A 55,713-nucleotide genomic window follows, 5' to 3' on the forward strand; every position below is an offset into this window, starting at 1 on the left:
AATGGCGGACCGGCCTATGCGGCCAGCCAGAATTCGACCAACACCGCGATCGGCGGCACGCTGCTCGGGGCGGCGGCAGGCGCGCTGCTCGGGGCTGCGGGCGGCAATGCCGGCGCGGGGGCGGCGATCGGCGCGGGTTCGGGTCTGCTGCTCGGCAGCGCCGCCGCCGGCGGCAATGCCCAGGGTGCCGCGGATTCGCTGCAGGCGCAGTATAACGTGGCCTATGCGCAATGTATGGTAGGCCATGGCAACAAGATGGAAGGCTATGCGGGTGGTTCCGGGTCTTCCTATGGCTATGGCGCGCCGCCTTACGCGCCGCCCGGCTATTACGCGTATCCGGGTTACTGATCCCACCCCTGCCGCCGGGCGCAACCTTGGCGGCGCGCCGCAGATGCGGCGGCGACGGCGGTACCGGGGGGATGACTGGACGATTCCGCTGCCGGTTTCGCTCGCTCTCCACGCGGCGATCATTCTGCTGCTTCTCTACGCGGTGCACCGGCAGAAGCTGATTCCGCCGATGCCGCAATCCGGCATCGCCGTCGTGTTTCAGAATACCGGCCTGCCCCATAGCGCCTTGCATAACGCGGCACCGAAAGCGGCACGGCGCGGGCCGCCCGAACTGGCGCAGCTTCCGCCACCCCCACCGCCGCCGCCGCGACCGGCCAACCCGCAATCCGAGGTCAATCTCGCCTCGCCCGCGCCGATCCCGTTCAATCTGCCGAAGCAGGCGGTCCCGGCGCCGCCGCCGAAGCACAAAGCTGTGCCGCACCATGCGCCGTCCGCGCCGAAGCAGCGTTTCCTGGTGATGAACGGAATGTCGTTCGGCCGGCATCCGACGACAGTGCTCAACCACGCGCCGGGTGCGCTCAATCTTGCCCCGTCACAGTCGGATCTGCTGCGCCGGGCGCCCGAGCTCACCTTCAAAGGGAATGCAGGGCCGGATTGGGAGAGCGCGTTCAACAAATGGGTGAACGAGCATAAATATTACCCGAAAGCGGCCGCCGAAAACGGCGAGGACGGCAAGGTGACGATCAGCTTCACCGTGCTGCCCGACGGGAAAGTGATCGATCTGCGGCTTCTGCGCAGCTCGGGCGCGCCGCTGCTGGATATGGCGTGGTACGGGCTGTTTCGCGGCGTCCGCGTGCCGCGCTTCCCGCCGGGTTCGACGGCGAAGAGCGAGCGCGTCATCGCGACGATGCATTTTATCCTGATCCGATAGGAATGCCCAAGGATGGATCGCTTGCCTTCGGCTCGCGATGACGTTCTGTCTGTTCAGGAACGCCTGGTGCGGCGGATCGCGCCTTCGGCTTCGAGTGCCGCGATCTCTTCGGGCGAAAACCCGTGTTCGGCGAGGATCGCGTCCTGATCCTGGACGAAGCGCGGCGGCGGTGCGGCCGGGCCGCCCGGCGTGCGGGAGAATTTGATCGGCGTGCCGAGGGTTTTCACCCCGTCGAGATCGGCGACCATGGCGCGATGCGCGGCGTGCGGGCTTTCGAGCGCGGCATCGACCGGCCGGACCGCGCCGGCTGGAACCCCGGCGCGGATCAGGGTGATCGCCAGCGTCGCGCCGTCATGGCTTGCGAGGGCGGATTCGATGGTGGATTTCAGCGCCGCACGGTGGGCGAGCCGGTCGGAATTGGAGACGAAGCGCGGATCGGCGGCAATGTCCGGGCGGTCCAGCAGCGTGCAGAGTTTGCGGAACTGGCCGTCATTGCCGGCGGCGATGAAGATGTCGCAGGTCGCGGTGGCGAAGGTTTCGTAGGGCGCGATATTGGGATGGGCATTGCCGGTGGCAGCCGGGCGCTTGCCGGACAGCAGGTAATTCGCCCCAGCCGGGTGCAGCAGCGCGAGCGCGGTGTCGTGCAGGGTCATGTCGATGAACTGGCCGAGGCCGGAGCGGGCGCGTTCGTGCAACGCCATCAATATGCCGATGGCGGCATAGAGCCCGGTGCCGAGATCGACGATCGGGGCGCCCATGCGGACCGGACCGCTCGAAGGATCGCCGTTGATGGTCATCAGCCCGGTCATCGCCTGCACCACCGCATCGTAGCCGGGCAGGCCGCCGAGCGGGCCGTCGGCGCCGAAGCCGGACACCCGGCAATGGATCAGGCCGGGAAATGTCGCGCTGAGCGTCTCATAGCCGATGCCCCATTTTTCGAGGCTGCCGGGTTTGAAATTCTCGACCAGCACGTCCGCGCCGTCGAGCAGGCGGAGCAGCACCGCGCGGCCGGATTCCTGGGCGAGATCGAGGCTCATCGCCCGCTTGCCGCGATTGGCGCCGAGATAGTAGCTGGCGTCGCGCACACCCTCGCCCCGATCGAGGAAGGGCGGTCCCCATTCGCGCACCTCGTCGCCCTGGGGCGGCTCGATCTTGATCACCTCGGCGCCGTGATCGGCCAGGATCATGGTGCAATACGGGCCGCCGAGAACCCGCGTCAGGTCGATCACCTTGAGGCCGGATAATGCGCGCTGGCTCATGCGATTTTCGTCTCCTGCCGATGTGATGATATGCATGGATTAGCGGGCGGAGTTGCGCAAGCTTCCGGCGATCCGTCGGGTCGCCGGAAGCGCAACGAAGGGGGCGCCCGAATCGACAAGGCGTGGAGCGGAGCAGAACCATGGATCTGGGGTTGCGGGGCAGGCGGGCGATCGTGTGCGCGGCGAGCAAGGGGCTGGGACGGGCGGCGGCGTTCGCCCTGGCGCGCGAGGGTGTGGATGTCGTGATCACCGCGCGCGGCGAGACGGCGCTGGCCGAGACCGCGGTGCAGATCGCGGCGGCGACCGGAGCAAAAGTGTCGATCGCGGCGGGGGATATCACCACCGAGGCGGGACGCGCGGCGGCTTTGGGCCTGTGTCCCAATCCCGACATTCTGATCACCAACGCGGGCGGACCGCCGGCGGGGGATTTCCGCAATTTTTCCGATGCCGACTGGCAGGCGGCGCTGCAAGCGAACATGCTTACCCCGATCGCGCTGATCCGTGCCACGATCGACGGCATGATCGCGCGGCGCTTCGGGCGGATCGTGAACATCACCTCGGCGGCGGTGAAATCGCCGATCCCGATGCTCGGCCTGTCGAACGGCGCGCGGGCCGGGCTGACCGGATTCGTCGCCGGGCTGGCGCGGCAGGTGGCGCGGCACAACGTGACGATCAACAACATTCTTCCCGGCCCGTTCCTGACAGACCGGCTGCGCGACAACGCGCAGGAGGCGGCGCGGACGGCGGGGCGCAGCGCGGAGGAGGAAATCGCGCTGCGGGCGAAGACGAATCCGGCCGGACGGGTCGGCGCGCCCGAGGAGTTCGGCGATGCCTGCGCTTTTCTGTGCGCGGCGCAGTCCGGCTTCATCGTGGGGCAGAACCTGCTGCTCGACGGCGGCGCGTTCAACGCGGCGTTCGGCTGAGTCTTGCGCTTTCCGATTTCCGACCATTGCGACGGCACGCGGTTCTTCAATCCCGAGGGCGTGCGGCGAAGAGCAGGGCGGGTTCCGCTGCTGCGCTGGATGATGCGGCGAAACGGTCGCGCCAAATGGCCGGATCACGTGGCGAACCGAGGTTACGCCCCACCCTCGGGCGAGGTTCCGGCAGGGCATGCCGCGCTGACCTTTATCGGCCATTCCAGCTTTCTGCTCCGGCAGGATGGCCTCACGCTGCTGATCGATCCGGTGTTTTCCGAGCGGTGCTCGCCGGTGCAATTCGCCGGGCCGAAGCGGGCGCGGGCACCGGGCCAGACGATCGCCGCGCTGCCGAAGCCCGATGCGATCCTGCTATCGCACAACCACTACGATCATTGCGACATCCCAGGCCTGCGGGCGATAAGCCAACGGTTCGGCGCGGTGCCGATTTTCGCCCCACTGGGCAATCGGGGCTGGCTGGAGCGCAAGGGGCTGGGGCCGGTGACGGAATTGGATTGGTGGCAGATGATCGCCTGGGGCGGCGCGGAAATCACCTTCACCCCGGCGCGGCATTTCGCCGCGCGCACCCCGTTCGACCGCAACACCACGCTGTGGGGTGGGTTTTTCATCCGGCATGGCGAGGAGTCGGTCTATATCGCGGGCGATAGCGGCTATACCGGCTATTTCCGGGCGATCCGCGAACGGCTGGGTGCGCCCGATCTGTCGCTGCTGCCGATCGGCGCCTATGAGCCGCGCTGGTTCATGGGCAATGTGCATCTGAACCCCGCCGACGCGGTGCAGGCGTTCCGGGAATTGGGCGCGAGACAGGCGGTGGGGATGCATTTCGGCACGTTCCAGCTCACCGACGAGGCGATCGACGCCCCGCTGATCGATCTGGCCGCCGCGCGCGAGGCGGCCGGGCTCGATGCAGCGCGGTTCGTCACCCTCGATTTCGGTGAAACCCGGCTGTTCGATCTCAGGCGAGGTTGAGGGTCGCGGCAAGCTCCAGGAGTGCGATATCGCGGCCGCGCCCGGCGATCAGCGAAAGGCCGACCGGCGCACCATCGACCGTCGCCACCGGGATGGTCAGTTCCGGCAGGCCGGCGAAGGCCGAGATGATGCCGACGCGAATGGTGCGGGTGCGGATAATGTCGAGGCTCGGCTGATCGGCGTCGCGCATCGGCGCCGGGCAGGGTGAGGTGGGCAGAACCAGCACCGCGCCGCCCTCGAGCAGGGCCGCCATCCGCGCGGTGAAGGTTCGGCGGATGGCGAGCCCGGCCTCGGCGGCTTCGGCGCTCGCCCGTTTCGTGGCGGCGCAGCGCGCCGCGGTGATCGGGTCGAGAGTCGGTTTCACCTTTTCGATGAAGCCGCCGAGCGCCAACCAGGTTTCGCGGTCGCGCACCGCGCGCTGGGCGGCGAACAGCGAATCGAGCCCTTCCGGCGCGGGGTCGATATCGGGCATCGGGCCGAGTTGCGCGGCAACGGGTTCCAGCGCCGCGCGGACCGCCGCGTCGGCATTGTCCCAGGCCGGGCCAACGCGGAGAAACGTGCCCGACAGAGGCGGCGAGGGCGGCAGGAGCGCGCGGCCGACGCGCAGCATGGTCGCGGCGTCGCGGGCGAACCAGCCCGCGGTGTCGAAGCTGGGGGACAGGGCGGCGGCGCCGGACAGGCTGATCGCCCCAAAGCTCGGCCTGAGCCCGTAAATCCCGCAATAGCTCGCCGGGATGCGCACCGAGCCGCCGGTATCCGAGCCGATGCCGGCATGGGCGAGCCCCGCCGCGACCATCGCGGCCGACCCGCAGGACGATCCGCCGGGCAGACGGTCGGGTGCCTTGGGGTTGACCGGCGTGCCGTAATGGATGTTGCGGCCCTCCAGCCCGAAGGCGAGCTCGACCGTGGTGGTCTTGGCGGTGATTCGCGCGCCGGCATCGAGCAGCCGGGCGACGACCCAGGCATGGGTGAGGGCGGGGCCGTGGCGGCGCGCCCAGTCGGGGTTGCCGAAGCTGGTTTCCTCGCCCGCGATATCGAACAGGTCCTTGACCACGACATCGAGCCCGGCCAGGGGGGCGGACGGATTGCCGGGAAGATCGAGGCGTTTGACGATTCCGAGGTCGGGGTCTTCGGCGAGGAGGGGTGTGCGATTCATCGGCGAAGAGTAACAGAGTTATGCGCGATCTTGAACCGCCGGCTCCCGGCCTTAAAATCGCACCTACATATCGGGTACAGAACGAGGACAGGCCACCGATGGATGCAGCCACGATCGAAGCCGCCGACCGCGCCGCGCGGCACTGGATCAGCCCCGAGACCGGGCCGCTGAAGCCGGGGTCGGAGGCGCATAAGCGCGCGGTCTGCCGGATGTTCCACGAGACCTTCAATCCCTATAAGCCCTCGGTCATCGAATGGCCGAAGCTCGACCCCGAGACCCAGGACAAGGTGACGTCGCTGCCGATCTGGGACATCGCGGTGCAGACAGAGGGCAAGGCGCGGCTGCGCATGGCGGCCTATGCGCGGACCATCGCCGATCCCGACATGCGCGAGACCATCGCGCTGAACGGCTGGGAGGAAAACCGGCACAAGGAGGTGCTGTCGCATCTCGTCGCCGCCTACGGGATTCCGCTTGAGCCCGAGCCGGAATACCGCGAGCCGCGCGACCCGGAATGGGCCTATATGGTCACCGGCTATTCCGAGTGCATCGACAGTTTCTTCGCGTTCGGCCTGTTCGAGCTGGCCAAGCGGTCGGGATTCTTTCCAGCCGAGCTGGTGGAGACCTTCGAGCCGGTGATGCAGGAGGAATGCCGCCATATCCTGCTGTTCGCCAACTGGGTCGCCTGGCACCGCGCGACCATGCCGTGGTGGAAGCGGGTATGGTTCGAACTTCGGGTCGCCGCGGTGTGGGTGTTCCTCGGCTGGGAGCGGATCGGCATCGCGCGCGGCATGGACGACGGCAAGGCCAAGAAGCAGGACAATAATTTCACGGTGAGCGGCAGCAAATCGGTCAGCGCGGAGGATATCGGCGTGACCGAGCTGATGCGCATCTGCCTCGAGGAGAACGACCGGCGGTTTGCCGGCTATGATGCGCGGCTGCTGCGGCCGGCCACCATGCCGACTTTGGTGCGCGCCGCACTGCGCTTCATGCCGAAGCGGCGGCGCGGCGTGGCGCAAACCGCGTGAGCGGCAACGACAGACAGATCGCCTATTGGAACGAGGTCGCGGGTCCGAAATGGATTCGCATGCAGGAAGCGATGGAGGCGCGGCTCGCCGCGATCGAAACCCTGCTCCTCGAGCGCGCATCGCCGCAGCGCGGCGAGACGGTGCTGGAGGTGGGCTGCGGCACCGGCGCGACCACGGCACGGCTCGCGGCGCTGGTGGGCGAGCGGGGACATGTCACCGCCGCCGATGTCTCGCGACCGATGCTGGACGCAGCGCGCACGCGGCTGGCGGGGCGGGAGAACGTGACGCTGATCGAGGCGGATGCCGCCACTGCCGATTTCGGTACGTCGTTCGACCTCATCGCGTCGCGTTTCGGCGTGATGTTTTTCGAAGACCCGGCTGCCGCCTTCGCCCATCTGCATGCTTCGCTCAGGCCGGGCGGGCGGCTCTGCTGCGTCGCCTGGGCGCCGCTCGACGCCAATCCGCATTGGGCGATTCCGCTCGCCATCGCGATCGGCCGGCTGGGCGCCGGCAGGCCGCGCCCGCCGCACGCGCCTGGGCCGCTCGCCTTCGACGATCCGGCCTATGTCGAGGATATCCTGCGCCGGGCCGGCTTCGCCGCGATTTCGGTGACCGCCGAGCCGGCGACCATTCTGGGCCGCTCGCTCGACGACGAGGCGGAGATCGCGGCGTTCATGGGACCGGCCGGCAGGCTGCTCGACGAAAAGGCCGCCGACGCCGCGACCAGGGCCGAGCTGCGCGCCGCGTTCCGCGCAGCACTTCCCGGTTACGCCGACCCCAACGCCTGCCTGCGCGCGACCGTGCATGTGATCATGGCGCGGCGGGGCGGATGATTTTCAGGCGCGGCGGTAGGTGAGCACCAGAACGTCGCGGAAGGCGGGTTGCACGGGGTCGAGCGGCACGACCGGGGTGACGCCGTGGAACACCATCCGGTCGTCGACCAGGGCGGCGTCGCGCGGGCGGGTCAGGGTGAAGCTGCCCAGCGGGCGGCCCTCAAGATCGTGGATCGTGGTGGTGCCCTGCTCGATGTTCGAGCGGCGCACCATCAGCACCAGGACGTAATCCACCCCGTCGCGGTGCATCCCCTCCGGCGTCGGCAGGCCGGCACCGTCCGGCCCGGTTTCGATGCGGAACTGATGTGCCTCGATATGCCAGGCGATGCTGCCGGCGCGTTCCTCGAACAGCGAGCGGGTGAAGCCGAGCAGCGCCTGGAAGCTCAGCCCCTCGGCAATCCGCGCGTCGATCGGTTCGAACCAGCGCTCGATGCCGCCGTTCAGCGTGTTGTAGTCGCGGTCCTGGTAGTGCGGCTGATGCGGCGCGCGGCGGATCGTGTGGTGCGGCACCGCGCTGAACACGCCGAAGCGCCGCCTGCGGTAGCGTCCGCCATCGGCCATGTAGGTGTCGAGCGGCATTCCGTCCCAGCTCGCGGCGAAATCGTTCCAGGCTTCGGGCGCGATCGCCTCGGCGGGCAGCATCGCGTCGAGCTGTGCGCCTTCGAGGAAGGCGAAGCCGTCCTCGGTCAGTTGAAGTGCCACGTCGTGCCGTTTGGTGACTGCGTCCATTGGCGTCCTCAATAGCATCGTTTCGCGCCGATTGAACCGTGCCGCATGCGTGAGTCAGGTATTCGCCTCGCCCGGCTGCGCGCCGCCGTCGGCGGGCTTCGGCCTGCCGAACGCGGCGCGGAATTCGGCGGGGTCGATGGTGATCTTCTGGTAGTTGTAGGGCATTTCGATATTTTCGGCATCGAAGCGGATTTTCACCCTTCGGTTGAACTCGCGGCGCACCGCATATTGCTTGCCCGCCGGGGTTTTGATCCGCCCGACGATATTCACCGACGACGCGCCGAACTGGTCGAGTCCCCACAGCTCCAGGTCGTTGCTGATCTGTGCCGCCCATTCGGGTTCGGCGCGCATGGTGTCGAAAATCTCGCGGATCACCGCCTGCACCCGGTCGATATCCTCGCGATAGCCGACGCCGATCGTGATCGGCGCGTAGCCGAAATCGCGCGAGGCGTTGGTGACGGTGGTGACCGAGCTGAACGGGATGATGTTCAGCGAGCCGTCGCCGCCGCGCAGGCGGATGGTGCGGATCGAGAGTTTTTCCACCGTGCCGGCGATGCCGCCGAGCGTCACCCAGTCGCCGACCTGCATCGCGTCCTCCAGCAGCAGGAACAGGCCGGTGATGATGTCCTGCACCAGTTTCTGCGAGCCGAAGCCGATCGCGAGGCCGAAGATCGACAGCCCGCCGAGCAGCAGGGTGACGTTGACCCCGACGGCACTCAGCACCACCAGGGCGGCGACCACGAGAATGATGACCAGGAGGGTCGAACGCAGCATCGGCAGCAGCGTGCGGTAGCGCGCGGCGCGGCCCGGCCTGCCCTGGTGGATCAGCCGTTCGGCATGGCCTTCCATGCCCGCGCTCGCGGCTTCCCAGACGATCAGGGCGATGAATGCCGCGAGCCCGATGGTGATCGCCGCCGAGACGACGCTGCGGCCGATATGGGTGCCGGCGAGCCAGGCCAGCACGCCGAGCCCCCAGAATTGCAGGATGACCAGACTCGCCGCCACGCCGAGCACCGCGCGGGCGATCAGCTTGAACACCGGCATGTACATCCGCCCGCGTGCGTACAGCGCGGGATAGTGCGCGCGCCATGCGGCGCTTTCGTCGAACAGGGTTTCGAGTCCGTGGCCTAGCCAGGTGGCAAGGACGCGGGCGATGGCGGTGACCACGATGAACACCGCCATGATGCGCAGCATGATGAGGAAGGCGTTGGGCACGCCGATCGCCCAGGCGATCCAGAGGGCGACGATGTAGAACAGGGCGAAAATATGCCAGGTGCGCGCGAGCCCGGCGCGCAGCGCCGCCAGGAAGCCGCTGCCGTGCCCGTCGCCCCGGATCATCGCGGCGATCGGACGGCGCGCCTGCAGCACCATGATCGCCAGCATGACATGGACGGCGAGCGAAACCAGCTTCACAAGCACTAGGCTCGCCGCGTGATACAGGCCGAACAGCCCGCCGGTCGCGATCGCGGCATAGCCGAACGCGATGGTGCCGATCAGCCGGCGCAGCCAGCGCACCAGCCAGTCGGCCCGCCGGTCGGTGGTGCGGATCAGCCGGATCTGGCGCGCGCCGGGGGCGAGCAGCAGGCGCGCCGCTTCGAGCACCAGCCGGCAGACCAGATAGGCGTTCACCACCGCGAGGATCACCAGCTTCGCGACCCGTTCGTTCGCGAAGCCGCCGGTGACCCAGAGGAAGCCGATCAGCGCGAAGACCAGGATGGGCGCCAAGCTCAGCAGGAAATGGCCGATCGCGTAAGGCAGGCGGCGGAACCAGCGCCGGATCGAGCGGCGGCGTGGCAGTTTCTCGGTCTCGCCGGCTTCGGCGGCTTCGATGCCGGCCGCATCCGGGCTGATCCCCGGCCGGGTGCGCGCCAGTGCGGCGCGGCGCAATATCGCCGCGCGCGGGCGGCGCAGGAGGAAAATCGCGAGATATTCGCCGGCCAGCGCGGTCGCCAGCACCACGGCGAGGCGCCACGCCGCGCGGATCACGGTCTGGCGCAGCCACGCATCCGTCGCGACGAAGACCAGCCAGTGCCAGACCAGCGATATGTTGGTCGCCGTCCGCAGCGCGCCGCCGAGATCGGTCAGCACGAGTTCGATCTTTTCCTCGGTGGCCTGGACGAAGCCGAGTCCGGCGCCGAGCGGTTTGGCGGCCTTGGCGTGGGCGGCGGCGGTTTTCATCGCCTCCAGCGTCGCGATCAGGGCATTGCGCTGCTGGGGGTTCTTGAGGGCGGCCACCGCCGCGTCGATCTGCGCGGTATCGAGCGGGGCGGGTGAGGCCGGTTTCGCGGCTTGTTTCGCGGTTTGCGCGGTGGCGGCGCCGGGGATCAGGCCCGCCAGCGGATTGGTGGCGGCATGGCCGGACGAGGCCGCGCCGAGGACGAGGATGGCGAAAGCCACGAAAGGGAGAAACCGGCGGATCGGGCGCATGGTTCTGTGAAAACGCCCCGGTGCGGGATGTCAACCGCGCGCCGTCTCCGGTCCGATGCCCCTACCCGAGCCGGTGCGGTGCCTCTATATGCGGGGGATGCGCGATTTTCTGATCATTCTTCTCGGACTCGACATGATCGCCGTGGTGGCCGTGCTGCTGACCGGCGCGCTCGGCATGACCACCGGGGCCGACCCGCGCCGGCAGAACCGGCTGATGCGCTGGCGCGTCGGGTTACAGGCAGTCGCGATCGCGCTGGTCGTCATTCTGCTCCTGTCCAGCCGCTAAGCCCATGACCACTCCGCGCGCGGTGCTGTTCGACGTGTTCGGCACGCTGGTCGATTGGCGCGGCAGCGTCATCGCCGGGTTGTCCGCTTTCGGGGCGTCGCGCGGCATCGCCGCCGACTGGGTGGAGGTCGCCGATGGCTGGCGGCGCGCCTATCGCCCTGCGATGGACCGGGTGCGGCGCGGCGCGATTCCCTGGACCATATTGGACGATCTGCACCGCGACGCGCTGGTGGAACTGGCGCGCCGGCACGGATTCGCGCCGCTCGACGACGACGAGTGCGACCACCTCGTGAAGCTCTGGCACCGGCTCAGCCCGTGGTCGGACGTGGTTGCCGGGCTCGCACGGATCAAGCGCATCGCGATCATCGGGCCGCTGTCGAACGGGCACCTGGCGCTGCAGGTCGCGCTCGCCAAGCGCAACGGATTTCCCTGGGATGTCACGTTCGGCGCGGATTTGTTCCGCCACTACAAGCCGGATGCCGATGTCTATCTCGGTGCCTGCGATTTCCTCGGCCTGGCGCCGCACGAGGTGATGCTGGCGGCGGCGCATAACGACGATCTGGCGGCGGCGGAAAGCTGCGGGCTGCGCACCGGCTTCATCAGCCGTCCGGCCGAGCACGGGACCGCGACCGGCGATCGGGCGCGGCCCACCGGCGACTGGACGCTGGTGGCGCGCTCGGTCGAGGACCTGGCGGCGCGGTTGGGCGCCTGAATTCAAACCGGCAGGGGGGCTCTACAGCGCCACGCTGCGCCAGAAGGCGGTGAGGACGCCTTCGGCGACCAGGGTTCCGCCGGTCAGCCGGTTCACCGCCCGCCGTGCTTTCGGGGCGCGGATGAAGCGCCGCAGATTGGTGGCGAAGGTGGAATAGCTGCCATCGACCATCACGCCGCACAGCAGGACGCTCGCCTCCATCGCCGCGAGCTGGGGTAGCAGCGGGGCGCGCGGCGCCATGAATTGCGGCACGAACACCATGAAGAACAGGACTGATTTCGGGTTCAACACGGTGGTCAGATAGGCATGGACGAACACCCGGCCGAGCGAACGCTGCGGCGCGCCGGGCTCCGCGACCGCCGGGACCGGCGGCGCCCGCCATAATTTCACGCCGAGAAAGACCAGATAGACGGCGCCCGTGAATTTCAGAATGGTGAAGGCGGTTGCCGACGCGGCGAGCAGAGCGCCAACGCCGAAGACCGCGGCGGCGAGGCAGGTCGCATCGCCCAGAACCGTGGCGGTGACGACGGCCAGGGCGGTGCGCCGCCCGTGGGCGATCGCATAGGACACCACGAGCAGAATGACCGGCCCAGGTGCGACCGCCATCAGCGTGTAGGCCAGGGTGAAGGCGATCCAGGCTGCGAGGCTCATCGTCGCTCTTTACCCGGTTTCGTCTTTCAGGTCACGGCGGAGCAGGCGCGCCATGCTGTCGGCCAGGGTCGCGCGGCCGGACAGCAGATCGCACACCGCCCCGGTCACCGGCATGTCGCAGCCCGCATCGCGCGCGCGGGCGAGCAGGGCCGGCGCGGTGGCGATGCCCTCGATCACCCCGGCATCCGGGTCGATCGCGCGCGCGCCGCGACCGAGCGCCAGTCCGGCGCGATAGTTCCGGCTCGCCCCGCCGGTCGCGGTGAGGATCAGGTCTCCCAGCCCGGCGAGGCCGGCGACGGTTTCCGCCGCGCCGCCGATCGCCATGGCGAGTCGGGCGATTTCCGCGAGGCCCCGCGTGATCAGCGCGGCGCGGGCATTCTCGCCGAGTCCGGCGCCGATCACGGTGCCCGCCGCGATGGCGATGACGTTCTTCGCCGCCCCGCCGAGTGCGGCGCCGATGATGTCAGCACTGCCGTAAAGCCGGATTTTGGGCGTCGCGAGGGCTTCGATCAGTGTCCGGCGCAGCGCGGCATCTTCGGTCGCGAGCACCGAGGCGGCGGGCAGACCGGCGGCGATTTCATGGGCGAAATTCGGGCCGGTGAGCAGGGCGGACGCGCGGTGGGGCGCCGATTCGGCGGTGATTTCCGGGCCGAGACGCCCGGTTTTCCGTTCCACGCCCTTGCTGCACAGCACCAGTGGCGTGTCGCCTTGAGGAAGACGCGCAAGGGTTTCGCGCAGATGCTGGAACGGCGGGCAGAGCAGGGTGATCGCGGCATCGGGGGGCACATCGCCGATCATGAGGGATTCGGGGAGCAGAACGCCGGGCAGGCGCGGGTTGGTTCGGGTTCGGAGCAGAAATTCGGCGCGAGCCGCGTCGCGCGCGACCAGCACGGTGCGCCGCCCGAGTCCGGCATAGAGCACGGCCAGCGCGGTGCCCCAGGCGCCGGTGCCGATGACGGCGATGTCCGGTCTGTCACTCATCGGTGAGCCTCGTGATGGTGGCGTCGCCGTCCGCATCGGCGAGGGTTGCGCGGAGCGCTGACAGGACCGGCACCGCTTCGGCCTCGAATCCGTAGGGCGGATTGACGATCAGTAGCCCGGACCCGTTGAGCCGCGCCGGGTCGAGCGGCGGGCGGAGCAGCAATTCGCAGGCGATCATATCAGGGATGCGGTGTGCGGCGAGATCGGCGAGGAAATCGCGCACCGGCGCGCGGTGCTTCACCGGATACCAGGCGGCGAACACGCCGGAAGGGAATTTTTGCCGTGCCGCGCCGAGTGCGGCGGCGAGGGTTGCGAATTCGTCGGGGCGTTCATAGGGCGGGTCGATCAGGATGAGCGCGCGCCGTTCCGGCGGCGGCAACAGCGCGCCCAGCGCTTCATAGCCGTCCCGGCGATGCACCTGGACCATCGGATCGGCGCGAAACCGGCGTTTGAGCAGGGCCGCGTCCTCCGGGTGCAATTCGCACAAGGCCAGCCGGTCGCTGGGCCGCAGGATGGCGCGGGCGAGGGCGGGCGAGCCGGGATACAGGCCGAGTCCGCGTACCAGATCGAGATAATCGGCAAGCTCGGGCGGGTTCGCCTCCAGCAGGCGGCCGATTCCCTGGCGCCATTCGCCGGTTTTTGCCGCCTCGATGCTCGCGGGATCGTAGGCGCCGGTGCCGGCATGGGTGTCGAGCACGAACAGGGGCTTGTTCTTGCGCATCAGCGCGCGCAGCAGCAGCATCAGCAGCGCGTGCTTGACGCAATCGGCTTCGTTGCCGGCGTGATAGGCGTGACGGTAGTTCATCGGTCATCGCTGATAATGAAGCGCGCGCGGCGGCGCCAGTATTTGACGGCGCGCCAGTTGTGCCTATGTGCAGGGGATATGAAGACCGCGCCATCCAGAACAAGGACATCCGCCCCGCCTGACGATCTGGCCGGCGGGTCGCCCGGCACAGCACTTCCAGAATGGAACCTCACCGATCTCTATGCCGGCACCGAAGACAAGGCGATCGCCGCCGATTTTGCCCGGCTGAGTGCCGAGGCGGCGGCGTTCGAGGCGGAGTATCGCGGCCAGGTGGCCGGGCTGGACGGCGCGGCGCTTGCTGCGGCGATCGCGCGCTACGAGGCGATTCAGCACGGGTTGGGCCTGCTGCACGCCTTCGCGCAGCTTCTGTTCAGCGCCGATGCGACATTCGCCGCCGCCGGCCAGTTCTTTCAGACCATCACCGAGCGGGCGACCGCGATCGGCACGCATCTGCTGTTCTTCGCGCTCGAGATCAACCGGATCGACGATGCGGCGCTGGATGCGCGCACCGCCGACCCGGCACTTGCCCGCTACGCGCCCTGGCTGCGCGATTTGCGCGTGCTGCGGCCGCACCAGTTGTCCGACGATCTCGAAAAACTGCTGCACGAGAAGGACGTGACCGGCCACGGCGCCTGGGCGCGGCTGTTCGACGAGACCATCGCCGGGCTGCGCCTGCCTGTCGGCGGCGAGGAGATCACTCTGGCGGCGGCGCTCAACCGCCTGTCGGACCCGGACCGCGCGGTGCGCGAGACCGCCGGACGCGCGATCGGCGCGGTCCTGCTGCGTCACGCCAAATTGTTCACCCTGGTCACCAACACGATCGCCAAGGACAAGGAGATCGAGGATGGCTGGCGGCACTACGAGACCCCGGCCTCTTCGCGCAACCGCGCCAACATGGTCGAGGATGCGGTGGTGGATGCGCTGGTCGCGGCGGTTATCCGCGCCTATCCGCGCCTGTCGCACCGCTATTACGCGCTGAAGGCGCGCTGGCTCGGGCTCGACCGGCTGGAGCACTGGGACCGCAACGCGCCGCTGCCCGGCGATGCCGACCGGCCGATCCGCTGGGACGCGGCGCGCTCGCTCGTGCTCGGCGCCTATGCCGGTTTCAGCCCGGACATGGCGGAGATCGCCGCGCGCTTCTTCGACCGCGCCTGGATCGACGCGCCGCCGCGTCCCGGCAAATCGGGCGGCGCCTTCGCGCACCCCACGGTGCCGTCCGTGCATCCCTATATCCTGCTGAACTATCACGGCCGGGCGCGCGACGTGATGACCTTGGCGCACGAACTCGGCCATGGCGTGCATCAGGTGTTGGCCGCCGAACAGGGCTATCTGATGGCGCAAACCCCGCTCACCCTGGCGGAAACCGCCAGCGTGTTCGGCGAAATGCTCACCTTCCGCGCGCTGCTGGATGCCGAGACCGATCCGGCGCGTCGCCGCCTGATGCTGGCGCAGAAGGTCGAGGATATGCTGAACACGGTGGTGCGGCAGATCGCCTTCTACCAGTTCGAGCAGCGCCTGCACGCGCGCAGGCGCGAAAGCGAGCTTCTGCCCGAGGAGATCGGCGCGATCTGGCTCGGCGTGCAGCGCGAAAGCCTTGGGCCGGTTTTCAACTTTTCCGACGATTACCGGATGTTCTGGGCCTATGTGCCGCATTTCGTCCACTCGCCGTTCTATGTCTATGCCTATGCGTTCGGCGATTGTCTGGTGAACGCGCTTTATGCCGTCTATCAGGGCGCGCAGGCACGCGGCCGGGCCGGCGATTTCGCGGCGCGCTACCTGGATATGCTGCGCGCGGGCGGCACCAGGCGGCATGGCGACTTGCTCGCGCCGTTCGGGCTCGATGCGTCCGATCCGGCGTTTTGGCAGCGCGGGCTCGGCGTGATCGAGGGCTTTATCGACGAGTTGGAGCAGATTCAGGCGGACTGGAATCGCGCCAGCGATACCAATTCGCCTGATAGTCCTGCTCCGCCACGCAAAATTCTGGAATACTGAGGAAAAATGGTCAACGAAACGGATACCGGCGGCACGCTGTTCGGCGAGATCAGGCGCTTCGCGCGCACATCGGGGGCGGTGTCGGGCATTGCGGCACGGATGGCCGGCGCGCGCTTCGGCATCCGCACCGACCGTTCGCGCCATGCCGAGGATTTGCGGACGATTCTCGGCGGGCTGAAGGGCCCGATGATGAAGGTCGCGCAAATTCTCAGCACGATTCCCGACGCGCTGCCCGAGGAATATGCCCGCGAACTCGCCCAGTTGCAGGCCAACGCGCCCTCGATGGGCTGGGTGTTCGTGCGCAGGCGCATGGCCGCCGAACTCGGGCCGGACTGGGAGCGAAAATTCGCCCGGTTCGGCCATGAGGCGGCGGCGGCGGCGAGCCTCGGGCAGGTGCATCGGGCGACCCTGCCCGATGGGCGCGATGTTGCCTGCAAGCTGCAATATCCCGACATGCCGAGTACGGTCGAAGCCGATCTGCGGCAGTTGAAACTGGCCATGGCGGTCTATAAGCGGATGGATAACGCGATCCATCACGATGATATTTACGTCGAGTTGGCGACGCGGTTGCGCGAGGAACTGGATTACCAGCGCGAGGCGGCGCAAACCCGGCTTTATTCCATCATGCTCGATGGCCAGCCGGATATCGTGATCCCCGAGCCGGTGGCCGGGTTTTCCACCAAGCGGCTGCTCACCATGTCCTGGCTCGACGGCATCGGAATGCAGAATTTTCTCGACGGCAAGCCCGATCAGGAGGCGCGCAACCGGGTCGCGCGCGCGCTGTTCCGTGCGTGGTATGTGCCGTTTTATCGTTATGGCGTGATCCACGGTGACCCGCATCTCGGCAATTACCAGATCAACCAGGAGGGCGGGATCAACCTGCTCGATTTCGGCGCGATCCGGGTGTTCGAATCGCGCTTCGTCGCCGGGGTGATCGAATTGTTCGAGGCGATCCGCACCCATGATGACGCGCGCGCGCATCACGCCTATACCGAGTGGGGATTCACCGACATCACCAAGGACAAGCTCGACGTGCTCAATGAATGGGCGAAATTCCTATACGAACCGCTGATGCAGGACCGGGTGCGGCCGATTCAGGAAACCCACGACGTCACCTTCGGCCGCAGCGTGGCGGAAAAAGTGCATGAGGGGTTGCAACGCACCGGCGGGGTGCGCCCACCACGCGAATTCGTGCTGATGGACCGCTCGGCGATCGGGCTGGGCAGCGTGTTTCTGCGCCTCAAGGCGGAGTTGAACTGGCACGAACTGTTCGTCGAAACGGTCGCCAATTTCGACGCCGCCTCGCTCGATGCGCGACAGGCCGAGGCGCTCGCCACGTCCGGCGTGCCGAAGCCGCTCTAACAATGACGATCCTCAAACGCGGTTTGCGCGGCATGTTGCTGGCCCGCGCCTATCGCAAGATCCTGCACTCCTGGTATCTGAACGACATCGCTTTCGATGTGCGCTTGGCCGCGAAACGCGAAGCCGTGGCCTACATCATCGAGAACATGCAATCGGCGATGATGCTGCGCGACCGGTTCGATCTGCTGCGATTCGCGCTCGTCCGCGCGCCGGAACAGGGGCTGGTTCTGGAGTTCGGGGTCGAGAAGGGGTTGTCGATCGCCTGCCTCGGCAACGCCACCAAACGCACGGTGCATGGATTCGATTCGTTTGAAGGACTACCCGAGGACTGGGTAGGGACCGCGGAGACGCGCGGCGCGTTCAACCGGCGCGGCGCGCTGCCCAAGGTACCCGCCAATGTGCGCCTGCATGTCGGCTGGTTCGACGCGACCTTGCCGGCGTTTCTTGCCGAAACCACCGAACCCGTTTCGCTCCTGCATATCGATTGCGATATATATTCCGCTACCGCAACAATATTTTCGCTGCTCGCGCCGCGCATCGTGCCCGGCACGGTCATCGTGTTCGACGAATACTTCAACTATCCCGGCTGGCGCCAGCACGAATACAAGGCGTTCCAGGAATTTTGCGCCTCGTCAGGCCGGCGTTATCGCTACCTCGGCTACGCTGGCGAGAAAGGCCACGTCGCGGTGGTGATCGAATAACGCGTAGCCGATAACGGACGGATCATTGCGGATCAAAATTTCGATTGGTCAACTCTCGAATTCTCCAGACATTAACAGCATGGACGGCGCATATAGTCGCCGATTGTCGGAATTGAACTCGTATTTCACATCGCAGAGGAGATCGTACAGGTCGACAAGTTTGAACGATCGTGGCTGATAGCGGGAATTTCTTGATCCCGCGATCGGTGTGGCCGCCATTCCGAACGCCAGCAACAGATGCCGGCATCGACTGCTACCTTGAATGATTCGGACGGCGATAAATAGAACGATCGCATCGTCGTATCGATCGAACCCTGAGCGAAGATCTTGCATTCGATGTATGTGGCGCGGTCGTCCTGATCACGGATCATTATGTCGGGATAACCCGTTGATTTGCCGGCGCCACCGCGCGAGGTTGGGCGTGTCGCTGACAGCCCGGCTTTTTCCAGGGCGCGCATGACATAGGGTTCCACGTCGTTGCCCACCTCGTTCGGGCGAGGCCTTTCGATAGGGGTAGATTGCAATTCTTTCGCGCAAAACTGGATGGCGGTTTTGAGCGTCTTCAAAAGCCGCTTGTCGGCAGGCTGCGCCAGATCGAATTTGACAACCGCGCATTCGGCCAGGGATTTGACGATAACGGAAAACGGGATGTTTCTGATCGGCTTGAGCATTTGAGCGAGCGCTCGTTCGAGCACTTCGAGACGTTCCTTATCGTTCATGGTTCCCTGCATCATGGTGTGAGCAAACGCGCAGATCAAACGCGGCGTAAAACGACGATTCTGTTGGTGTTTGTTCCTTTTGCGTTGTTGCGCACGCCCCAGCAATTTGCTGTCTTGGTGAACTCCTGCTGGTTGACCATTACGAACAGGCGATCGAACGGCAGACCTTCGGCCGCCTGCCATACCAGACGCTCCAGCAAAACCTTTCCATTGCGCACCTCGCCGACCTCGAACGCCACATGGCCGCCGGGACACACGATCCGCGCCAACTCGCTCAACGTGGCGCGCACCATAGCTTGCCAGCCGGCTTCGGTGCGATGATGGGCGATCTCCACGCTGTACACATCGATGCCGGTAAACCAGCTTCTGAGCCAGTTATCTTCGGCATATTGTACGATATCCAGGAATGGCGGGGATGTGACCACCAGTCGAACCGATCCCGTGGCGATTTCCGGCGTCGATTGCGCCGTGCCCGTGGTCAGAAGATGGGGCGGATGGCGCGTCATCTTGCCGTTGCTCAGCAAGGATTTGGTCTTTTTCAAGATAAGCCGCTTGACGTCGCGATCGGGCGGAGTCTGCCCGCGTTTTTCATTTATTTTCCGTTGCGACTGCGCCGACACTGCTTGATTGGGCGGGAGAGTGTAGACTGAAAAGAAGCCCGGCGAATGACCAGTCAACCGGTTGATCGCGACAAGTCTGATCCAGTCATCGATCGGATCGGGTTCGCCGGCGATAGGCGTCCGCTCGATCAACCAATGACGCAAGGCACAAATATGCCTCAAGGTCTTCGGGCTGTAAAAGGCCAACAGATCATCATTATCGATCGAGCCTGATTCCCAGGGGATATCGTCCAATCTTCGCGCGACATCGATCATCGCCGGAGGGTTCAAACGAGGTCTGGTCAGCAGAACGCTCAGCGGATTTATGTCGTTTCCCACGGGCCGGCGGCCCATGAGCGCTGCCTGGACAGGGGTGGTGCCTCTGCCCATGAACGGATCATAGACGGCATCGCCGGGTTGAGTCAGCCGTTCAATGAAATAGGCGGGTAATTGCGCTTTGAAGCAGGCCCGATAGCTGATCTCGTGGATAGAGTGGGCATGGCGCTGCCTCGCGGTCCAGAATTCGTTGATCAGATAACGGATCGGCCCTTCGATAACGTCTTGTGACGCTTGCCCGAAATCGCTGAATGTTTCGACCGCCTTGGCAAACGGCATCGTCTACTTCTCAACTGACCGGATCGCCGAAAAGCCTCCGCCAAACAACGGCAGCGGATCGAGATTTGAGTGATCCATGCCTGACTATAGCCGAGGTGCGCTTCCATCCGCCAGTCTGTTGTTTTTTTGGCAACCTACCCCGCCTGCGCCGAGGCCTCGCTGCGGGTCGCGCCGACGCGGGCGGCGAGCGAGGCGGCCATGAAATCGTCGAGGTCGCCGTTCAGCACCGCGTCCGGGTTGCCGCGTTCGAGGTTGGTGCGCAGATCCTTCACCAATTGATACGGCGCGAGAACGTAGGAGCGGATCTGGTGACCCCAGCCGATATCGCGCTTCTGGCTTTCGGTCGCGGCCGATGCTTCCTCGCGCTTCTGCAATTCCGCCTCGTAGAGCCTTGCCTTCAGCATCGCCATCGCGGTCGCGCGGTTGCGGTGCTGGCTGCGATCGGTCTGGCAGGCGACGATGATGCCGGACGGGATATGGGTGATGCGGATCGCGCTTTCGGTCTTGTTGACGTGCTGGCCGCCGGCGCCGGAGGCGCGGAACGTATCGACCTTCAGATCCGATGGGTCGATCTCGATCTCGATGGTGTCGTCGATCACCGGATAGACCCAGACGCTGGCGAAACTGGTCTGCCGGCGGGCATTGGCATCGAACGGCGAAATCCGCACCAGCCGATGCACGCCGGCCTCGGTTTTCAGCCAGCCATAGGCGTTCAGCCCGGTGATCTGCAGGGTCGCCGACTTGATGCCGGCCTGCTCGCCTTCCGACTGATCGAGCATTGCCACCTTGTAGCCGTGCTGCTCGGCCCAGCGCGTGTACATGCGCATCAGCATTTCGGCCCAGTCCTGCGCCTCGGTGCCGCCCGCGCCGGCGTTGATTTCCATATAGGCGTCGTTGGCGTCGGCCTCGCCGGAGAGCAGGCTTTCGATCTCGCGACGCTTTGCTTCGTCGGCGATGCGCCGGAGCGCCGATTCAGCTTCGGCGAGCACGGCCTGATCGCCCTCGGCTTCGGCGAGTTCGGCGATGGCGACGGCGTCTTCGGTGTCGCGCTCGATCGCGCGCACGGCGTCGGTCTGGGTGATCAGGCGGGTGCGCTCGCGCAGCAGCGCCTGCGCTTCCCCGGCATTGTTCCAGAGTTGCGGGTCTTCGGCCTGTGCGTTCAGGCGGGCGAGTTTGTCGAGCGAGGCATCCCAGTCAAAGATGCCTCCTCAGCAGGGTCACGCTTTGCGTGATCTGCTCGGCGAGCGCTTGGGTTTCGGCGGACATGTCGATCAATCCATCATGAGAACCGGAGCGCGCTAATACAATCCGCCCAGGGTCTTGTCCACGCTCTGCGCCGGCGGCGGTTGCGGCGCCGAGCCTTGCGGATTGCCGCCATTGCCGGACGTGCTGCTCGCCGGATTGAAATCCTGCTGGCCGCCCTGGCCGGTACTGTTGGACAGCGAGCCGCCGAGGCCGAGCGGATTATCCGCAACTAACCCGAGATTCGATTGCGCGCCGGGAACCTGCCCCGGCTTGAACGCCTCGGCGACGGTCTGATTGCCGAACGAGACCTGATGCAGCGTCATCCCTTGCGGCGTCTTGAAGTCGATCACCGGCTGGCCCTTGAGGGCGATTTTCATGAACTGGTTCCAGGCCGGGCCGCAGACATTGCCGCCGGTCTGGTTCTTGCCGAGGTTGCGCGGCGTGTCGTAGCCGATCCAGCAGCCGGTGACCATTTGCGGCACGAAGCCGATGAACCAGGCATCGTTGAAATTGTTGGTCGTGCCGGTCTTACCCGCGACCGGCCGATGGATGCCGGCGACCGCCGGCACGCCGGTGCCGTATTCGGTCACGTTCCGCATCATCATGATGACCTGATAGATGCTGGCGGGATCGGCGAGCTGAGCGCCGGGCCGGTTCAGCACCGGGGGCTGATCGGCCGAGCCGTCCATGCAGTTCGCGCAGGATTGATCGGGCGCCTGATACAGGACATGGCCGTCCGGCGCGGTCACGCTGTCGATCAGCGAGGGATCGACCTGCCGCCCGTATTCGTCGAGCGCCGCATAGCCGCGCACCATGCGCCAGAGCGTGGTGTCGAGCGCGCCGATCGCCGCCGGGTAGATCAGCGGCATGTGATGCACGATGCGGAATTTTTCGAAGTTCGCCGCCACGTTGGCCAGTCCGACCCGGCGGACCAGATGCAGCGTGGCGAGATTGAGCGACTGCTCGATCGCGTAGAACACCGGCACCGGGCCGAGGAAATTCGTCTCGTAGTCGCCCGGCCGGTAGAGCTGGCCGTCGGCCATGCGCTGGGTGAACGGCGCGTCCAGAATGGTCGCGTCCGGCTGGATGCCGGCCTGCATTGCGGTGAGATAGTCGAACGGCTTGACGCTCGATCCCGGCTGGCGCTGCGCCTGGATCGCCCGGTTATAGGGGCTCATCCGGTTGCTCCAGCCGCCGACCATCACCCGCACCCGTCCGGTCTCCGGGTCCAGGCTGAGCATCGAACCTTCGACATGCGGGATCTGCTCCAGCGCGACCGTGCCGCCCTTGGTTTTCTTGTGCGGGTCGATCATGATTACGTCGCCCGGCTTGAGCATCTGGCTCATGCTGCGCAGCAGCGGGCCGGGCGTGCCGTTGATCATCGGCCTGCCCCACTGAATCGCGGCGAGGCTGAGCGTGCCGGTATCGGTCGTCCCCGAATTGTCGCCTTGCAGCCAGCCGATATGGGCGAGGCTGGGGGTTTCGTCGATCACCACGCCGAGTCGCCAGCGCCGGCGCAGCCCCGGCGGGGTCGCCTGCTTGGCCAGCGCCTTCGGCCAGCCGGTGGCAAGATCGGCGACATCAAGCTTCGCCACCGGGCCGTGATAGACGCCGAATTCGTGGTCGTAGGATTCCAGCCGGTCGCGCATCGCGTCCATCGCCGCCGCCTGCAGGCTGGGATCGAGGCTGGTGCGGACGATCAGTCCGCCCTCCATCGTGGTTTTGCGGCCGAACATCTGGACGAGCTGCGACTCGACGGCGTTGACGAAATAACCGGCCCCCGGCACCGGCCGCGCGCCGGCGGCAGCCTTGGGCAGCAGCGGGGCGGCGAGCGCCTGTTTCGCCTCGGCTTCGGTGATCGCGCCGTCATCGCGCATCCGCCTGATCACCCAGTTGCGCCGGTGCAGCGCGCGTTTGGGGTGAATGAACGGGTTGTAGTTGGTCGGCGCCTTGGGCAAGCCGCCGAGCATCGCCGCCTCGGCGACGGTCAGGCTGGACAGCGGCTTGTCGAAATAGGCCTCGGCCGCGGCGGCCACACCCCAGGAATTCTGGCCGAGATAGATCTCGTTCAGATAGAGGGTCAGGATGCGCTGCTTGCTCAGCGCCCGGTTGACCCGAAGTGCGAGGATCGCTTCCTTGATCTTGCGGGTGAAGTTGATGCGGTTGTCGAGCAGCATGTTCTTGACCACCTGCATCGTGATGGTCGAAGCGCCGAGCGGACGTTCGCCGGAGCCGAGGCGGGTGAGATCGACCAGGCCGGCGCGCACGATGGCGAGCGGGTCGATTCCCGGCTCGGTCCAGAAATTGCGGTCTTCCGCCGAAATGAACGCCCGCGCGACGACCGGCGGAATCCGGTCGTACGGCACATAGATGCGGTGCTGGGTGCCGAGCGCCGCGATCAGGCGGAAATCGCCGGCATAGATCCGGGTTTCCAGCGGCGGTTCGTAATGGCGCAATTTGGCGACACTGGGCAGGCCGCTGCTGAAATAGAGAAACAGACCGCCACCGACCACGAGCGCGCCGACCACACCGAGCAAGGCGAGACGGTAGATGCCGCGCGCGAGCACGCCCCCGGCGATGCGCCCGATGCCGGGCCGGGGCTTGCGGGCGCAGTTGCGCGGCTGGGGCGGCATTCCGGTGTTCCGACGCGCTTTATTCTCTTTGGCGAGCCGGTCGCCGGCTTTCAGTGGTCCAGGCATGGCGCGCTCCTTAGCACCCAATATGCGCCTGGGCGAGCATCACGACCGATCGTGCAACGGTTAATTCTTGGCAACACGTCTCAAAAAAGATAGTTAAATCACCCGGCGATACGGGCGAGCCGGCCGCTCGCCAGCCAGCGATCGGCGGCCAGCGCGACGCGTCCGGCATGAAGATGGCTAGACATATCGTTACAATAACTGTTACATTACGGCTTCATGAAAGCCTGTTAAGTTTCTCAAAAACGCTCACTTGCAAAAGGCAAACTTCCATGAAATCGAAATACAAACCATTTCTTGCGATATGTTTATGCTTTGGTTTGGCTGGCTGCGACACGTACACTGCCGCTCCCTACGGCGTCTCCGTGGGTAACGATGTCATCCTCAAGCATTTTGCTCCCGCCAACGTCACGGTCCGTCCGTTCACGGAAGCAAGCGATCCATCGATGCTGTGCAGGTTGGTTGGTCCGATTCATCTGCCTGGGAACGTGACACCTCAGGCATATATCACGAAAGCACTTTTCGATGAGTTGGAGCTTGCCGGCCTTACCTCGGGGTCAGGTCCGGCTGTGACGTTAACCGGACGGATCGACAAATTCAGCTTTGACAGCATGTTTGAGGAGGGTAGCTGGAATCTTGCGATTACGGTTGTTTCCTCAAACGGAGCGAAGTTATCCGTAAGCAACAAGTATGATTTTGCAGCCTCCTTTGTCGGAGACGCGGCGTGCCACAATGTTTCCGATGCCTTGGAACCGGCGGTACAGGCGCTTATCAGGAAATTGGTATCCGATCCCGGCTTTGCAGCATTGCTCAAAACCCAAGCTCAGGCCGGTCCTGGAAATGTTTAGGCTTTATCTGGAGCCGGCTCCTCGCACGTGAATCGAAAACGTGGTTGGACTCACCCGGCGATACGGGCGAGCCGGCCGCGCGCCAGCCAGCGTTCGGCGGCCAGCGCGACGCGTCCGGCGAGCAGGGCGCGGTAGCCGGGCGTTCGCAGCAGCGCCGCGTCGGCCGCGTTGCTGATGCAGCCCATCTCGATCAGGGTGGAGGGGATCAGCGGGTCGCGCAGCACGGCGAAATTCGCCGCCCGGTCGGGGTCGGGCAGCAGCAGGATGTGGCGTTCGAACTGGCCGACGATGCCGTGGGCGATCTGCTTCGAGCCGATCATGGTCGCATGAGTGGTCAGGCTGGCGAGAATCCCGGCCACTTGCGGGCTCACCCCGCGATATTGCGGGCTGAGCGGGCCGCGATCGTAGCTGTTCTCGGCATGGGCGATGCTGGCGGCCAGCGCGTCGGACGGCTTGCGCGACAAGGTGAACACCAGGGCGCCGCGCATCGCCGTATCGGTCAGGTGGTTGCAATGCAGCGAAATGAACAGATCGGCATGGGCGCGCACCGCCATCGCGACCCGGTCGGGCAGGGAGACGAACACGTCGCGCGTTCGGGTCATCGCGACTCGGTGGCCGCCGCGCGCGAGCGCCGCGCGGAGCGCAAACCCGGTGGCGAGGGTGATGGTCTTTTCCATGACCCCGCCGACCCCGATCGCGCCCGGATCATGGCCGCCATGGCCGGGATCGATCATGATGAGGGGGCGCAGCTCCGCGCTGGCGGATGACGGTGCGGCGAGGGCACCGGCCCCGGTCAGGCCGCCGGCGGCGAGCAGACGGAAAAGACGGCGTCGCGCGATCATCGGCGCCGCTCTTACCATGGATTCTCCAAAATATGCCACTGCGAACTGAAAAGACGAAGAAAAGTGATCGCGGGCTCCGAACCGAAATCAGCGACGCGGCCCCTGCCTTGCTTAGAGCCCGCCGCTTGGCTATAGGCCGCGCAACGGAGTGTAGCTCAGCCTGGTAGAGCACTGTGTTCGGGACGCAGGGGCCGGAGGTTCGAATCCTCTCACTCCGACCATCGAGAAAACATACCCAATCCGCTACGGCCGATAATTTTACGCCAACGGCGCATATTTCGCTTGATATTATACGCCAATGGCGTATTTTTGTGACTTGCGCATCGTTTGAATCAAGCGGTATCACAGAGATCTTCGGCGGCTGGGCGCGATGGAAGCCGACATCGCCGCGATCGAGACCGAGCTTGCGGCTCATCCGCAAGCCGGAGACATGATCCCCGGCTTGGCGGGTATCCGTAAGCTGCGGTTCCGGCTGGGCAATCGCGGTAAGCGCGGAGGCGGCAGAGCGATCTATTTCCTGATGCTGTCCGACGATACCGCCCTCATGCTCTTCGCCTACGCGAAGAATGAGCGGGAAGACATGACCCAAGAACAGCGCGCCGCTGCATTGGAAATCCTGAAGGAGATGCGTGATGGCGACGGTGAATGAGAGTTTTGGTGATGCCCCGGTTGAGGCGCTGCGTGAGGTGGCGGCATGGAAGCGGGGCGAGACCGCGCTCGAGGTCGTGAATATCGATCCGATGCCGCCCGAACGGGTGCGGGCAATCCGCCGCAAGGTGGCGCGGTCCGCGCGGGAGTTCGAGGCGTGTTTCGGTATTCCGGCTTCGACGATCAACAATTGGGAACAGGGCCGCCGCAAGCCAGACCCCGCTGCACGATTGCTTCTCAAGGTTATCGAGGCCGATCCCGAGGCGGTAAAACGGGCCGCTGCGGCGTAACGCCCCCGTTCGCGGCTAAAATCGGTCGGACGCCCCATTCTCGCGCAGGAATTTCTGCAGGAATTGCCGGGTCCGCTCGCTTTTCGGCGCGCGGAACAGCGCGGCGGCCTCGCCCTGCTCGACGATCGCCCCATCCGCCATGAACAGAGCGCGGTCGGCGACGTCGCGCGCGAAGCTCATCTCGTGGGTGACGATCACCATGGTCCGGTGTTCGCCGGCGAGATCGCGGATCACCGCCAGCACCTCGGCCACCAGTTCGGGATCGAGCGCCGAAGTCGGCTCGTCGAACAGAATGACGTCGGGTTCCATCGCGAGTGCCCGCGCGATCGCGACGCGCTGCTGCTGACCGCCCGAGAGTCGCCCCGGATACTCGTCGGCCTTGTTCCCAAGCCCGACTTTCGCGAGCAACGCCGCGGCACGCGACACCGCTTTATCGCGCGCCTCGCCCTTCACCACGACCGGCCCTTCGATGACGTTGCCAAGTGCCGTGCGATGCGGGAACAGATTGAAACTCTGGAATACCATGCTGACGCGAAGCCGCAGCGCATGGGTTGCCTGGCGTTTGCGCTTCGGCGGATCGTCGGCATCGACCACCACATCGCCGATTCTGATCCGGCCGGCGCTCGGCTGTTCGAGATAGTTGAGACAGCGCAGCAAAGTCGTCTTGCCCGAGCCGCTCGGCCCGATAATCGCCACCACCTCGCCGCGCGCGACATCGAGATCGATTCCGCGCAAGACCTCCTGCGTGCCGAAGCGCTTGGTCAGCCCGCGCACCTCGATCATCGGGCCGGGGTTGCTCATGCCGCCCGCCCCGGCAGTGCGGCCTGCCGTTCCATCCGCTCCTGCCCGTAGGCGAGCACGCTCGAGATGATCCAGTAGAGCACCGCCGCCATGAGATACATGGTGAAGACCTGAAACGTCCGCGCGGTGATGAGCTGAGCCTGGCGGAACAACTCGGGGACCTGGATCGTCGCGGCGAGCGCGGTATCCTTGACCAGGCTGATGAAGGTGTTGCCGAGCGAGGGAAGCGCCACCCGTGCCGCCTGCGGGATGACCACCCGGCGCATCGCCTGCGCGGTCGACATGCCGATCGAATACGCCGCCTCCCACTGGCCGCGCTCGATCGAGCCGATCGCGGCGCGGATCGTCTCCGAGGTATAGCCGCCGACATTGAGCGAGAAGCCGATCAGCGCCGCCGGAATCGGGTTGAGCCGGAGCCCGTACTGCGCCAGCCCGTAATAGATGATGAAAAGCTGCACGAGCAGCGGTGTGCCCCGGATGAACGAGACATAAGCCCGCGCGATCCGTTCCAACGGGCCTACCGGGGAAATTCGCATCATCGCGACGATGAAGCCGATGGCCAGGCCGAAAATCATGCCACCGACCGAGAGTTCGATCGTGTAGCCGGCGCCGATCAGCATTTGCGGCAGCGAACGCCAGATCAGGAGAAACGGCTCGGGCACCCCGGTCAGGAGACGTTGGTGCCGAACCAGCGGTCGGAGATGCGCGCGAGCGTGCCGTTCGCCTCCAGATGCCGGATCGCATGATCGATCTTGCCCAGAAGAACCGTGTTGTCCTTTTCCAGCGCGACGCCCATTTCCTGCTTGGCGAACGGCTTGCCGGCGGGGACGAACGGCCAGTTCGCGTGCTTGATCGTGTAGGAGAGCATCAGCCGGTCGTTGATCACCGCGGCGATCCGGCCGACCCGGAGATCCTGCAGCATCGTCGGGTCGTCCTGGTAGGTCACGATTTTCGCCGCCGGCACGTTGTGTTTGAGCCATGATTCGTAGTTGGTGCCGAGATTCACGCCCACCCGCTTGCCCGCGAGCGTTTTCGGTCCGGTGATCCCTTTGGTTCCCTTGCGGACGATGATCTGCATCCCCGAGATCGTGTAGGGCAGCGAGAAGGCATATTTCCGCTGGCGCGCCTTGGTGATCGTCACCTGATTGACGACCGCGTCGATGCGTCCGGTCTCCAGGCTGGCGAGCAGGCCGTCCCACGGGATCAGCACGAAATCCGGTTTCACCCCCAGCGTCTTGCACAGCGCGCGGGCGAAATCGGCATCGTAGCCGGTCAGCTTGCCGGCGCTGGTTTCGTAATCGAACGGCGGATACGTCCCTTCCATGCCGATCCTGAGCGTGCCGCGCTTCCTGATCTTGGCCCAGAGTGCGTCCGCCGGCGCGGTTCCGGCGAGGCCGGTCGCCGGCACGATGAGCCCGGCTGCGAGCAATGCGAATGTCGATCTGCGTCCGATGGTCATGACAGCGCTCCCCGATGTTTTTTCGCGGCACGGCAAGGCGCCGCCCGGCCCACATCCTCACGCTTTCGTGGACGCCGTCAAGCGAGCGCGGTGCCGTCTCACGGATTTGCGAGCCCGCCTTTTTTGTGGCTAAACGCGCCGCCGCCGGGCGGGGCGGCCACCACCGTTATCATCGAGAAGGGAAAAAATGCATGTCCGAACGGGTTGACCCGATGGCCGAGCCGGATGTCGCGGTGGCGCGCAAGGTGGTGGTCGCCGCCTTCCTGGGCTGGACGCTCGACGCGTTCGATTTCTTCATCCTGATCTTCACTTTTTCGGCGGTCGCCAAGACGTTTCATGTCGGCATCACCGCGGTCACCGTCGCAGTCACGCTGACACTCGCGATGCGCGCGGTGGGGGCGCTGATTTTCGGCCGGCTCGCCGATCGGTTCGGCCGCCGGCCGATGCTGATGGTGAACATCCTGGCGTTCTCGGTGCTCGAACTCGCCACCGGATTCGCGCCGACCCTGACGGCGTTCATGATCCTGCGGGCACTTTACGGCATCGCCATGGGCGGCGAATGGGGGCTCGGCTCGTCGCTGACCATGGAGACGATTCCGGTGCGCTGGCGCGGCTGGGTCTCGGGGCTGCTGCAATCGGGCTATCCGGCGGGATATTTCCTGGCGACCGTGCTGTTCGGCCTTGCGTTTCCCTATGTCGGCTGGCGCGGGATGTTCATGATCGGCGCGCTCCCGGCGCTGCTGGTGCTCTATATCCGTTCCTCGGTGCCGGAAAGCCCGGTCTGGCGCGAGATGGCGAAACAGCCCCGCGTGCCGGTTTCGACCGTGCTCAGGAAGCATCTCGGCCTGACGATCTATGCCGTGATCCTGATGATGGCGTTCAACTTCTTCTCGCACGGTTCGCAGGATCTGTATCCCAACGTGTTCCTCGGCGTGCAGCACCATTTCAGCCACGCGACCATCACCACCATCGCACTGATCTACAACGCCGGTGCGATCATCGGCGGCATCGCCTTCGGGGCGCTATCGCAGAGGATCGGGCGGCGCCTGACCATCGGCATCGCTGCCGGGCTCGCTCTGCCGTTGATTCCGCTCTGGGCGTTTTCGTCGACGCCGCTGATGCTCGGGCTCGGTGCTTTCCTGATGCAGATCTGCGTGCAGGGAGCATGGGGCATCATTCCGGTGCATCTGAACGAATTGTCGCCCAAGGAAATCCGCGCGACCTTTCCCGGTTTCGTCTATCAGCTCGGCAACTTCCTCGCCTCCTACAACGCGACCCTGCAGGCGAGTTTCGCGGCTTCGCATAACCACAATTATGGGCTGGCGATGGCGCTCGTGGTCGGCATCGTCGCCGCGATCATCGTGGTGCTGATGATCTTCGGCCGCGAGGCGAAGGATATCTCGATGGCGCATAGTTAGGATCGCCCGAGACGATCCATCATTCTTTCCCGATTGCCGTTCCCCTCGTTGTGGTTTAACGATAATCACCGATAGCCGCCACGGGGGGACGATGAGGCTGGTGCAATATCGCGAAGCGGGGGGCGTGCGCGCCGGCATCGCGCATGACAGCGCAACCATCGAGCCGCTGGCGATCGACGGCGGAACCTACGCGCTGGCGCAGGCGGCGATGGTTGAAGGCGGCATGGGTGCCGCGGTCGAGCGCCGCCGTACCGGCATTTCGGTCGATTATCAGGCGATCATCGATGCGGGGCAATTGTTGGCGCCGGTGATGCATCCCGATCCGGCGCATTGCCTCGTCTCCGGCACCGGACTGACCCATTTCGGCAGCGCCGATACCCGCGATTCGATGCACCAGGCGATCGACGAGCATGCCAGCGACTCGATGAAGATGTTCCAGCACGGCGTGCGCGACGGCAAGCCCGCGCCTGGCGCGGTGGGATTTCAGCCGGAATGGTTCTACAAGGGCAACGGGTCGTGCATCGTCGCACCGGGTGCGCCGCTCGGCTTTCCCGATTTCGCGCGGGATGGCGGCGAGGAGCCGGAACTGGTCGGGCTCTATATCGTCGGGAAGGATGGCACGCCTGCCCGCATCGGGTTCGCGATCGGCAACGAGTATTCCGACCACGTGACCGAGCGGTTCAACTATCTCTGGCTTGCCCATTCAAAATTGCGCGATTGCAGTTTTGGACCGGAACTGCTGATCGGCGAGGTTCCGGCCGACATTCGTGGTGTGAGCAGCATCCTTCGCGACGGAGCAAAAATCTGGGGCAAGCCGTTTGCGACCGGCGAGGCGAACATGTCGCACTCCATCGCCAATCTGGAGCATCACCACTTCAAATATGCCGGCTTCCGTCGCCCTGGTGACGTGCACGTGCATTTCATGGGCACGTCGGTGCTGAGCTGCGCGGATGGGGTGGCGCTCGACCCCGGCGATGTCATGCGGATTTCCGCCGAAGGCTTCGGCCGGCCCCTGGAAAATCCGCTCGGCGCGCGCAAGATCGTCAAGGTCGCCCTCGCTGTTCTTTAATGCTCAATCCTGGCCTCGGCGGTTCCATGCCGCCGCACCAATAAGAATGAGACTGACGGAATCATAAAGGAGGAAGAAGCCATGAGTTCGAGCGCCGCTGTGCCGCAAGTGGGAATGACCCGCTGGTTCCGGCTGATCCCGATCGCGATGATCGTCTATATCATTTCATTCATGGACCGGACCAATATCGCCTACGCCTTTGCCGGCATCGGCCATGATTTCCACGTGACGAAAGCGCAGGAAGGCACGGCGGGCGGGATATTCTTCGTCGGCTACGTGCTGCTGCAGATTCCCGGCGGCTGGCTCGCCGAACACTGGTCGGCGAAGAAATTCGTCGCCATCATGATCGTTTTCTGGGGCTTGATGGCGCTGGCCTGCGGGCTCGCGGAAAACTTTACCCAGCTTATCATCGCGCGGTTCTTTCTCGGCGTCGCCGAAGGCGGCATCTGGCCGGCGACCCTGGTGCTGCTCAGCCACTGGTTCCCGGTGCAGGAGCGTGCCCGCGCCTACGGGTTCTGGATCGCGAATCTCGCGATTTCCTCGATTATCACCCAGCCGCTCTCCGGCTTCATCGTCGTGAATTCGGACTGGCGGACGCTGTTCTTCGTCGAGGGCGCGCTGCCCTTCATCATCGCGCTGCCGCTGTGGCTGCTGTTCATCAAGGACCGGCCGGAAGATGCATCCTGGTGCAGCCAGCCCGAGCGCGACTACATCAACCGTTCGATCGCGCAGGACCGCATCAACGAACCGGCTCCCGGCCCGTTCTCGGATATTTTCAGATCCGCGACGGTGTGGAAGCTGGTTCTGGTCTATTTCCTGATTCAGGTCGGTTTCTACGGGCTGAACATGTGGATGCCGACGCTGCTGAAGGCGATGACCCATGACGGGTTCGGCGCGGTCGGACTGATCGCGGCGCTGCCTTACATCACTGCGGGGATCTTCCTGTGGTGCAACGGCTGGATGGCGGACCGCAATCGCCGCTACTCGTTCCACGTGTTGCTGCCGATGACGCTGGCTGCGGTCAGCCTGATCCTGTCGGTGGTGATCGGCGAGGCGATGGTCGTCCTGTCCATCCTGTTCCTCTGTCTCGCGATGGGTGGGGCGATGTCCTATGACGGACCGTTCTGGGCGGCGGCTTCGCGCACCTTGCCGGTGGCGCTGGTCGGCGGCGCGATGGGGCTGATCAACGCGCTCGGCAATCTCGGCGGCTATCTCGGCCCGTTCCTTGGCGGCTATCTGCAGGACATGACGCATAATTTCTTCGCGACCGCCGTGCTGTTCGCCGTCTCGCTGTTCGCCGCCGGGCTGGTGATGATGACGGTGACCGTCCGCGACGTGGCGCCGCGCGTCGGCGCGCCGGTGGCGAAACCGGCGGAGTAGACGAGCGATCGCCGAGGGTGCTGGCAACCGAGCCGGCACCCTCGGTCATGCGGTCGGTCCGGCCTATTGTCGGTCGCGCGGCGCGCCCGCATAATCGGGCAACCGAACTTGGTGCCCCGATTCGGAGGTTCGTCGATGCTGGTGAAGGCGTCCTGCGAACTTCCGAATCGGAAGGACACTAGCAAGCGTATGATTCTAGTGTGGTTTTTGGTTCTGAAGTTCCTAAAATCACCGCCGCGAATGCATAGGAACTTCAGAACCACCACACTAGAGGCCAGCATGAGCGACACCAGACCCACCCGATCCTTTCCGCTGCGCGTGCTCGCCGTGCTGTGGGGCATCGTGAAAGTGGTGGTGTTCGGGCTCGGCATCATTCTGCTCGTGTTGCTGCTGCTGTCCTACGGGGCGATCCGGCATTTCCAGACCGCCGAGGAGAAGCCGCTGCCCGAGCATTTCGCGCTGCTGCTCAACCTGACCCGCGCGCCGCCGGACGAAGCGGCGGAACCCGCGTGGCTGCGGCTCAGTTCGAGCGCGCGCCCCACCCTGGCCGATGCCATCGCCGCGATCGACCGCGCGGCGCATGATCCGCGCGTCACCGGGCTCGATATCGAGTTGGGCGGTAATTGCTGTTCGCTGACCACCGCCGAGGAGCTGCACAACGCCATCCAGCGGTTCCGCGACCAGACCGGCAAACCGGCGATCGCGCGGGCGATGTCGTTCGACGGGGTTTCCGGCCTCGGCGCCTATGTTGTCGCCAGTGCCGCGAGCAGCATCGAGCTGTCGGCGGCGGGGGATTTCGGCGTCACCGGCATCGCGCTGCAAACGCCGTTCGGCGCCGGGCTGCTCAAGAAGATCGGCGTCGATGCCCAGTTCGAGCATATCGGCGCCTACAAGACCTATCCGCAGATGTACACCCGGTCGCAGCCCTCCAAGGCGAATCTGGAGATGCTGAACAGCCTGGCGCATTCGCTCTACGCCTCGTCCCTCGCGCCGATCGCGGCACGGCTGCACGAGACCAGGGCGCAGGTGAAAACCATGCTCGATCAGGCGCCGTTCAGCCCGGATCAGGCCAGACAGGATCATCTGGTCGATGCGGTGCTGCCGCTGGACGCGCGGATCGACAAGTTCAAGGGCAAGACCGCGAGCCTTGCTCGTTACATCGCCGAGGCGCCGGCGCCGGCGGCGAACGCAACCAGGGTCGCGCTGATCGTCGCCCATGGCGATATCGCGGCACCGTCGGCGCGCGACAATCCCGGCGCGATCGACCCGCGCCGCCTCGCCCGCGAGATCGCCGCCGCGCTGGACGACAAGAATGTCAAGGCGATCGTGCTGCGGCTCGACACGCCGGGCGGCACCGTGACCGGCTCGGCGCTGATCGGCGCCGAGGTCGCGCGTGCCGCCGCCGCGCATAAGCCGCTGATCGTCTCAATGGGGGGGCTCGACGCCTCGGGCGGGTACTGGGTGTCGAGCCATGGCGCGGTGCTGGTCGCCGATCCGGCGACGCTGACCGGCTCGATCGGCGTGCTCGGCGGCAAGCTGAGTTTCGGGACGCTGCTCGACCGGATCGGCGTGACCGTCACCGGCGCGTCGCGCGGCGCGAACGCGCTGTTCGACAGCCCGACCACGCCCTGGACCAAGCCGCAGCTCGCCAGCCTCCAGGGCATGCTGAACCAGAACTACCAGCAATTCGTCGGCTGGGTCGCCTCCGGCCGGCACATGAGCGCGGCCCAGGTGAACGCGATCGGCCAGGGCCGGGTCTGGACCGGCGTGCAGGCCAAGAAGCGCGGGCTGGTCGACGAGATCGGCGGCTATCACACCGCGTTCGACGCGGTGCGCGCGGCGCTGAAACTGCCGGTCCATGCGCCGCTCGACATCGTCAACGGCAACGCGAAGCCGGGGATTCACGCGCTGCTGGTCAGGGCGTTTTCGAAAGCGAGCCCGCTCGGCCTTGCGCAACTGCCGCCGCAACTGCGCGCTCTCGTGGCGCTCGCGCATCTGCACCGGCTGTCGATGCCGCCGATCGAAATCCGCTAACCTTCGGTTACGGCCTCCGCTGCATCGGAGCAGACCGATGCTTGCGCCGCATCAGAACAAATTGGCAACATTTGAAAGGCGGGCAGGAGTCTGCTTACCGATCGTTAACGATTCCGATTTGTTGCCCTGCTAATCTGCAAATACCGTGATCCCGACGGTCGAATCCCTTTGACGCCCATGTTCGCCCATGATATCCCATGTCAACCCATAGCGATTCGGGTGCGTAGGTTTTGGCCTGGCATCGGGACGCTGACAGCGAGGCGCAACAGGCGAGACGAAGGGACCGCGACAGAGCCGGATGAGCCAGTTTCTCGGCACCCATCAGAACCGGCTGGACGCCAAGGGGCGGGTTTCCGTCCCGGCCACGTTCCGCGCGATGCTCCGCAAGGACGGTGAAGCAACCGGGCTGATCCTGCGGCCGTCCCACAAGCACGCCTGCATCGAGGCTTGGCCCGCGCCGGTGTTCGAGACTTTGGCCGAACAATTGCAGGGTCTCGACCTGTTCAGCGAGGCCCATGACGACATGGCCGCCGCGATCTACGCCGATGCCTACCCGTTGGACGCCGACAAGGAAGGCCGCATCCTGCTGCCCGAGCCGCTGGTCGCCCATGCCGGACTTGCCGATAGCGTGGTGTTCATGGGGCTCGGCCGGATTTTTCAGATCTGGGAGCCGCAAGCGGCGACGCGCCGGCGCGAGGAAGCGCGGGAGCGCGCCCGTGCGCGTGGCCTGACTCTGCCGGCGGGGGTTTCACCATGACCCGGCCGGCATCGGGTCATATCCCCGTGCTGCGCAGCGAGGCGGTGGCCCTGCTCGCGCCGCGCGACGGCGGCGCCTATCTCGACGGCACGTTTGGCGGCGGCGGCTATAGTGCTGCGCTTCTCGAGGCGGCACGCTGCACGGTGTGGGCGATCGACCGCGACAAGGCGGCGATCGCGCGCGGTGCCGCGCTCGCCGCACGCCATCCCGACCGGCTGCATCTGATCGAAGGGCGGTTCGGCGATCTGCTTGACTTGCTGGGCGACGTGGGGGTGGCGTCGCTCGACGGCGCGGTGTTCGATTTTGGCGTGTCGTCGTTCCAGCTCGACGATCCCGCGCGCGGCTTCTCGTTCCGTGCCGACGGACCGCTCGACATGCGTATGGGGGCGGCCGGAGAGACCGCCGCCGATGTGGTGAACACCCGGCCGGAAGCCGAACTCGCGGATATTCTCTATCAATTCGGCGAGGAACGCGCCTCGCGCCGGATCGCCGCCGCCATCGTCGCACGCCGGGCGGAGACGAAATTCGCAACCACCGCCGATCTCGCCGCGGTGATTCGCGGCGTGGTGCGGAAGGACAAATCCGGCATTGACCCGGCGACGCGCAGTTTTCAGGCGCTGCGCATCGAGGTGAACCAGGAACTCGCCGAGATCGAACGCGGCCTCGCCCAGGCGGCCACGCTGCTGGCGCCGGGCGGCAGGCTGGTCGCGGTGTCGTTTCATTCGCTGGAGGATCGCGTGGTCAAGCGCTTCATGAACGCGGCCTGCGGCCGGATCGCGTCGCCATCGCGGCACGATCCCTCGGGTCTGACGGCGCGCGCGAAACCCGCGTTCCGGTCCCTGACCAAGGGCGTGGTGACACCCGGCGCCGCCGAAGCCGCCGCCAACCCCCGCGCGCGCTCGGCGCGGCTGCGCGCCATCGAACGGCTCGCCGCATGATCCGCCCGGTCACCTTCGTCAGCTTCGCGCTCGCTCTGTCCTCCGGGGCGTGGATGTTCGTGGTCAAGCACCGCGCCGAGCAGCTCGACCGGCAGATCGGCGGGGTGACCGCGCAGATCCGTGCCTCCGAGCAGCGGATTCGCGTGCTCCGCGCCGAATGGGCACTGGAGACCGATCCGAACCGGCTGGCGCGGCTCGCCGCGATGTTCCTGCCGGCGTTGAAGCCGATGGCGCCGGACCAGTTGGTCACCTGGTCGCAGCTGGCGGATCGGCTGCCGCCGCCCGGAACCGCGGTGCCCAGCCTGCCGCTGCCGCCGCCTTTGCCGGATCAGGTGCCGAACGTTGCCGTGCCGGCCGGGCCGGTCGCTTCGGCGCAGCCGCCGGCGTCCGCGCCGCGATCCGCCGCACCAGCCCAACTGGCGGCGGCGAGTCCCGCCGCTGTGCATCGCGCCGCGGCGCCTTCGATCCGGCACGTCGCGCTGCGGACCGTGCGCCCGGTTGTCCATTCGACGACGGCCCACCCGCCGGTTCACCCGAACCCGATGCACCGCGTTGCGGTTGACCGCCCGATGCCCATCGGCCAGTCGGTCCTGGCGCCGCCGCGCCGGGCGGTTCGCCCGATGGGCGCACGGGTCATGACGATCACCGCGCATCCTGCACCGGTCCAGCCGGCAGTGCCGCGCTCGGAACCGGTCTCCGCGCCCTCGGCGCCGCAATCGGTGTTCGGCGGCTACGCCGCCAATCTGCCGCCGCCGCGCCCGGCCGGCGGGACCGTTCCGTGACCAGGGCGCCATCGCCGGACCAACCACCGCCCAACGGGCTGCGCCGTGCCGAACCATGGGGTGCCGCGCGGCGGCGCGGCGCGGCCGAGCAGGGTGCGACGCCGCGCATGGAGCATGTGCGGATCACCACCCCCGATCTCGCCCGCCGCGCCGCGCTCGGCGTGCTGCAGAAGCGGCTGATGATCGGCCTGCTCGGGTTTTCGCTCCTGTTCGCCGTGCTGGCGGGGCGGCTGGTCGATGTGTCGGTGATCCATCCGCTGAAGCCCGATGCGGCGGCGATCGCGGCGCAAACCCCGCGTACCAATATCGCCCTGCCGCCGCCGGCGCGTGCGGAAATCACCGACCGCAACGGCGTGATCCTCGCGGTCTCGCTGCCGGGTGCCGCACTTTACGCCAATCCGAAGCAGGTGGCCGATCCCGCGCTGGCCGCCCGGCTGATCGCGCGGACGATTCCCGGTCTCGATCCCGCCTGGCTCGAACACCGCATGGCCGACCGCAAGCGCGATTTCGTCTATCTCGATCGCGGGCTGACCTCGGCACAGGAACTCGCGATCAACCGGCTCGGCATTCCCGGCATCTATTTCGAGAATATCGAGCACCGGCACTACCCCGAGGGCGATCTCGCCGCGCATATCCTGGGCGGGGTGACGCCGGATCAGCGCGGGATCGCCGGGATCGAGGCGTATTACAACACGCGCATGACCGGCGAACCGGCGCGGCCCCTGCGCCTGTCGATCGATATCGGCGCCGAGGGAATCGTCCGCCAGGAAATCATGAAGGCGATGACCGACTGGGATGCGCGCGGCGCCTGCGGCATCGTGATGTCGGTGCGGACCGGGCGGGTGCTCGCGATGGCGAGCGTGCCGGACTACAACGCCAACCAGCTTGGCTCGGCACCGGCCGATGCGCGGTTCAACCGCTGCGTTTCCGGCGATTACGAGCCGGGCAGCGTGTTCAAGCTGATGACGATCTCGATGGCGCTCAATTCCGGCATGATCCATTACTGGGACAGGTTCGATACGTCCCATCCGCTACATGTCGGGCGTTTCACCGTCACCGATTTCGAACCGGTGCATATCTGGCTCGCGGTGCCGCATATCCTGGCGGTGTCGTCGAATATCGGCGCCTCGCGGATCGCGACCATCCTGGGGCCGGAGATCCAGCGCGCGTGGCTGAAGAAACTCGGCTATTTCCGCAGGCCCGACATCCAGTTGCCCGAGGCGCAGCCGGCGATCTATCACCCGAAATCGAGCTGGAAGCTGCTCACCACCATGACGGTGAGCTTCGGCAACGGCATTGCCATGTCGCCGCTGCAGCTGATTTCCTCGGTGGTGCCGGTGGTCAATGGCGGGGTGTGGTATCCACCCTCGCTGGTCGCGGGGCAACCCGGCGCGCCGCCGCCCGAAGGGGTACGGGTGATGAGCCAGCGCGCCTCGCTGCTGATGCGCAAGCTGATGCGCAACGTGGTGGTGGCGAAGAACGGCACCGGCGTCTATGCCAGGGTGCCGGGCTATCTGGTCGGCGGCAAGACCGGAACGGCGCAGGTGGTGGGCAAGAACGGCGCCTATCGCAAGCATCTGAACAACGCCTCGTTCATGGCGGCCTTCCCGATGAACCACCCGCGCTACGTGATCTATGTGGTGGTGCTGCACCCGCACGCGACCAAGAAGATGATGCCGTTCTGCTACGGCTTCACCACCGGCGGCTATGTCGCCGCCCCGGCGGTGGCGCGGATCATCGCGCGGATCGGGCCGATGCTGGGGATCATGCCGCTTTCGGGCGAGGCACTTACCGAGGCGCAGGATAAGCTCGCGATTCCGCTCGATCCTCCGGCGCCGCCGGGCCGGTTGGCACTGGGGCCGGGACATCCGTTCCCGCCCGGTGCCAGCAAATACGCCTATATCCTGGCGGGGCGGAAGCCGCCCGCCGCGATCGACGCGGCGGCGCACGACGCCGCATTGGCGCGCACCGAATTCTGGCAGCCGCTTGGTCCGGCGCCGGAGACGATCAGCACCCATGCGGCGCCGCCGCGATCGGTTCCGCTGCTCGGCGCGGGAGCGATGTCGCACCAGACCATGAATACCGACCGTCCGGTGCGACGTGCGAGGGGATGAACTGATGACCCGGCTCGCCCGCGCAGCGCCGTCGCCGCCCGACTGGGTTATCGGTGCCGATGCCGAGATCACCGGCATCACGGCGGATAGCCGCGCGGTGCGGCCCGGCATGATCTTCGCCGCCCTGCCTGGCGCGCGAGCGGATGGCCGCGCCTTCATCGCCGATGCGGTGGCGCGCGGGGCCGCTGCCGTGCTGGCGCCGGAGGGGACGGCGTGGCCGGCCTGCACGCCGCCGCGTCCGCTTCTGGCCGATCCCGAGCCGCGCCGGCGACTGGCCGAGATCGCGGCCCTGCTCGCCGGGCCGATGCCGCGCACCATCCTCGCGGTGACCGGCACCAACGGCAAGACCTCGACCGTCGATTTCCTGCGCCAGATCATGACCATGGCGGGGCGAAGCGCCGCCTCGCTCGGCACGCTCGGGCTGATCGCGCACGGGTTTCCGCCCGGTGCCAACCTCACCACCCCCGATCCGGTGAGTCTGGCCGAGACCATGGCGCGGCTGAAATCGGCGGGGATCGAGCATGTCGCCCTGGAAGCCTCGTCGCACGGGCTCGATCAGCACCGGCTGGACGGGCTGCGCCTCGCCGGCGCCGCCTTCACCAACCTCACCCGCGACCATCTCGACTACCACGGCGACATGGCGGCCTATCGCGCGGCGAAATTGCGCCTGTTCGCCGAACTGTTGGCACAAGGCGCGCCGGTCGCGGCGATGGCCGATCTGGATGCCGAAACCCTCGCGGCACTGCGCGATATCGTGCGGCGCCGCCATCTCGACCTCATGACCGTGGGCGAGGGCGGGACCGCGATCCGGCTGATGCAAGCGCGCCCGCTGCCCGAGGGGCAGGCCCTGGCCATCGCGGCGAATGGCGCCGTGCGCGAGATCGTGCTGCCGTTGCCCGGCCGGTTCCAGGCGGACAACGCGCTGCTTGCGGCCGCCCTCGCGCGCGCGACCGGCATTGATGCGGCGCTCGATCATCTGGCCGCACTCGCGCCGGTGCGCGGCCGGCTGGAACGCGCCGCCGTGCTGGCCAACGGGGCTGCCGCCTATGTCGATTACGCCCATACCCCGGACGCGCTGGAGCGGCTGCTCGCCGCATTGCGCCCGCACGCTTCGGGACGGCTGATCCTGGTGTTCGGCGCCGGCGGCGATCGCGATCGCGGCAAGCGCCCGCTGATGGGTGAGGTCGCGGCGCGCGCGGCTGATATCGCCATCGTCACCGACGACAATCCGCGCGGCGAAGACCCGGCCACGATCCGTTCGGCAATTCTGGCGGCTTGCCCGGATGCCATCGAAATCGGTGACCGGCGCATCGCGATCGAAGCCGGAATTTCGCTCCTGTGCTCTGGCGATGTGCTCGCCGTTGCCGGCAAGGGGCACGAGCAGGGGCAGATTGTCGGCAATGCCGTGCTTCCGTTCGACGATGCCTCGGTCATCCGGGAACTCGTGGGATGAGCGCGCTCTGGACCGAGGCGGATCTGGCGATCGCCACAGGCGGCGACTTCCTGCGCGGCGGTTTCGCGGCGGATGGGATTGCGATCGATTCCCGCGCCCTGACGCAAGGCGATCTATTCGTCGCCCTGGAGGCCGCGCGCGACGGGCATGATTTCGTCGCCGATGCGGAGCAGAGGGGCGCTGCCGGCGCGCTGGTGTCGCGCGACGTCGGTACCGGACCGGCGCTGGTGGTCGAGGACACGCTTGTCGCACTCGGGCGGATGGGCGAATTCGCGCGGGCGCGTTCATCGGCCCGCGTCGCCGCCGTGACCGGCAGCGTCGGCAAATCGACCACCAAGGAAATGCTGCGGCGCATTCTCGGCGCATTCGGACCTGTTCATGCCGCCGAAGCCTCGTTCAACAACCATATCGGCGTGCCGCTGACCCTGGCCCGCCTGCCGCGCGACGCGGCGTTCGCCGTGGTCGAGATCGGCATGAACCATCCGGGTGAAATCGCACCGCTCGCCGAAATGGCGCGTCCCCATGTCGGCGTGATCACCACGGTCGAGGCCGCGCATATCGGGCTGATGGGCTCGATCGAGGCGATCGCCGACGAGAAAGCCGAACTGCTGCGCGGGCTGGTGCCGGGTGGCGCTGCGGTGCTGCCGCGCGGGCCGCATCTGCCGCGCCTCGCCCGCCGCGCGCCGGACGGGACGACGATCATTTCCTTCGGCACCCAGGCGCTGGCCGAAGCACGGCTGATCGAAGCCGAAAGCGATGCGGATGGCGTGGACGTCACCGCGAATATCCTGCGCCGCGTGGTGCGGTTCCGGCTCGCCGCCCCCGGACGACACATGGCGATGAACGCGGTCGCGGCGCTGGCGGCGGCTGCGGCGCTCGGGCTCGATGCCGAACCGGCGGCTGCGGCGCTCGACGGTTTCGCGCCGCTCGCTGGGCGCGGCGCGCGCCGGTCCGTCGCCGTCGGCGGCGCGACGATCACCATGCTCGACGAAAGCTATAACGCCTCCGGCGCTTCGGTGCGCGCGGCGCTCGGCGTGCTGGCCCTGCAAACGGGGCGGCGCGTGGTGGTGCTGGGCGACATGCTGGAACTCGGCGATTTCGCGGAAGCCGAGCATCGCGATCTTGCTCAGCCGGTCGGCGAGACCGCCGATCTGGTGTTTGCCTGCGGGCCGCATATGCGCACGATGTTCGACGATCTGCCCGCGCGAATTCAGGGCGCGTGGGCGCCGGATTCCGGGGCTTTGGCGCCACTGGTCCGCGCCGCTCTGCGCGACGGCGATGCGGTGTTGATCAAGGGCAGCCTGGGGTCGCGAATGCGCGCGATCGTCGCGGCGCTGGAGGGGCACACCTGATGCTCTACGCGCTGCTTCTCCCCCATGTCGCCGCGTTTCACGCGCTCAATCTGTTCCGCTACATCACGTTCCGCGCGGGGGGCGCCTGCATCACCGCGCTGATCGTGAGTTTTCTGCTCGGCCCACGCCTGATCCGCTGGCTGAAATCGCTCCAGCGCCAGGGACAGCCGATCCGGCTCGACGGGCCGGAGCGCCATCTGCTCGAAAAGAAAGGCACGCCCACCATGGGCGGCGTGCTGATTCTGATCGCGCTCGGGGTTTCCACTCTGCTCTGGGCCGATCTGCGGAACGGCTACGTCTGGGCGGTGCTGATGGTCACCATCGGCTACGGGGCGCTCGGTTTCGCCGACGATTTCCGCAAGCTGACCAAGCGCAACACCAAGGGCGTGCCGGGGCGGGTGAAATTGTTCGTGCAGGCGCTGCTCGGCCTGGGTGCGGCGGTGTGGATCACCCGGCTGATGCCCGCCGCGATCGCCGACGATCTCGCCGTGCCGGTGTTCAAGCATCTGATGATCCCGTTCGGCGCGGCATTTCCGCTGATCGCCATGGTCGTGATGATGGGCGCCTCCAATGCGGTGAACCTCACCGACGGGCTGGACGGGCTTGCCATCGTGCCGACCATCATCGCGGCCAGTGTATTTGCCTTGATTGCGTATCTGGTCGGCAACCGGATTTTCGCGCATTATCTGCAGATCAATTTCGTCCCCGGCACCGGCGAACTCGCGGTGTTCTGCGCGGCATTGATCGGCTCGGGGCTTGGCTTTTTGTGGTTCAATGCACCGCCGGCGGCGGTGTTCATGGGCGATACCGGCTCGCTCGCCCTAGGCGGCGCGCTCGGCTCGGTCGCGGTCGCGACCAAGAACGAGATCGTGCTGGCGATCACCGGCGGGCTGTTCGTGGTCGAGACCGTATCGGTGATCGTCCAGGTGTTCTGGTACAAGCGCACCGGGCGGCGGGTGTTCCTGATGGCGCCGCTGCACCATCATTTCGAAAAGAAGGGCTGGGCCGAACCCACCATCGTCATCCGCTTCTGGATCGTCGCGATGATCCTGGCGCTGGCGGGGCTGGCGACCCTGAAAATCCGATGACCGGCGCCGCGACATCCTGGCCGCTTGTGTTCGCGGGCCGACGCTTCGCCGTTCTTGGCCTTGGCCAGAATGGCTTGCCGGCGGCGACCGCGCTCGCCACGATGGGCGCCGATGTGACCGCGTGGGACGACGATGCGGCCAAGCGGGACGCCGCCGCTTCCGCCGGAATTGTGCTGGTACCGCCAAGCGAATCGGCGACGCTCGATGCGCTGGTTCTCTCGCCGGGGATTCCGCATCGCCTGCCCGCGCCGCATCCCGAAGCGGCCGCGGCCAGCGCGCGCGGCGTGCCGATCCTGTCCGACGTCGAGCTGCTGTATCGCGCGGCGCGCGCCGCCGGCAGCCGCGCGCGGTTCGCCGGCATCACCGGCACCAACGGCAAATCGACGACCACGGCGCTGCTCGCGCACATCATCGGCGCGGCGGGGATTCCGGTTGCGGCCGGCGGCAATCTCGGTCCCGCCGCACTCGCGCTGCCGCTGCTGCCCGATCACGGAATTTATGTGCTCGAAATGTCGAGCTACATGTTGGAGCGAATCGCGACGATGCGCTTCGATGCAGCCGCGATGCTGAACATTACGCAAGACCACCTCGACCGCCATGGCAACATGGCCGGATACGAAGCTGCAAAAGCAGCGATTTTTGCGCGCCAGACCGGCGCCGATGTCGCGGTGATCGGAATCGACGACGAGCCCTCGCGCGCGCTGGCGTCGCGCATCGCGGCATCGCCCGCGCGGCTGATCCGCATTTCGGGTGCTGCTCACGCCGATGTTTGCGCCGAAGGACGGGTGCTGCGCGATCATCAGGGCGTGATCGCCGATCTTGCGCGGGCACACGCATTGCCCGGTTCGCACAATGCGCAGAACGCGGCAGCGGCGGCGGCGATAGCGCTTTTCCTCGGCGTGAAGCGCGCGACGATTGCGCTGGCGCTGGCGAGTTTTCCCGGCCTGCCGCATCGTCAGGCGCTGATCGCGACCGTCGACGGCGTGGCGTTCATCGACGACAGCAAGGCGACCAATGCGGACGCCGCCGCCCGCGCGTTCGATTGCCATGACCGCATCGTCTGGATCGCGGGCGGGATCGGCAAGGAAGGCGGAATCGAGTCGCTGGCGCCATGGTTTCCGCGCATTGACCACGCGCTGCTGATCGGCCGCGATGCCTTGGCATTCGCGAAAACCCTCGAAGCGCACGGCGTTTCCTACGATATCGCCGAAACCCTCGACCGCGCGGTGCCGGCGGCGTTCGGCCATGCGCGGGCGCGCGGGGTGAAGACGGTTCTGCTTTCGCCGGCGGCGGCGAGCTTCGATCAGTTCGCCAATTACGGCGCGCGGGGCGACCGATTCGCAGAACTTGCGCGCGCCCTCGGCAATTTCGCGGAGGCGCGCTGATGCCGGTTCTGTCGCGCGCGGATACCTCGATCGTCGGGCGCTGGTGGTGGAGCGTGGACCGGGTGATGCTCACCGCGCTGATCCTCCTGGTCGGCATCGGCTATGTGCTCGCCCTCGCGGCGACGCCGGCGACCAATCTGGCACTGTCCGATCCGCGCACCCTGGTGATGATCAAGCAGATTGTCTATCTCGCGACCGGCGCCGTCCTCATGGTCGGCACCTCGATGCTCGATTTGAAGCAGGTCAAGCTCGCCGCACTCGGCATCGGCATCGTCTTTCTGCTCCTGACCGGATTCACGCTGGTTCATGGCGTGACGATCGACGGCGGGCGGCGCTGGATTTCGCTGCCCGGCTTCACCATCCAGCCTTCGGAATTCCTCAAGCCGGCGCTTATCGTCGCGACGGCGTGGCTGCTCGCCGAGCGCCGCCGCACGCCCGGATTTCCCGGCCTGTTCGCCGCACTCGGCCTGAACGGCCTGGTTCTGCTGATTCTGCTGCGCCAGCCCGATGTCGGCTCGACCGCGCTGGTGGCGTCGACCTTCTTCGTGCAGTTGTTTCTCGACGGGCTCGATCTGTTCTGGGTCGGCATCGCGGTGATCGGCTTCGGAGCCGCCGGCTTCGCCGCCTTCGAGTTCATCGCCCATGTGCATATGCGGGTGATGCTGTTCCTGCACCCCACCAAGGACAAGGCGTATCAGGCGATCACCGCCTTGTCGGCGTTCGGCAATGGCGGGTTGTGGGGGCGTGGTCCGGGCGAGGGGCAGGTGAAGCATTACCTGCCGGATGCGCGGGCGGATTTCGTGTTCGCGGTGGCCGGCGAGGAATTCGGACTCATCGTCTGCCTCGGCATCGTTCTGGTGTTCGCGGTGATCGTGTTGCGCGGCCTCGCCCGCGTGCTGCGCGAGACCGATCTATTCGTGGCGCTCGCGGCATCGGGGTTGCTCGCGAGTTTCGGGCTGCAGGCCTTTATCAACATGGCGTCGTCGCTGTCGCTGATTCCGACCAAAGGGATGACCTTGCCGTTCATTTCCTATGGCGGTTCGGCGGTGCTCGCGGTCGGGCTGCATATGGGATTTCTGCTGGCACTGACGCGCAAGCGGCATCATGCGGAACGCAGCGCCGAATTCGGCACCGGCTTTGGCGCACAGGATCACACTTCATGAGGGCGCCGATGCTCAAACCCATCGTTATCGCGGCTGGCGGCACGGGCGGGCATATGTTCCCGGCCGAGGCGCTGGCCGATGCCCTGATGACGCGCGGCGAACGCGTCGTGCTGATGACCGATGCGCGCTCGGGCGCTTCGGACTCGCCGGTTTTCGCCGCCTGCGAGCGCCATATCGTCGAAGGTGCGGGACTCGCGGGTCGCGGGCCGGCGCGCATGGCCTCCGGGATGCTACAACTCGCGCGGGGAACGCGCGTGGCGCGGCGGATACTCGCGGGTCTGGATGCCGCGGCGCTGGTCGGCTTCGGCGGCTATCCCTCGGTGCCGCCAGTGCTCGCGACGCTGGGGCTGCGCGACCGGCCGGTGGTTATCCTGCACGACCAGAACGCGGTGCTCGGCCGTGCCAACCGGCTGCTCGCGCGCTTTGCCGATCGTCTGGCGGTGAGTTTCGCAACAACCGCAACGATTCCAAGAAAGATCAAAACGACGCTGACCGGCAATCCGGTGCGTCCTTCAGTGACGGCGCTCGCGGGCGCATTCTACGCAGCGCCGGAGCAAAAAATCCGTCTGCTCGTGCTGGGCGGGTCGCTGGGGGCACGGATTTTCGCGACGCTGATCCCGGCATCGCTCGCATTGCTGCCGGAGGAGCTGCGCCGACGCATCGAGCTCGTAATGCAGTGCCCCGAAGGTGAAATCGACGCGGCTCGGCAAGTGCTCAATGGCAGCGGAATCGTGCATGAGGTGGCGCCGTTCTTCAGCGATGTCGCAGAACGGATCGCGGCGGCGCATCTCGTCATCGCGCGGGCGGGCGGATCGACCGTTGCCGAGCTTGCGGTGATCGGCCGGCCGGCGATTTTCATCCCGCTCGCGATCAATGACGATCAGCGCCATAACGCCGATGCGCTGGCGCGCACGGGCGGCGCGATCCGGCTGGATCAGGCGGCGGCGACCCCGGCGATTCTGGCGCGCGCGATCGAGACTTTGCTGGATGAGCCCGACCGTCTGGTGGCGATGGCAGAGGCGTCGGCCAAGGCCGGAATCGCCGATGCGGCCATGCGCCTTGCCGATCTCGTGCAGGCTTGCATCGCGGAGCGCGTGTCATGAGGGCGATGCCGCTCAGCATCGGCACGATCCACTTCGTCGGCATCGGCGGCATCGGCATGTCCGGCATCGCCGAGGTTCTGCACAATCTCGGTTATTCGGTGCAGGGTTCGGACATGGCGGAGAATGCCAATGTCGCGCGGTTGCGCGATGTCGGGGTTCCGGTCGCGATCGGTCACGATGCCGCCAATCTCGGCGCGGCGCAGGTGGTGGTGGTCTCGACCGCCGTGCCGCGCGACAATCCCGAAGTGGCGACCGCGCGGAGCAAGCTGATTCCCGTGGTGCGGCGCGCGGAAATGCTCGCCGAGCTGATGCGGCTGCGCTGGTCCGTCGCGATCGGCGGCACCCATGGCAAGACGACGACGACGAGCCTCGTCGCCGCCGTGCTCGAAGGGGCGGGCTTCGATCCCACCGTGATCAATGGCGGCATCATCAACGCCTACGGCACCAACACGCGGTTAGGCGCGGGCGACTGGATGGTCGTCGAGGCCGACGAGAGCGATGGAACCTTCCTGCGTCTGCCTTCGGTGATCGCCGTCGTGACCAACATGGACCCCGAGCATCTCGACCACTGGGGCACTGGCGCCGCGATGGAGGCGGGCTATCGGCAGTTCGTCGCGAACATCCCGTTCTACGGGTTCGCGGTGCTGTGCATCGACCATCCCTCGGTGCAGCAGATGATCCCAGATCTTTCCGATCATCGTCTGATTACCTACGGATTTTCCCCGCAGGCCGATGTGCGCGCGGAGCGGATCATGTCCGACCGCAACGGTGCCACGTTCGAGGTGCGCCTGTCGGACCGCGTCGGAGGCAAGTCGCGCCGGATGGGACCGTTCCGCCTGCCGATGCTGGGCAATCATAACGTGCAGAATGCGCTTGCCGCCATCGCCATCGGGGTCGAGATGGAGGTTCCCGAGGTCCATATGCGCGCGGCCCTCGCGAGTTTCCGTGGCGTGAAGCGGCGGTTCACCAAAACTGGCGAGGTTGACGGGATCACGGTGATCGACGATTACGGCCATCATCCGGTCGAGATCGCTGCCGTGCTGAAGGCGGCGCGACAGGCCGGCGCGCGGGACGTGATCGCGGTGGTGCAGCCGCACCGCTATACGCGGCTCGCCTCGCTGTTCGAGGAATTCTGCACCTGCATGAACGATGCGGGGACCGTGATTGTCGCCGATGTCTATCCGGCGGGCGAACAGCCGATCGAGGGAGTGGATCGCGACGCGCTGGTCGAAGGGTTGCGCGCGCGCGGGCATCGTTCGGTGGTGCCGCTGGCGAGCCCGGATCACCTCGCCGAAATGGTCAACGCAATTGCGCGCACCGGCGACTATGTGGTCTGCCTTGGCGCGGGCAACATCACCCAATGGGCGCAGGCGCTGCCGCACCAGTTGCAGGCGCTGGCCGAAAATACCCGCCGCGGCGCCGGCGGTTTCCGATGATGGCCGTCGAAGCGCGCACCGACTGGCGCGATGCGCTGCCCGCCGTGCGCGGCCGGATCGGCTTTGACGCGACGTTAGGGCGGACGACATGGTTCCGCGTCGGCGGTGCCGCCGAGGTTCTGTTCCGTCCGGCCGATGCGGAGGATCTCGCGACGTTCCTGCGCGATGTGCCGCCGGAACTGCCGGTTACCGTGATCGGCGCGGCATCGAACCTGATCATCCGCGACGGCGGGATTCCGGGCGTCGTGGTGAAACTTGCGCGCGGCTTCGGCGATGTTGTCGTCGAAGCCGACGGCGTGATCGCAGGGGCGGCTTCGCTCGATGCCGCCATCGCCGAACACGCGGCATCGGCTAATCTAACGGGACTTGAATTTTTGTCGGGAATTCCCGGCTCGCTGGGTGGTGCCGTTGCGATGAATGCCGGTGCCTATGGCAGCGAAATTCGCGCCGTGCTCGACTGGGCCGAGATCATCGGTCGCGATGGCACGATCGCCCGCTATACCGAAGCCGATCTTGCGCTATCCTATCGCCATGCGAGCCTGCCGCCCGGCGGCGTCGTGGTCCGGGTGCGGCTGCACGCCCGCCTCGGCGATCCGGCCGCGATCGCCGCGACAATGGCCAAGATCAAGACCAGCCGTGAGGCAACCCAGCCGGTCCGCGCGCGCACCGGTGGTTCGACCTTCCGCAATCCCGAAGGTCATAAAGCGTGGCAACTCATCGACCAGGCCGGGTGCCGCGGCATGGTGGTCGGCAATGCGCAGGTTTCGGAAATGCACTGCAATTTCCTGATCAATCGCGGCGGCGCGACGGCAGACGATCTCGAATCCCTGGGCGAAGCGGTGCGCGCCCGCGTGCTCGCCGAGACCGGCATTGCGCTGATCTGGGAAATCAAGCGCATCGGCATCCCTGGGCGGGGTGCGCCATGAAGCGCGTCGCGGTCCTGCATGGCGGCATTTCGGCGGAGCGCGAAGTCAGCCTTGCCACCGGGCGGCAAGTGATCGCCGCACTCGGCACTGCCGGTTACGATGTCGTTCCGGTCGAAGTCGGGCGCGATCTCGGCGCGGTCATCGCCGCGCTGACACCCGCGCCGGATGCGGTGTTCAACGCGCTGCACGGCAGATTCGGCGAGGACGGCACGATCCAGGGCGTGCTCGACTATATGGGCATTCCCTACACCCATTCCGGCGTGCGCGCCTCCTCGATGGCGATGGACAAATCCGCCGCCAAGGCGGTTTTCGCCGCCGCCGGATTGCCGCTGGCGCAGCACCGCATCGTGCCGATCGACGAACTGGCCGAGGCCGATCCGCTGCCGCGGCCCTACGTGATCAAGCCGGTGAACGAGGGCTCGTCGGTCGGCGTGTTCATCATCAGGAACGGCGATAATCGCCGTGCCGACATCGCGCGCGACTGGCGATTCGGCGATATCGCGATGGCCGAGGAATATATCGCGGGCCGCGAACTCACCGTCGCCGTGCTCGACGATCGCGCGTTGGCGGTGACCGAAATCATCGCCGATGGATTCTACGACTACAACGCCAAATACGCCGAAGGCGGTTCGCGCCATGAAGTGCCGGCCCGCGTCAAGCCCGATATCACCGCGCGGGCCAAGGATGTCGCGGTCGCGGCGCATCGCGCGCTCGGCTGCCGGGGTGCGTCCCGCGCGGATTTTCGTTACGATGACGCGGCGGACCGGTTGGTATTGTTAGAAGTGAATACCCAGCCGGGCATGACCGTGACCTCGCTGTTGCCCGAACAGGCGGCGTTGTGCGGCATCGATTTTCCCGCGCTGTGCGCCTGGATGGTGGAGCACGCCGCATGCCGCGTGTGAAATCCCGCAAGCCGAAAATCCAGGACCGGCCAAGGCCGCGCACCCTGTTGCTGCGCCGGCTGCGCAAGTCCGGCAAACCAGCACTCCTGATCGGCGTTGTCGTGTTAGCACTGGTTGCCGTGCCGCTCGGGGTGCGCGGCGTCGCGGATCTCGCCCGGCCGCTGCGCGATGCGGCGTCGCGCGGGCTTGCCGATATCGGATTCCGGGTCGAGCATATTGAGATCGAAGGCGCCACCACCACGCCGGATCATGTCGTCGAGGCTGCGCTCGGCGTGCGCCGGGGCGCGCCGATTCTCGGCTTCTCGCCGGAGGCGGCCGCTTCGCGCGTCGCGGCACTCGGTCCGGTGAAAAGTGCCGTGGTGGAGCGGCTGTTGCCCGACACGGTGCGCGTCGCCATCGTCGAGCGCAGGCCGGTCGCGATCTGGCAGAGGTCCGATAACAGCTTCGCCCTGATCGGCGCGAACGGCGCGGTGCTGACCGATCATGACGCGGCGGCGGCGCGCGCGCGCGACCCCGGACTGCCGTTGCTGGTCGGTGCCGGCGTTCCCGTCCATGCCAAGGTGCTGCTCGCATTGCTCGCGCGGTTTCCCACGATCGGCAAACGCGTCGTCGCCGCCGAGCGGATCGACGATCTGCGCTGGAATCTTCTGCTGCGCGACCACGCCACCATCAAACTGCCGGACCGGCATGTCGCGGCGGCAATGGCCACGCTGATGCGCGCGGAGGACAGAATCAAGCTGCTCGAACGCCCAGTTAGAACGATCGACCTCCGACTCGCCGACCGACTGGTGGTGCGTCCCTATCCCAACGGGTTCGTCACCGGGGCGGAGTCCAAGCCATCGGGGCATAAATCATGAAAAGGAGCGCGGCATGAACGATTTGTCGCGGCGCGGGGCGCTTCCGCCGCAGAACGGCATGGCAAGGCCCGCCGAGGCGCGACCCCGGCCGGCGCGCTCCGGCCCGTTCGGCGTGCTGGATATCGGCTCGACCAAGATCGCCTGCCTGATCGGCCGCGCCGAAAGCGACGGCCGGCTGCGCGCGCTCGGCTTCGGCTGGCAGAAGGGCAGGGGCGTGAAATCCGGCGGCATCGTCGATCTCGATGAGGCGGAGCGCGCGATTCGCGCCGCCGTCGGCGCGGCCGAGGACCAAGCCGATATGCGGCTCAAATCGGTGGTGGTGAATCTGTCCTGTGGTCAGCCGGAGAGCCGGCTGTTCAACGTGCAATGGCCGATCGACGGCCGCGCCGTCACCGAGGACGACATTCGCCGCGTGGTGCGCGAGGCGCGCGCGCGCGCGGCCTCGGAAGGGCGGGGCACGATCCACGCGCTGCCGCTCAATTTCGCGACCGACGAGACCGTGGGCATCGCCGATCCGCGCGGACTCTTTTGCGACACGCTGACCGCGCAGCTCCACGTGGTCGATGCCGCGACCACCGCGATCAAGAGCATCACCGCCTGCCTCGGGCGCTGCGAACTCGATATCGCGTCGATGGCGTCGGCACCGTTTGCTTCGGGTCTCGCCACCCTGGTGGAGGACGAGCGCGAGCTGGGTGCGACGGTGATCGACATGGGCGGCGGTACCACCACGATCGCGGTGTTCGCCGAGGGCCAGGTGCTGCACACCGCCCAGTTGCCGGTGGGCGGGATTCACGTCACCAACGATGTCGCGCGGCTGCTTTCGACCCAGGTTGCTCACGCCGAGCGGCTGAAGACGCTTTACGGCACCTGCCAGGAAAGCCCGGACGATGCGCGCGAATTGCTGCCGGTGCCGCTGGTGGGCGAGGCGGAGCATCAGATCGCGAAAGTACCGCGCAGCGCGCTGGTCTCGATCATTCGCCCGCGTCTTGAGGAGATTTTCGAACTGGTGCGCGACCGGATCGAAACCTCCGGCCTCGGCCGCGCCGCCGGGGCGCGCGTGGTGCTGACCGGTGGCGCCGCGCAACTGGTCGGCGCGCGGGAGCTGGCCGCGCATATCCTGAACCGTCAGGTCCGACTCGGTCGTCCGTTCGGCGTGATCGGCCTGCCGGATGCCGCGACCGGATCGAATTTCGCGACGCTGATCGGGCTGCTTGCCTTCGCCAGCGGCGATGGCCAGACCATGCACGACATCGACTTCACCGCCGAGGCGCCGCGCGGCGTGTTCGGCCGCGTTCTCAATTACCTCAAGGAGCGCGTGTGATGGCGCGCCCCAGCCCCCGCAAATCCACGAAACGCTTCACGCTCGCCTGCAAGGAGACGCTGTCATGACCCTCAACCTGACGATCCAGAAGACCAGCCATACCGACTTCACCCCAAGGATCACCGTGATCGGCGTGGGCGGCGGCGGCACGAACGCGGTCAATAACATGATCGCGCTCAACCTTCCGGGGGTGGATTTTGTCGTCGCCAACACCGATGCGCAGCAATTGCTGCTCTCGCGCGCCGAGCGGCGCATCCAGCTCGGGCCGCACATCACCCAGGGCAATGGCGCGGGCGGGCGGCCGGAAATCGGCAAGGCCTCGGCCGAGGAAGCCGCCGACGATCTCGCCCGGCATCTCGACGGCGCGCACATGGTGTTCATCACCGCCGGCATGGGCGGCGGCACCGGCACGGGGGCGGCGCCGGTGATCGCGCGGATGGCGCGCGAACGCGGCATCCTGACCGTCGGTGTGGTCACCAAGCCGTTCGCCTTCGAAGGCAAGCGCCGGCTGAAATCGGCCGAGGACGGCATCAACGAATTGCAGAGCTACGTCGATACCCTGATCGTCATTCCGAACCAGAACCTGTTCAAGGTGGCGAACGAGCGCACCGGCTGGAAGGAAGCCTTCGAGATGGCCGACCATGTGCTCTACATGGGGGTGCGCGGCGTGACCGACCTGATGGTGGTGCCGGGCATGGTCAATCTCGACTACGCCGATATCCGCTCGGTGATGTCCGAAATGGGCAAGGCGATGATGGGCACCGGCGAGGCCGATGGCGAGGATCGCGCGATCCGCGCCGCCGAGGCGGCGATTTCCAACCCACTGCTCGAAGACACCAACATGAAGGGCGCGCGCGGGCTGCTGATCAACATCACCGGCGGCTCGGACCTCACGCTGTTCGAACTGGATCAGGCGGCGAACCGCATCCGTGAGGAAGTGGACGAGGACGCGAACATCATGGTCGGCATGGCGCTCGATGACAATCTGGGCGGCCGTGTGCGAATCTCCGTCGTCGCGACCGGCATCGACACGGCGAGCCCGGCACAGGCCGAGCGGCCGAAGCTGGTCGCGGTGGGCGGCGGCAATGCGATGATCGACGCGGTGGCCGGCATGAGCACAGCACAGGCGCCGCAACAGCCGCCGATGCTCAATGTGGTATCGCATCACCCGATGCCGCCCCAGGGTCTGCTGCAACAACCGCTGCAGCAGGGACCGGTGACGGCGCCGGCCGAACCGGTGATGCGCACGCCGATCTCCGCGCCGGCGGCGTATCGCGAGCCGGTGCGCGCCCCGGCCGCCGAACCCGCGCGCAAGGGCAGCCTGTTCAGCCGGATGACCCAGGGGTTCCGCAATGCCGCGGCGCCGCAGCCGGTCGAACCGCAGCCGCAGCCGCGCGCGGTCGCCCAACCGGCCTATGTTATGCCGCAGGAGCCGGCGGCGCCGCATTATCAGCCACCCGCGCCGGCGATGCATCAGCACCAGCAGGCGCCGATGCCGCACACGCAGCCCGCGCATATCCAGCAGCCCGAGCCGCGCCCGGCGGTGCGTCTCGCGCAAAACGAGGAAATCGGGATCGACATTCCGGCTTTCCTCCGCCGGCAGCAATCCTGACAGCGAAACCAAGACGGCGGCGCCGGAGCAAGCCTCTGGCGCCGTTTTCCGCCGAACAGCTTCGGCGTATCGAGCGGCGCGGCCTGGCGCGCCAGGGCTTCGGCGACCTGTTCCACGTGCTGATGACGATGCGGCTTTCGGCCCTGCTCGGGCTGATGGCCGCGACCATCGTTCTGATCAACCTGGTTTTCGGCACGATCTATACCATCATCGGCGGCGTCGCCGGCGCGCGGCCGGGCGATTTCGGCGACGGCGTATTCTTTTCGGTGCAGACGTTTTCGACGACCGGTTATGGCGCGCTGTATCCGAAATCGGTCCTCGCCAATTCCGTTGCGAGTATCGAGATCATTTTCGGCCTGCTGGCCACGGCGCTTGCCACCGGCCTGTTGTTCGCGCGCCTGTCGCGCCCGCAGGCGCGGGTGATCTTCTCGCGCATCGCCGTCGTGCATCCCTATCAGGGCGTGCCGACCCTGATGTTCCGCGTCGCCAACCAGCGGCGCAACCTGCTCACCGATGCGCGGATCAGCGTGACGCTGCTGCGCGACGAGGAGGACGAGGACGGCAACACCATGCGCCGGCTGATCGACCTCGCGCTGGAACGCGCGTATTCGCCCGCTTTCGCCTTGTCGTGGACGGTGATGCACCGGATCACCGAGGCAAGCCCACTGTTCGGGGTCGATCTCGCGGCGATGCAGCAGGGCAATATGATTTTTCTCTGCGTGCTGACCGGCCTCGACGACACGCTGCTGGCCACCGTGGTCGCGCGCAATGCCTATGGCGCCGGCGATGTCCGATTCGGCGTGCATTTCGCCGATATTTTCGACCGCGCACCAGATGGCAGTTTTGCGATCGACTACACGCAGTTCCATCAGATTATCGAATGATCTCGACAATACCATCGGAATCCTCCAGTATAGAATTCTCGCACTCAGGCCGATGGAGGTGACCATGACAGCGATTGTGCATCACCCCGGCGACGGATTTGCCGTCGCATCCGCACGCGCCTGATTTTTCACCGGTTTTCGCCGCAGAGTTTTCAGGCCCGTTTTCCATAGCTCTCGAACGGAGCCTGAATCGTCATGGACGAACTCGGCCATCTCGGGTGGAGCGACGCGCTCGCCCGGCATTTTACGACCAATTTCGACTCTGAAACCATCCCCGGACGCATCGTCGCCCATCATCGCGACCATTACCGAATGGCCTGGGCCGGCGGTGTTGTCTCCGCCACCGTCTCCGGCCGGCTGCGCCATCAGGCGGACGAGTCAGGCCTGCCGATAACCGGCGATTTCGTCGCCGCGCGTATCGTGGGCGGTGCTGCCACGATCGATGCGGTGCTGCCGCGCCGCACCAAGTTCGCCCGCGCGGTGGGCGATCTCACCCGCATCGATGTCGCGAAGGGCGAGCAGATCGTCGCCGCCAACATGGATTACGTGTTCATCGTCACCGGGGCGGATGCCGATTTCAGTGTGCGCCGGCTCGAACGGCTGCTCGGTGCCGCCTGGGGCAGCGGCGCGGTGCCGTTCGTGGTGCTGACCAAGACCGATCTCGGCATGGCCGGCCCGATGATCGACCAACTTGCCGTCGAAGCGCCCGGCGTTACCGTGCATCCGGTGTCGAACGCGACCGGCGAGGGCATCGATGCCTTGCGCGTGCTGATCGCGCCGGGGCAGACGGCACTTCTGGTCGGCTCGTCAGGGGTGGGCAAATCGAGTTTGGCCAACCGCTTGTTGGGCACGGACCGTCAGGCGACCCAGATCACCGACATCAACGGGCGCGGCCGGCACACCACCACCAGCCGCGACCTGATTTTGCTCTCCGG

At 66.5% G+C, this 55,713-nt stretch carries 51 protein-coding genes and 1 tRNA gene (2 of these 52 cut by a window edge); 37 read left to right on the forward strand and 15 right to left on the reverse strand.

From position 1 onward, the window contains the following. On the forward strand, positions 1-348 hold the 3' portion of the coding sequence (locus AiwAL_RS05825; RefSeq protein WP_235702818.1) for a glycine zipper family protein. It extends 177 nt beyond the left edge of the window; only the last 348 of its 525 coding nucleotides appear in the window; its start codon lies beyond the left edge, outside the window; it ends in the stop codon at positions 346-348. A gap of 43 nt (positions 349-391) precedes the next feature. Continuing rightward, the gene (locus AiwAL_RS05830; RefSeq protein ID WP_262312294.1) at positions 392-1,219 is read left to right on the forward strand and encodes an energy transducer TonB; all 828 of its coding nucleotides are present in this window, start codon (positions 392-394) and stop codon (positions 1,217-1,219) included. Positions 1,220-1,272: 53 nt separating this feature from the next. Here the strand turns inward: AiwAL_RS05830 and AiwAL_RS05835 are convergent, their stop codons facing one another. After that, positions 1,273-2,478: a CaiB/BaiF CoA-transferase family protein gene (locus tag AiwAL_RS05835; RefSeq protein WP_262312295.1), complete on the reverse strand. Its 1,206-nt coding sequence runs from the start codon at positions 2,476-2,478 to the stop codon at positions 1,273-1,275. 140 nt (positions 2,479-2,618) lie between these two features. Between AiwAL_RS05835 and AiwAL_RS05840 the strand changes: the two genes are divergently transcribed. Both AiwAL_RS05840 and AiwAL_RS05845 read left to right on the forward strand, forming a co-directional pair. Further along, entirely contained in the window at positions 2,619-3,401 is a 783-nt protein-coding gene (locus tag AiwAL_RS05840) for an SDR family oxidoreductase (RefSeq protein WP_262312296.1), read from the forward strand. Positions 3,402-3,404: 3 nt separating this feature from the next. After that, positions 3,405-4,382 carry an MBL fold metallo-hydrolase gene (locus AiwAL_RS05845; RefSeq protein WP_235702814.1) on the forward strand — a complete coding sequence of 326 codons (978 nt, stop codon included), beginning with the start codon at positions 3,405-3,407 and terminating at the stop codon, positions 4,380-4,382. Here AiwAL_RS05845 and AiwAL_RS05850 read toward each other — a convergent pair. Beyond that, positions 4,369-5,538 (reverse strand): amidase, encoded by a 1,170-nt coding sequence (locus AiwAL_RS05850; protein WP_262312297.1) that lies wholly within the window; start codon positions 5,536-5,538, stop codon positions 4,369-4,371. The genes AiwAL_RS05845 and AiwAL_RS05850 overlap by 14 nt on opposite strands. A 98-nt stretch (positions 5,539-5,636) precedes the next feature. Between AiwAL_RS05850 and AiwAL_RS05855 the strand changes: the two genes are divergently transcribed. Together AiwAL_RS05855 and AiwAL_RS05860 are read left to right on the forward strand one after the other, a co-directional pair. Next, the gene (locus tag AiwAL_RS05855; protein ID WP_235702812.1) at positions 5,637-6,563 is read left to right on the forward strand and encodes a ferritin-like domain-containing protein; all 927 of its coding nucleotides are present in this window, start codon (positions 5,637-5,639) and stop codon (positions 6,561-6,563) included. Beyond that, a complete protein-coding gene (locus tag AiwAL_RS05860; RefSeq protein WP_262312298.1) occupies positions 6,560-7,396 on the forward strand; it encodes a class I SAM-dependent methyltransferase in 837 nt (278 codons plus the stop codon). Before AiwAL_RS05855 ends, AiwAL_RS05860 begins: the two co-directional genes overlap by 4 nt. Positions 7,397-7,399: 3 nt before the next feature. Here the strand turns inward: AiwAL_RS05860 and AiwAL_RS05865 are convergent, their stop codons facing one another. Continuing rightward, on the reverse strand, positions 7,400-8,125 hold the full coding sequence (locus AiwAL_RS05865; protein WP_235702810.1) for a 2OG-Fe dioxygenase family protein: 726 nt from the start codon (positions 8,123-8,125) through the stop codon (positions 7,400-7,402). Between the two features lie 54 nt (positions 8,126-8,179). After that, a complete protein-coding gene (locus tag AiwAL_RS05870) occupies positions 8,180-10,552 on the reverse strand; it encodes a mechanosensitive ion channel domain-containing protein (RefSeq protein ID WP_262312299.1) in 2,373 nt (790 codons plus the stop codon). Between the two features lie 97 nt (positions 10,553-10,649). On the opposite strand from AiwAL_RS05870, the gene AiwAL_RS05875 reads away from it, so the two are divergent. Together AiwAL_RS05875 and AiwAL_RS05880 are read left to right on the forward strand one after the other, a co-directional pair. Then, positions 10,650-10,838, forward strand: a complete 189-nt coding sequence (locus AiwAL_RS05875) for a twin transmembrane helix small protein (protein WP_262312300.1) — start codon at positions 10,650-10,652, stop codon at positions 10,836-10,838. 4 nt (positions 10,839-10,842) lie between these two features. Continuing rightward, a complete protein-coding gene (locus AiwAL_RS05880) occupies positions 10,843-11,550 on the forward strand; it encodes a haloacid dehalogenase type II (RefSeq protein ID WP_262312301.1) in 708 nt (235 codons plus the stop codon). A 21-nt stretch (positions 11,551-11,571) separates the two neighbouring features. Here the strand turns inward: AiwAL_RS05880 and AiwAL_RS05885 are convergent, their stop codons facing one another. From AiwAL_RS05885 to AiwAL_RS05895, 3 genes are read right to left on the reverse strand one after another with little or no spacing between them, the layout of a single operon-like run. Then, positions 11,572-12,201: a LysE family translocator gene (locus AiwAL_RS05885; protein ID WP_262312302.1), complete on the reverse strand. Its 630-nt coding sequence runs from the start codon at positions 12,199-12,201 to the stop codon at positions 11,572-11,574. Between the two features lie 9 nt (positions 12,202-12,210). Further along, on the reverse strand, positions 12,211-13,182 hold the full coding sequence (locus AiwAL_RS05890; RefSeq protein ID WP_262312303.1) for an NAD(P)H-dependent glycerol-3-phosphate dehydrogenase: 972 nt from the start codon (positions 13,180-13,182) through the stop codon (positions 12,211-12,213). Continuing rightward, complete coding sequence (locus AiwAL_RS05895; protein WP_262312304.1) at positions 13,175-13,987, reverse strand: 23S rRNA (adenine(2030)-N(6))-methyltransferase RlmJ; 813 nt, start codon at positions 13,985-13,987, stop codon at positions 13,175-13,177. Before AiwAL_RS05895 ends, AiwAL_RS05890 begins: the two co-directional genes overlap by 8 nt. Positions 13,988-14,065: 78 nt before the next feature. Between AiwAL_RS05895 and AiwAL_RS05900 the strand changes: the two genes are divergently transcribed. The 3 genes from AiwAL_RS05900 to AiwAL_RS05910 are packed head-to-tail and all read left to right on the forward strand — an operon-like array spanning position 14,066 to position 18,042. After that, on the forward strand, positions 14,066-15,979 hold the full coding sequence (locus AiwAL_RS05900) for a M3 family oligoendopeptidase (RefSeq protein WP_235702803.1): 1,914 nt from the start codon (positions 14,066-14,068) through the stop codon (positions 15,977-15,979). Between the two features lie 6 nt (positions 15,980-15,985). Next, positions 15,986-17,341 carry an AarF/ABC1/UbiB kinase family protein gene (locus AiwAL_RS05905; protein WP_235702802.1) on the forward strand — a complete coding sequence of 452 codons (1,356 nt, stop codon included), beginning with the start codon at positions 15,986-15,988 and terminating at the stop codon, positions 17,339-17,341. 2 nt (positions 17,342-17,343) lie between these two features. Then, entirely contained in the window at positions 17,344-18,042 is a 699-nt protein-coding gene (locus tag AiwAL_RS05910; protein ID WP_262312305.1) for a class I SAM-dependent methyltransferase, read from the forward strand. A 125-nt stretch (positions 18,043-18,167) separates the two neighbouring features. On the opposite strand, the gene AiwAL_RS05915 is transcribed toward AiwAL_RS05910, so the two are convergent. The 4 genes from AiwAL_RS05915 to AiwAL_RS05930 form a co-directional block, all read right to left on the reverse strand. After that, complete coding sequence (locus tag AiwAL_RS05915; protein ID WP_262312306.1) at positions 18,168-18,761, reverse strand: hypothetical protein; 594 nt, start codon at positions 18,759-18,761, stop codon at positions 18,168-18,170. Positions 18,762-18,796: 35 nt separating this feature from the next. Beyond that, positions 18,797-19,975, reverse strand: coding sequence for a site-specific DNA-methyltransferase (locus AiwAL_RS05920; protein ID WP_262312307.1), 1,179 nt, complete (start codon positions 19,973-19,975; stop codon positions 18,797-18,799). A 134-nt stretch (positions 19,976-20,109) separates the two neighbouring features. Beyond that, positions 20,110-21,241, reverse strand: a protein-coding gene (prfB, locus tag AiwAL_RS05925) for a peptide chain release factor 2 (protein ID WP_262312308.1) whose coding sequence is annotated in 2 segments (ribosomal slippage) — positions 20,110-21,171 and positions 21,173-21,241 — 1,131 coding nt in all. Because the reading frame shifts where the segments join, the coding sequence is not laid out codon by codon here. Between the two features lie 32 nt (positions 21,242-21,273). Beyond that, complete coding sequence (locus tag AiwAL_RS05930; protein ID WP_235702798.1) at positions 21,274-23,919, reverse strand: penicillin-binding protein 1A; 2,646 nt, start codon at positions 23,917-23,919, stop codon at positions 21,274-21,276. Between the two features lie 269 nt (positions 23,920-24,188). Between AiwAL_RS05930 and AiwAL_RS05935 the strand changes: the two genes are divergently transcribed. Beyond that, a complete protein-coding gene (locus tag AiwAL_RS05935; protein WP_235702797.1) occupies positions 24,189-24,764 on the forward strand; it encodes a hypothetical protein in 576 nt (191 codons plus the stop codon). 50 nt (positions 24,765-24,814) lie between these two features. Here AiwAL_RS05935 and AiwAL_RS05940 read toward each other — a convergent pair whose 3' ends face one another. Further along, the gene (locus AiwAL_RS05940) at positions 24,815-25,606 is read right to left on the reverse strand and encodes an N-acetylmuramoyl-L-alanine amidase (protein WP_235702796.1); all 792 of its coding nucleotides are present in this window, start codon (positions 25,604-25,606) and stop codon (positions 24,815-24,817) included. 144 nt (positions 25,607-25,750) lie between these two features. Here AiwAL_RS05940 and AiwAL_RS05945 point away from each other — a divergent pair. The 3 genes from AiwAL_RS05945 to AiwAL_RS05955 all read left to right on the forward strand — a co-directional run bounded on the left by AiwAL_RS05945 (position 25,751) and on the right by AiwAL_RS05955 (position 26,544). Further along, positions 25,751-25,827, forward strand: a tRNA-Pro gene (locus AiwAL_RS05945). Between the two features lie 149 nt (positions 25,828-25,976). Beyond that, positions 25,977-26,255 (forward strand): addiction module toxin RelE, encoded by a 279-nt coding sequence (locus tag AiwAL_RS05950; protein WP_235702795.1) that lies wholly within the window; start codon positions 25,977-25,979, stop codon positions 26,253-26,255. Further along, positions 26,239-26,544, forward strand: coding sequence for a DNA-binding transcriptional regulator (locus tag AiwAL_RS05955; RefSeq protein ID WP_235702794.1), 306 nt, complete (start codon positions 26,239-26,241; stop codon positions 26,542-26,544). The genes AiwAL_RS05950 and AiwAL_RS05955 overlap by 17 nt, the downstream gene beginning before the upstream one ends. A gap of 15 nt (positions 26,545-26,559) precedes the next feature. Here the strand turns inward: AiwAL_RS05955 and tcyN are convergent, their stop codons facing one another. From tcyN to tcyJ, 3 genes are read right to left on the reverse strand one after another with little or no spacing between them, the layout of a single operon-like run. Then, positions 26,560-27,327 carry an L-cystine ABC transporter ATP-binding protein TcyN gene (gene tcyN / locus AiwAL_RS05960; protein WP_235702933.1) on the reverse strand — a complete coding sequence of 256 codons (768 nt, stop codon included), beginning with the start codon at positions 27,325-27,327 and terminating at the stop codon, positions 26,560-26,562. Positions 27,328-27,341: 14 nt separating this feature from the next. Beyond that, positions 27,342-28,007, reverse strand: coding sequence for a cystine ABC transporter permease (gene tcyL, locus AiwAL_RS05965; RefSeq protein ID WP_235702793.1), 666 nt, complete (start codon positions 28,005-28,007; stop codon positions 27,342-27,344). A gap of 5 nt (positions 28,008-28,012) precedes the next feature. Beyond that, on the reverse strand, positions 28,013-28,804 hold the full coding sequence (gene tcyJ / locus AiwAL_RS05970; protein WP_235702792.1) for a cystine ABC transporter substrate-binding protein: 792 nt from the start codon (positions 28,802-28,804) through the stop codon (positions 28,013-28,015). A 191-nt stretch (positions 28,805-28,995) separates the two neighbouring features. On the opposite strand from tcyJ, the gene AiwAL_RS05975 reads away from it, so the two are divergent. From AiwAL_RS05975 to rsgA, 22 genes are all read left to right on the forward strand, one after another. Further along, positions 28,996-30,222 (forward strand): MFS transporter, encoded by a 1,227-nt coding sequence (locus AiwAL_RS05975; RefSeq protein ID WP_235702791.1) that lies wholly within the window; start codon positions 28,996-28,998, stop codon positions 30,220-30,222. A gap of 91 nt (positions 30,223-30,313) precedes the next feature. Continuing rightward, complete coding sequence (araD1, locus tag AiwAL_RS05980; protein WP_235702790.1) at positions 30,314-31,291, forward strand: AraD1 family protein; 978 nt, start codon at positions 30,314-30,316, stop codon at positions 31,289-31,291. 81 nt (positions 31,292-31,372) lie between these two features. Beyond that, positions 31,373-32,671, forward strand: coding sequence for an MFS transporter (locus AiwAL_RS05985; protein WP_235702789.1), 1,299 nt, complete (start codon positions 31,373-31,375; stop codon positions 32,669-32,671). A gap of 279 nt (positions 32,672-32,950) precedes the next feature. Next, a complete protein-coding gene (locus AiwAL_RS05990; protein WP_235702788.1) occupies positions 32,951-34,705 on the forward strand; it encodes a S49 family peptidase in 1,755 nt (584 codons plus the stop codon). 298 nt (positions 34,706-35,003) lie between these two features. Next, a complete protein-coding gene (gene mraZ / locus AiwAL_RS05995) occupies positions 35,004-35,462 on the forward strand; it encodes a division/cell wall cluster transcriptional repressor MraZ (protein ID WP_235702787.1) in 459 nt (152 codons plus the stop codon). Continuing rightward, the gene (gene rsmH, locus AiwAL_RS06000; protein WP_235702786.1) at positions 35,459-36,400 is read left to right on the forward strand and encodes a 16S rRNA (cytosine(1402)-N(4))-methyltransferase RsmH; all 942 of its coding nucleotides are present in this window, start codon (positions 35,459-35,461) and stop codon (positions 36,398-36,400) included. Before mraZ ends, rsmH begins: the two co-directional genes overlap by 4 nt. Continuing rightward, on the forward strand, positions 36,397-37,182 hold the full coding sequence (locus AiwAL_RS06005) for a hypothetical protein (RefSeq protein WP_235702785.1): 786 nt from the start codon (positions 36,397-36,399) through the stop codon (positions 37,180-37,182). The genes rsmH and AiwAL_RS06005 overlap by 4 nt, the downstream gene beginning before the upstream one ends. Then, complete coding sequence (locus tag AiwAL_RS06010) at positions 37,179-39,296, forward strand: penicillin-binding protein 2 (RefSeq protein ID WP_235702784.1); 2,118 nt, start codon at positions 37,179-37,181, stop codon at positions 39,294-39,296. Before AiwAL_RS06005 ends, AiwAL_RS06010 begins: the two co-directional genes overlap by 4 nt. A 4-nt stretch (positions 39,297-39,300) precedes the next feature. Next, the gene (locus tag AiwAL_RS06015; protein WP_235702783.1) at positions 39,301-40,749 is read left to right on the forward strand and encodes a UDP-N-acetylmuramoyl-L-alanyl-D-glutamate--2,6-diaminopimelate ligase; all 1,449 of its coding nucleotides are present in this window, start codon (positions 39,301-39,303) and stop codon (positions 40,747-40,749) included. Further along, complete coding sequence (gene murF, locus AiwAL_RS06020; protein ID WP_235702782.1) at positions 40,746-42,101, forward strand: UDP-N-acetylmuramoyl-tripeptide--D-alanyl-D-alanine ligase; 1,356 nt, start codon at positions 40,746-40,748, stop codon at positions 42,099-42,101. The genes AiwAL_RS06015 and murF overlap by 4 nt, the downstream gene beginning before the upstream one ends. Continuing rightward, positions 42,101-43,189: a phospho-N-acetylmuramoyl-pentapeptide-transferase gene (gene mraY, locus AiwAL_RS06025; protein WP_235702781.1), complete on the forward strand. Its 1,089-nt coding sequence runs from the start codon at positions 42,101-42,103 to the stop codon at positions 43,187-43,189. The genes murF and mraY overlap by 1 nt, the downstream gene beginning before the upstream one ends. Further along, positions 43,186-44,574, forward strand: a complete 1,389-nt coding sequence (gene murD / locus AiwAL_RS06030) for a UDP-N-acetylmuramoyl-L-alanine--D-glutamate ligase (protein ID WP_235702780.1) — start codon at positions 43,186-43,188, stop codon at positions 44,572-44,574. Before mraY ends, murD begins: the two co-directional genes overlap by 4 nt. Next, on the forward strand, positions 44,574-45,737 hold the full coding sequence (locus AiwAL_RS06035; protein WP_235702779.1) for an FtsW/RodA/SpoVE family cell cycle protein: 1,164 nt from the start codon (positions 44,574-44,576) through the stop codon (positions 45,735-45,737). The genes murD and AiwAL_RS06035 overlap by 1 nt, the downstream gene beginning before the upstream one ends. Before the next feature lie 8 nt (positions 45,738-45,745). Then, positions 45,746-46,840: an undecaprenyldiphospho-muramoylpentapeptide beta-N-acetylglucosaminyltransferase gene (murG, locus tag AiwAL_RS06040; RefSeq protein WP_262312309.1), complete on the forward strand. Its 1,095-nt coding sequence runs from the start codon at positions 45,746-45,748 to the stop codon at positions 46,838-46,840. After that, complete coding sequence (gene murC / locus AiwAL_RS06045) at positions 46,837-48,276, forward strand: UDP-N-acetylmuramate--L-alanine ligase (RefSeq protein WP_235702777.1); 1,440 nt, start codon at positions 46,837-46,839, stop codon at positions 48,274-48,276. The genes murG and murC overlap by 4 nt, the downstream gene beginning before the upstream one ends. Continuing rightward, positions 48,273-49,202, forward strand: coding sequence for a UDP-N-acetylmuramate dehydrogenase (murB, locus tag AiwAL_RS06050; RefSeq protein ID WP_407932506.1), 930 nt, complete (start codon positions 48,273-48,275; stop codon positions 49,200-49,202). The genes murC and murB overlap by 4 nt, the downstream gene beginning before the upstream one ends. Then, positions 49,199-50,104 (forward strand): D-alanine--D-alanine ligase, encoded by a 906-nt coding sequence (locus tag AiwAL_RS06055; RefSeq protein ID WP_235702775.1) that lies wholly within the window; start codon positions 49,199-49,201, stop codon positions 50,102-50,104. Before murB ends, AiwAL_RS06055 begins: the two co-directional genes overlap by 4 nt. Continuing rightward, on the forward strand, positions 50,092-50,961 hold the full coding sequence (locus tag AiwAL_RS06060; protein ID WP_235702774.1) for a cell division protein FtsQ/DivIB: 870 nt from the start codon (positions 50,092-50,094) through the stop codon (positions 50,959-50,961). The genes AiwAL_RS06055 and AiwAL_RS06060 overlap by 13 nt, the downstream gene beginning before the upstream one ends. A 13-nt stretch (positions 50,962-50,974) precedes the next feature. Next, entirely contained in the window at positions 50,975-52,282 is a 1,308-nt protein-coding gene (ftsA, locus tag AiwAL_RS06065) for a cell division protein FtsA (protein WP_407932505.1), read from the forward strand. 64 nt (positions 52,283-52,346) lie between these two features. Continuing rightward, positions 52,347-53,894: a cell division protein FtsZ gene (gene ftsZ, locus AiwAL_RS06070; protein ID WP_235702773.1), complete on the forward strand. Its 1,548-nt coding sequence runs from the start codon at positions 52,347-52,349 to the stop codon at positions 53,892-53,894. 122 nt (positions 53,895-54,016) lie between these two features. Next, positions 54,017-54,778, forward strand: a complete 762-nt coding sequence (locus AiwAL_RS06075) for an ion channel (protein ID WP_235702931.1) — start codon at positions 54,017-54,019, stop codon at positions 54,776-54,778. Between the two features lie 195 nt (positions 54,779-54,973). Beyond that, positions 54,974-55,713: the 5' portion of a ribosome small subunit-dependent GTPase A gene (gene rsgA, locus AiwAL_RS06080; protein ID WP_235702772.1), read on the forward strand. The gene runs 322 nt beyond the window's last position; 740 of the gene's 1,062 nt are visible here — the first part of the coding sequence; it begins with the start codon at positions 54,974-54,976; the stop codon falls past the right edge of the window.

Source organism: Acidiphilium sp. AL, assembly GCF_025499445.1.
Classification (GTDB): domain Bacteria; phylum Pseudomonadota; class Alphaproteobacteria; order Acetobacterales; family Acetobacteraceae; genus Acidiphilium; species Acidiphilium iwatense.

What these genes read in the sequence shown, in the direction of transcription:
- AiwAL_RS05830 (WP_262312294.1), top strand. Translation starts at nt 392, where the DNA reads ATGCGGCGGCGACGGCGGTACCGGGGGGATGACTGGACGATTCCGCTG.
- AiwAL_RS05835 (WP_262312295.1), bottom strand. Translation starts at nt 2,478, where the DNA reads ATGAGCCAGCGCGCATTATCCGGCCTCAAGGTGATCGACCTGACGCGG.
- AiwAL_RS05840 (WP_262312296.1), top strand. Translation starts at nt 2,619, where the DNA reads ATGGATCTGGGGTTGCGGGGCAGGCGGGCGATCGTGTGCGCGGCGAGC.
- AiwAL_RS05850 (WP_262312297.1), bottom strand. Translation starts at nt 5,538, where the DNA reads ATGAATCGCACACCCCTCCTCGCCGAAGACCCCGACCTCGGAATCGTC.
- AiwAL_RS05855 (WP_235702812.1), top strand. Translation starts at nt 5,637, where the DNA reads ATGGATGCAGCCACGATCGAAGCCGCCGACCGCGCCGCGCGGCACTGG.
- AiwAL_RS05865 (WP_235702810.1), bottom strand. Translation starts at nt 8,125, where the DNA reads ATGGACGCAGTCACCAAACGGCACGACGTGGCACTTCAACTGACCGAG.
- AiwAL_RS05870 (WP_262312299.1), bottom strand. Translation starts at nt 10,552, where the DNA reads ATGCGCCCGATCCGCCGGTTTCTCCCTTTCGTGGCTTTCGCCATCCTC.
- AiwAL_RS05875 (WP_262312300.1), top strand. Translation starts at nt 10,650, where the DNA reads ATGCGCGATTTTCTGATCATTCTTCTCGGACTCGACATGATCGCCGTG.
- AiwAL_RS05880 (WP_262312301.1), top strand. Translation starts at nt 10,843, where the DNA reads ATGACCACTCCGCGCGCGGTGCTGTTCGACGTGTTCGGCACGCTGGTC.
- AiwAL_RS05885 (WP_262312302.1), bottom strand. Translation starts at nt 12,201, where the DNA reads ATGAGCCTCGCAGCCTGGATCGCCTTCACCCTGGCCTACACGCTGATG.
- AiwAL_RS05890 (WP_262312303.1), bottom strand. Translation starts at nt 13,182, where the DNA reads ATGAGTGACAGACCGGACATCGCCGTCATCGGCACCGGCGCCTGGGGC.
- AiwAL_RS05895 (WP_262312304.1), bottom strand. Translation starts at nt 13,987, where the DNA reads ATGAACTACCGTCACGCCTATCACGCCGGCAACGAAGCCGATTGCGTC.
- AiwAL_RS05900 (WP_235702803.1), top strand. Translation starts at nt 14,066, where the DNA reads ATGAAGACCGCGCCATCCAGAACAAGGACATCCGCCCCGCCTGACGAT.
- AiwAL_RS05905 (WP_235702802.1), top strand. Translation starts at nt 15,986, where the DNA reads ATGGTCAACGAAACGGATACCGGCGGCACGCTGTTCGGCGAGATCAGG.
- AiwAL_RS05910 (WP_262312305.1), top strand. Translation starts at nt 17,344, where the DNA reads ATGACGATCCTCAAACGCGGTTTGCGCGGCATGTTGCTGGCCCGCGCC.
- AiwAL_RS05915 (WP_262312306.1), bottom strand. Translation starts at nt 18,761, where the DNA reads ATGAACGATAAGGAACGTCTCGAAGTGCTCGAACGAGCGCTCGCTCAA.
- AiwAL_RS05920 (WP_262312307.1), bottom strand. Translation starts at nt 19,975, where the DNA reads ATGCCGTTTGCCAAGGCGGTCGAAACATTCAGCGATTTCGGGCAAGCG.
- AiwAL_RS05930 (WP_235702798.1), bottom strand. Translation starts at nt 23,919, where the DNA reads ATGCCTGGACCACTGAAAGCCGGCGACCGGCTCGCCAAAGAGAATAAA.
- AiwAL_RS05935 (WP_235702797.1), top strand. Translation starts at nt 24,189, where the DNA reads ATGAAATCGAAATACAAACCATTTCTTGCGATATGTTTATGCTTTGGT.
- AiwAL_RS05940 (WP_235702796.1), bottom strand. Translation starts at nt 25,606, where the DNA reads ATGATCGCGCGACGCCGTCTTTTCCGTCTGCTCGCCGCCGGCGGCCTG.
- AiwAL_RS05950 (WP_235702795.1), top strand. Translation starts at nt 25,977, where the DNA reads ATGGAAGCCGACATCGCCGCGATCGAGACCGAGCTTGCGGCTCATCCG.
- AiwAL_RS05955 (WP_235702794.1), top strand. Translation starts at nt 26,239, where the DNA reads ATGGCGACGGTGAATGAGAGTTTTGGTGATGCCCCGGTTGAGGCGCTG.
- tcyN (WP_235702933.1), bottom strand. Translation starts at nt 27,327, where the DNA reads ATGATCGAGGTGCGCGGGCTGACCAAGCGCTTCGGCACGCAGGAGGTC.
- tcyJ (WP_235702792.1), bottom strand. Translation starts at nt 28,804, where the DNA reads ATGACCATCGGACGCAGATCGACATTCGCATTGCTCGCAGCCGGGCTC.
- AiwAL_RS05975 (WP_235702791.1), top strand. Translation starts at nt 28,996, where the DNA reads ATGTCCGAACGGGTTGACCCGATGGCCGAGCCGGATGTCGCGGTGGCG.
- araD1 (WP_235702790.1), top strand. Translation starts at nt 30,314, where the DNA reads ATGAGGCTGGTGCAATATCGCGAAGCGGGGGGCGTGCGCGCCGGCATC.
- AiwAL_RS05985 (WP_235702789.1), top strand. Translation starts at nt 31,373, where the DNA reads ATGAGTTCGAGCGCCGCTGTGCCGCAAGTGGGAATGACCCGCTGGTTC.
- AiwAL_RS05990 (WP_235702788.1), top strand. Translation starts at nt 32,951, where the DNA reads ATGAGCGACACCAGACCCACCCGATCCTTTCCGCTGCGCGTGCTCGCC.
- mraZ (WP_235702787.1), top strand. Translation starts at nt 35,004, where the DNA reads ATGAGCCAGTTTCTCGGCACCCATCAGAACCGGCTGGACGCCAAGGGG.
- rsmH (WP_235702786.1), top strand. Translation starts at nt 35,459, where the DNA reads ATGACCCGGCCGGCATCGGGTCATATCCCCGTGCTGCGCAGCGAGGCG.
- AiwAL_RS06005 (WP_235702785.1), top strand. Translation starts at nt 36,397, where the DNA reads ATGATCCGCCCGGTCACCTTCGTCAGCTTCGCGCTCGCTCTGTCCTCC.
- AiwAL_RS06015 (WP_235702783.1), top strand. Translation starts at nt 39,301, where the DNA reads ATGACCCGGCTCGCCCGCGCAGCGCCGTCGCCGCCCGACTGGGTTATC.
- murF (WP_235702782.1), top strand. Translation starts at nt 40,746, where the DNA reads ATGAGCGCGCTCTGGACCGAGGCGGATCTGGCGATCGCCACAGGCGGC.
- mraY (WP_235702781.1), top strand. Translation starts at nt 42,101, where the DNA reads ATGCTCTACGCGCTGCTTCTCCCCCATGTCGCCGCGTTTCACGCGCTC.
- murD (WP_235702780.1), top strand. Translation starts at nt 43,186, where the DNA reads ATGACCGGCGCCGCGACATCCTGGCCGCTTGTGTTCGCGGGCCGACGC.
- AiwAL_RS06035 (WP_235702779.1), top strand. Translation starts at nt 44,574, where the DNA reads ATGCCGGTTCTGTCGCGCGCGGATACCTCGATCGTCGGGCGCTGGTGG.
- murG (WP_262312309.1), top strand. Translation starts at nt 45,746, where the DNA reads ATGCTCAAACCCATCGTTATCGCGGCTGGCGGCACGGGCGGGCATATG.
- murC (WP_235702777.1), top strand. Translation starts at nt 46,837, where the DNA reads ATGAGGGCGATGCCGCTCAGCATCGGCACGATCCACTTCGTCGGCATC.
- murB (WP_407932506.1), top strand. Translation starts at nt 48,273, where the DNA reads ATGATGGCCGTCGAAGCGCGCACCGACTGGCGCGATGCGCTGCCCGCC.
- AiwAL_RS06055 (WP_235702775.1), top strand. Translation starts at nt 49,199, where the DNA reads ATGAAGCGCGTCGCGGTCCTGCATGGCGGCATTTCGGCGGAGCGCGAA.
- AiwAL_RS06060 (WP_235702774.1), top strand. Translation starts at nt 50,092, where the DNA reads ATGCCGCGTGTGAAATCCCGCAAGCCGAAAATCCAGGACCGGCCAAGG.
- ftsA (WP_407932505.1), top strand. Translation starts at nt 50,975, where the DNA reads ATGAACGATTTGTCGCGGCGCGGGGCGCTTCCGCCGCAGAACGGCATG.
- ftsZ (WP_235702773.1), top strand. Translation starts at nt 52,347, where the DNA reads ATGACCCTCAACCTGACGATCCAGAAGACCAGCCATACCGACTTCACC.
- AiwAL_RS06075 (WP_235702931.1), top strand. Translation starts at nt 54,017, where the DNA reads ATGACGATGCGGCTTTCGGCCCTGCTCGGGCTGATGGCCGCGACCATC.